Source organism: Nocardioides sp. B-3 (genome assembly GCF_024703895.1).
GTDB lineage: Bacteria > Actinomycetota > Actinomycetes > Propionibacteriales > Nocardioidaceae > Nocardioides.
The window spans coordinates 2,357,293-2,410,470 of the sequence record NZ_CP087968.1; the positions used below are offsets into that span (position 1 = coordinate 2,357,293).

Genomic DNA, 53,178 nt, shown 5'->3' on the forward strand with positions numbered 1-53,178 from the left:
CGTGCGCCGAGCCTTGCGGGAGCCAACATCTGATGACCACCACGCACTGTCCCTACTGCTCGCTGCAGTGCAGGCATGCGGTTGACCGGACGCATCACCCCAGTCGTCGAGACATGGGACGAGTTTCCGGTCAACCGCGGTGCGTTGTGCCGCAAGGGATGGAGCGCTGCCGGTCTGTACGCCGGTCGCGAGCGGCTCACCACACCCTTGCTGCGCGACCGGGCGACCGGGGAGTTCACCCCGGTCAGCTGGGACGAGGCGCTCGACACGATCGCCTCGAGGCTCAGCGCCCTGCAGGCCGAGCACGGCAAGGACACGGTCGGCGTCTTCGGTGGCGGCGGGCTCACCAACGAGAAGGCCTACCAGCTCGGGAAGTTCGCCCGGGTCGCGGTCGGCACCTCGCAGATCGACTACAACGGCCGCTGGTGCATGTCGTCGGCCGCCTCGGCCGGGACGCGGGCCTTCGGTCTCGATCGCGGCCTGCCGTTCCCGCTCGCGGACATCGAGGAGGCCGACGTCGTCGTGCTCGTCGGGTCCAACATGGCCGAGACGATGCCGCCCGCGGCGCGCCACCTCGACGCCCTCCGGGAGCGCGGGGGCCGGGTCGTGGTGATCGACCCGCGGCGTACGGCGACCGCGGACCGTGCCGACGTGTTCGTGCAGCCGGTCCCGGGATCCGACCCGGCGCTGGCGCTCGGAGTGCTGCACCTGCTGGTGGTGGGCGACCCGGTGGACACGGACTACATCTCCGCCCGCACCAGCGGTTGGGAGGCCGTGCGCGACTCGGTCGGCGCGTGGTGGCCGGAGCGCGTCGAACGCGTCACCGGTGTGCCCGCGTCGGAGGTGCGCGAGCTGGCTGCCCTGCTGGCGGGTGCCGGCAAGGTCATGGTGCTGACGGCGCGCGGGGCGGAGCAGCACGCGACCGGCTCGGACACGGTGCTGGCCTGGATCAATGTCGCGCTGGCACTGGGGATGCCCGGAAAGCCGGGAGCGGGCTACGGCTGCCTGACCGGCCGGGGCAACGGCCGGGGCGGGCGCGAGCACGGCCAGAAGGCCGACCAGCTGCCGGGCTACCGGATGATCGACGACCCGGCCGCGCGATCGCACGTCGCGGGCGTGTGGGGGGTGGCTGCTGATTCCCTGCCCGGCAAGGGGCGATCGGCGTACGAGCTGCTGGACGCCCCGGGTCAGGAGGACGGACCCTCCGCACTGCTCGTCTTCGGGTCCAACATCGTGGTCTCCGCGCCCAACGCGACGCACGTGACGTCGCGGCTCGAGGCGCTCGACCTGCTGGTGGTCGCCGACATCGTGCTGTCCGAGACCGCCGCCATCGCGGACGTCGTGCTGCCCGTGACGCAGTGGGCCGAGGAGACCGGCACCATGACCAACCTCGAGGGCCGGGTGATCCTGCGGCAGCGCGCGGTCTCGCCGCCGACGGGGGTGTGGTCGGACCTCGACGTGATCGCGGGCCCGGCGTCGCGGCTGGGATCGCCCATCTCATTTTCGACCGACCCCGAGGAGATCTTCGAGGAGCTGGGGCGCGCGTCCGCCGGCGGCAAGGCCGACTACGCCGGCATCACCTACGACCGGATCCGGTCCGAGCACGGGGTGTTCTGGCCGTGCCCGACCGCTTCTCATCCGGGGACTCCGCACATGTTCGTGGACTCCTTCGCCCACCCCGATGGGCTGGCCCGGTTCCTTGCCGTCGAGCACCGCGGACCGGCCGAGGTCCCGGACAGCGACTTCCCGGTCCATCTCACGACGGGGCGCGTGCTCGCGCAGTACCAGTCCGGCGCGCAGACTCGTCGGGTGCGCGATCTCCCCGACACCGGGCCCTTCGTCGAGCTGCACCCGATGCTGGCAGGGCGCATCGGCGCGGTCGACGGTTCGCCCGTGACCGTCGCGACGAGGCGCGGCTCGATGAGCGCGCCCGCCCGGGTGGTCACGACCATCCGGCCGGACACGATCTTCGTGCCCTTCCACTGGGTCGGCGCCAACCGGCTCACCAACGACGCGCTCGACCCGGCCTCGCGGATGCCTGAGTTCAAGGTGTGCGCAGCGGCGGTCACCGCATGACGACGTCCGAACGCCTCGTCGTCGTCGGCGGCGGCATGGCCGCGGTGCGCTTCGTGGAGGAGCTCGTCTCTCGCTCCTATGCCGGGACGGTGACGGTGCTTGCGGACGAGCCGCATGCGCCGTACAACCGGATCCTGCTGTCCGCCGTGCTCGAGGGGACGCACAGCGTCGACGCGATCACGCTGCGGCCGGCGTCGTGGTTCGCCGAGCAGGGCGTCGACTTGCGCCTCGGCGCGCGTCCTCGAGATCGACCGGCCGGCCGGTGAGGTGATGCTCGTCGACGGCACCCGCATCGCCTTCGACAAGCTCGTGCTCGCGACCGGGTCCATCCCGACGCTGCCGCCGATCCGGGGGCTGGTGCGCTTCGACGGCTCGCTGCACCCGAAGGTGCACGCCTTCCGCTCGATCGCCGACTGCCGTGGGCTCGACAAGGCCGCGGTGCCCGACGCTCGTGCCGTGGTCGTCGGCGGCGGCCTGCTCGGCCTCCGGGTCGCGCGGGCGCTGTCGATCCGCGGCCTGCACACCGAGATCGTGGAGGGCGCCGAGCACCTGCTCGCCTCGCAGCTGGGTGAGCCCGGCGGGCGCGTGCTCGCGCGCGACCTGCGGCGGCTCGGCACGGCCGTCTACACCGGTGCCCGCGCGATCCGGATGACGGACGAGGGCGTGCGGCTCGACACCGGCTACGAGCTCAGCGCCGACTGGTCGTGCTCACCGCCGGTGGGCGGCCGTCGACGGCGCTCGCCCGGCGGGCCGAGCTGATGGTACGGCGAGGAGTCGTCGTCGACTCGTCCCTGCGCTCGGTCACCGACGACCGCATCCACGCGATCGGCGACTGCGCCGAGCACCGGCGTCGCGTCACCGGCTTCGTGCCGCCGGCCCGGGAGCAGGCGGTCGTGCTCGCCGACGTGCTCACCGGTGGCACCACTCGCTACGACGGGTCGCGCAGCGTCGCGCGGCTGCGCGCCACCGACCTCGAGGTGGCCGTGCTCGGCGATCCCGAGCGGGCGACCGGCGAGGTGGTCGAGATGACCAACCCGATCGCGGGCTCGCACCGACGGCTGGTCGTCGAGGGCGGCGTGATCGTGGCCGCGGCGCTCGTCGGCGACCTGTCGCGCGTCGGGCTGATCACCCAGCTCTACGACCGGGGGACGGTGCTCGGGCCCGACGAGCCGGGTCAGCTGCTCCTCGGGGAACCGGCCTCCGCGCCGGTGGCGCTGCCGGACGATGCCGAGGTCTGCGCGTGCGGGGGGGTCTCGGCCGGCTCGATCCGGGCGTGCTCGTCGTTCGAGTCCTGTCGCGAGTCCACCCGCGCGACCACCGGGTGTGGTGGCTGCGAGTCGGTCGTGCGGCGCCTGCTGGCCGAGTCGGCGCAAGCTGACAGCCGAGTCGGCGCAAGTTGACAGCCGAGTCGGCGCAAGTTGACCGGCCGCGCTAGCGAATGACCTCGGGACCGCGTACCAGCGCACCCTTGTGGCCGACCCGGATGAACGGGAGCCCGCGGGCCTCGATGAACTCGCGATAGGCCCGGAGCGAGCCGTCCCACGGGTTGTCGGGCAGGCAGTCGTCGAGCACGATCCCGCCGCCGGGCGCGAGCATCGGGTAGACGGCCTCGAGCACCTTCATCGTGGGTTCATAGACGTCGATGTCCAGCAGCAGCGCACCCACGGACGTCAGAGACGACCAGTCGAACGCGCTCGCATCGCCCTCCACGATCCGGAAGGCGTCGTAGCCCTGCTTGCGGAGGTTGCGCTCGAAGCGGTGGGCGTCGCCGTACCGGAACTTGTCGTATTCACGAGGATCCTTGCCGCGCTCTTTCACCTCGACCTCGATCGAGTCGGGGGGTGAACCCGGAGAACGTGTCGAACAGGTGCAGCCGGCGCTCGTCCTCGACGTCGCGCAGGTGCTCGAGCAGGAAGACCGACGTGTCGCCCCCGGGCGACCCCGACCTCCGCGACCGCAGCACCGGTGCCGCGCGTGGCTTCGATCAGGCCGACCATCGCGGCGAGCTGCGCCGGGTTGATCTTGTAGGGATAGGTCGGCGACATGGTGCGCCGCAGGACCGGAATCCGGTAGGCCAAATATTTCGCGCGCTCGCGTGCATTCAAGACGACTCCCCCGTGAGTGTGAGTCGCGAGCCTAGTCGCGAGGGTGTCAGCGCCGAGTGGGGTGTGGCTTGCGCAGCGAGTCGGGGAGGAGGCCCGCCCCGGGCGCCTTCTCGGAGCCGGCCACCCAGTCGCCCGGGTTGGAGAACGCGCAGCGCTGCAGGCTCAGGCAGCCGCAGCCGATGCAGGACTCCAGCCCGCTCTTCAGCCGCTCGAGGGCGGAGATCTGTTCATCGAGCCGGCCCCGCCAGTGCTGGGAGATCTTGTGCCAGTCGGCCTTCGTCGGCGTGCGGTTGGCGGGCAGGCGGGAGAGCTCGTCCTTGATCTCCTCGAGTGTCAGCCCGACGTTGGACGCGGCCCGGATGAACGCGAGCCGGCGAAGCACACTTCGCTCGAATCGTCGCTGACCGCCACCTGATCGGGTGGCGTGGATCAGTCCCTCCGACTCGTAGAAGCGCAGGGCCGACGCGGCGAAGCCGCTGCGCTCCACGATCTCGCCGATCGACAGCACATCTCGCTTGTCCATGGTTTCCCCTTGAACTCAAGTTCACTTTAACTTTAATGATTGCTGCATGACCACGAATACACAAGCACGGGTGGCACTCGTCACCGGAGGAACCGCGGGTCTCGGGCTCGCGCTGACCGGGGCGCTGGCAGCCGACGGCTGGCACGTCATCACCGACGGGAGGAACGAGGGACGCATCAAGGAGGCGGACCTCCCCGCCGACGTACACGCGATCGTCGGTGACATCACCGACGCCGACCACCGCAGCGCACTCGTCAACGCGGTGTGGGAGCGGGGACGGCTCGACCTGCTCGTCCACAACGCCAGCACCCTCGGCCCGCTGCCGATGCGCACCCTCGGCGAGATCACGATCGCGGACATGGCCGACGCCCGGCGGACCAATGTCGGCGCCCCGCTCGTGCTGACCGGCGAGCTGCTGCCGTGGCTGCGCCCGGGGGAGTCGACCCTCGTCTCGATCAGCTCCGATGCGGCCGTCAACCACTACGAGACGTGGGGCCTGTACGGCGCCGGCAAGGCCGCCCTCGACCATGTGACGCTCACCTTCGGTGCCGAGACCGGCGTTGCGGCGTACGCCGTTGACCCCGGCGACATGCGCACGCAGATGCACCAGGACGCGTTCCCCGGCGAGGACATCTCGGACCTGCCGTTGCCGGAGACGGTCGTGCCGAGCCTGCTGCGTCTGCTCGACGCACGTCCGGCGTCCGGGCGCTACAAGGCGGTGGACTTCTGATGACGACCCTCAGCGAGGCACCCGGCGTCCACTTCGAGGCCTCCTCCTTTGCGCCGCGGCCCGCCGAGTGGCGCGGGTTGGCGCGCGACCGGGTGCGGCTCTCGGTGGGGACGCGCGACGGCATCAGCCATGTCCGCTTCCACGACCTGCGCGACCACCTGCGGGCCGGCGACGTGCTCGTCGTCAACAACTCCGCCACCGTCAACGGTGAGATCGATGCGACCCTGTACGGCGCGCCCATCGTGCTGCACGCCGCGGCCGTGCTCGACGACGGCGACCGGGTGGTCGAGCTGCGCTCCGCCCGATGCCGCGTGCGCTGTGCTCGATGCGGTGCCCGGCGACGTCGTGCAGGTCGGCGACGTCCGCGTGACGCTGGCCGAGCCCCCGGCCGACGACCTCGTCGCCGACCGGGAAGGGGAACAGGCTCTGGCGGGCGCGGGTCCGAGGCGACCCGGATGCGGTGCTGGAACGTGTGGGGAGACCGATCGCCTACGGCTACCTCGACCGTCGCTATCCCCCCGGCCTCCTACCAGACGGTCTTCGGGACCGGAGCCGGGCAGCGCCGAGATGGCCTCGGCCGGACGTCCCTTCACCGAGGCGCTGGTCACCACGCTCGTCGCCAGCGGCATCGCCTTCGCCCCGGTCACGCTGCACACCGGGGTGTCCTCCCGAGAGGCCGGCGAGGCGCCGGGGCCGGAGTGGTTCGAGGTGCCGGAGTCGAGCGCGAGGTTGATCAACGCCGCGCGTGCCGGCGGCGGGCGGGTGGTCGCGGTCGGCACTACGGCCACCCGGGCGATCGAGTCCGCGGTGCGCGACGGCGCCGTCGTGAAGGCCGGCGGCTGGACCGACCGCATCATCACCCCGGCCGCCCGGCCGCAGGTGGTCGACGGGCTGATCACCGGCTGGCACGACCCGCACGCCTCACACCTGCTCCTCGTCGAGGCGGTGGCCGGACGGGCGCTCACGCAGGCGGCGTACGACGCGGCCGTGGAGAACGGCTACCTGTGGCACGAGTTCGGGGACTCGGCGCTGCTGCTGCCGTAGCTTGCGCCGACTCGGTGTGCCACTTGCGCCGACTCGGTGTGCCACTTGCGCCGACTCGGCGTGCAGCTTGCGCCGACTCGGCGTGCTGTGAGGAGCGTGAGTGAGGGTTTTCCTCCCCGAAACATTGGGAAACACCCGCCAAAACATGGCCTTCCTACTGTCACTGCATGACGCACCTGCGCCCCACACTCGTCGTTGTCGGCCACGGCATGGTCGGCCACCGCTTCGTCCAGGGCAGCCATCGAGCGCGGCCTGACCGAGACCCACGACATCGTCGTGCTCGGCGAGGAGCCGCGCGCGGCCTACGACCGCGTCGCGCTGACCAGCTTCTTCGCCGCCGAGAGCGCCGACGAGCTGTCACTGCTCCCGAAGGGGGAGTACGACGACCCGCGCGTGCGCCTCGTCCTCGACGCCGCCGTCACCGCGATCGACCGGGTGGCCCGCACCGTCACCTACGTCTCGCCCGCCCCCCGCGCCACGCAGGAGCCGCTCGCCAACCCGGGCGCGGTCCACACGATCGGCTACGACGCCGTCGTGCTGGCGACCGGTGCGGCCCCGTTCGTGCCCCCGGTGCCCGGCAAGGAGCTCGACAACGTCTTCGTCTACCGCACCATCGAGGACCTCGAGGCCATCCGCGAGGCGTCGACGACGGCCACCGCCGGTGCGGTCATCGGCGGTGGGCTGCTCGGTCTCGAGGCCGCCAACGCCCTGCACCAGCTCGGCGTGCAGACCCACGTCGTCGAGATGGCGCCACGGCTGATGGCGGTCCAGATCGACGACGCCGGCGGGGCCACGCTCAAGCGCCACATCGAGCAGCTCGGGCTCAACGTCCACACGGGCGTGATGACCGAGCTGATCGACGGCGACGACGACGGAGTCGTCAGCGGCCTCAAGTTCAAGGACGTCGAGGAGCCGCTAGCGGTCGAGATCGTCGTCTTCTCCGCCGGCATCCGCCCCCGCGACGCCTTGGCCCGCGAGTGCAACCTCGACGTCGCCGAGCGCGGTGGCGTCCCGGTCGACGAGCAGTGCCGCACCTCCGACGCGAGCATCTTCGCCATCGGCGAGTGCGCCGCTCCCGGCGGCAAGATGTACGGCCCGGTCGCCCCCGGCTACGCCATGGCCGAGGTCGTCGTCGACGCGCTCCTCGAGGGCCCGGGCGCGTTCACCGGTGCCGACATGTCCACCAAGCTCAAGCTGCTCGGCGTCGACGTCGCCAGCTTCGGTGACGCCTTCGCCGCCACCGACGGCGCGCTCGAGCTCGTCTACTCCGACGCCGTCGCCGGCGTCTACAAGAAGCTCGTGATCAGCGAGGACGGCACCCGGTTGCTGGGCGGGATCCTCGTCGGCGACGCATCGGCGTACGGCGTGCTCCGACCGCTCGTCGCCAGCGGCATCGCGCTCCCGGCCAACCCGGAGTCGCTGATCCTGCCCGCGTCGTCGGGCGCCGCGCCGATCGGGATGCCCGACGAGGCGCAGGTCTGCTCGTGCAACGACGTCACCAAGGCGCAGATCAAGCACGCGGTCAGCGAGGAGGGCTGCGAGACGGTCGCCGACGTCAAGAAGTGCACCCGCGCCGGCAGCACCTGCGGCAGCTGTGTCAGCGTCGTCAAGAACATCATAGAGGAGCACTTCGAGAGCGTCGGCAAGGTCGTCGACAAGGGGCTGTGCGAGCACTTCCGGCTCAGCCGGCAGGAGCTCTTCGACGTCGTCGCGGTGCACGGCTACAAGCGGTTCGACGACATCGTCGAGTCCCACGGCACGGGTCGCGGCTGCGACATCTGCAAGCCCGCGATCGCCAGCATCCCGGCCAGCCAGTTCAACGGGCACGTGCTCGACCGCGACAACCGGCAGCTGCAGGACACCAACGACGCCTACCTCGCGAACATCCAGCGCAACGGCACCTACTCCGTCGTGCCGCGTATCCCCGGCGGCGAGATCACGCCCGAGAAGCTGATCGTCATCGGTGAGGTCGCGCGCGACTTCAACCTCTACACGAAGATCACCGGCGGCCAGCGGATCGACCTGTTCGGTGCGCGGATGGAGGAGCTGCCCGCGATCTGGCGCCGGCTCGTTGACGCCGGCTTCGAGTCCGGCCACGCCTACGGCAAGTCGCTGCGGACGGTGAAGTCCTGCGTCGGTTCGACCTCGGTGCCGCTTCGGCGTGCAGGACAGCGTCGGTCTCGCGATCGCGCTCGAGCTGCGCTACCGCGGCTTGCGCAGCCCGCACAAGCTCAAGGGCGGCGTCAGTGGTTGTGCGCGCGAGTGCGCCGAGGCCCGCGGCAAGGACTTCGGGGTCATCGCCACCGAGAAGGGGTGGAACCTCTACGTCGGCGGCAACGGCGGCGCCGTGCCGGCCCACGCACGGCTGCTCGCCGGCGACCTCGACACGGAGACGCTGATCTCCTACCTCGACCGCTTCCTCATGTACTACATCCGTACGGCCGACCGGCTCCAGCGCACGGCCGGCTGGATCGAGTCCCCTGGACGGTGGGCTCGACCGCGTCCGCGAGGTCGTCGTCGACGACTCGCTGGGCTTGGGTGCCGAGCTGGAGGCCGAGATGGCCCGGCACGTCGGCGGCTACTTCGACGAGTGGAAGGCGACCCCGGAGGACCCGGAGAAGCTCGGCCGCTTCGTCTCCTTCGTCAACGCGCCCGACACCCCGGACCCGGCCATCTCCTTCACGGAGGAGCGCGGCCAGATCCGGCCCGCGGGCCCCGACGAGCCGGTGATGCTGGCGACGACCATCTCGGTGGGCGCTCCGGTCGTAGCGGGGGTGCTGTGATGACGCGCGGGGACCGCACGTGGGAGAAGGTGTGTCTCGTGCAGGACCCGGAGGTCGAGCGTGGCGTGACCGCGCTGGTGCACGGCCGGGCGGTCGCGATCTTCCGCACCCACGACGGCGAGGTCTATGCGCTCGGCAACCACGACCCGTTCGCGAAGGCGTCCGTGCTGGCGCGCGGCATCGTCGGCACCCGTGAGGGCGTGCCGTTCGTGGCCAGCCCGATGCACAAGCACGCCTTCGACCTGCGGACCGGGCAGTGCCTCGACGACGAGCACGCCAGCGTCCCGTCCTACGACGTGCTGATCGAGGGCGGCGTCGTGCACATCGGCGGCCGGCGGCGTGCGGTGGCATGAGCAATCGTGATCTGCCGCTCGACGGCTACCGGATCGGGGTGACCGCCGCCCGCAAGGTCGAGGAGCAGATCGCCCTGCTGGAGCGCCGCGGTGCCAAGGTCGACTGGGCGCCGGTCCTCTCCAGCGACCCCAACCAGGTCGACGATGCGCAGCTGCGTACGGCGACGGAGGCGGTCCTCGCCGAGCCGATCGACATCTTCGTCGCCACGACGGGCATCGGCATGAAGACCCGGTTCGAGGCGACCGAGGAGTGGGGGCTGCACGACCGGCTCGTCGCCGCGATCAGCGCCTCCGAGGTGCTCGCGCGCGGGCCGAAGAGCGTAGGAGCCCTGCGCCGGCGCGGGATCCGTGAGCTGTGGGCACCCGACTCTGAGTGCTTCGAGGACGTGCTCGCGCACCTGCGCGGGCGTGACCCGGCCGGGATGCGCATCGTGGTGCAGGAGCACGGCCAGTCCCTCTCGATGGTCGCGCACGCGCTGCAGCGCCGGGGCGCTCGTGTCGACGTCGTGACCGTCTATCGCGTCGCCAGCGCGGGAGGATCCGGAGCCGATGTTCCGGATGGTCGACCTGATCGCCGATCGCAAGCTCGACGCGGTCACCTTCACCTCCGCCCCCGCCGTCGCCGCGCTGATGTCGGTCGCCGGCGTCACCGGTCGCCGCGACGAGGTCGTCGCCGCCTTCCCGGGCCGACGTCGTCGCGACGTGCGTCGGTCCGGTCACCGCCGCCGCGTTCGAGATGTGGGGAGTGCCGACGATCATGCCCGAGCGGTCGCGTCTCGCCGCGATGATCAAGCTGCTCGAGACCGAGCTGCCCTCCCGCAGGGACGGTCTGACGATCGAGGTCGCCGGACACTTCCTGCTGCTGCACGGCGACATGGTGCTGCTCGACGGGACCGAGATCCGGCTCTCGCCCGCGCCACTGGCCGTCCTGCAGGCGCTCGTCGTCAACCCCGGCCACGTCGTCTCCCGCGGCGACCTCCTCGCCGCCCTGCCGAGCGGCACCGCCGGATCCGAGCACGCCGTCGAGATGGCGGTCGCGCGGTTGCGGGCTGCCCTCGGCACCCGGGTCGTGCAGACAGTGGTCAAGCGCGGCTATCGGCTGGCCATCGCGAGCTGAGCTCGCTTCGCCGCACTGACGTCGTCGATGCCGCCAACGGTCCGACGGTGGCGGCAGATTGCGAGTTCGAGGGCTGAGAAGTTGGCAGGTGCCGCCACCGTCGGGGCGACCGCCAAGTGAGGCAGTTCGCGGCGCGGATGGGTTCCGTGAGCGGGGGACAGCCACGGGTTCACGCGAACTACCTCAGTTGAGCGCGCGCTTCGCCGTACGCCGATCAGCCGGCCGGCACCACCACGGCCGTCGCGATGGCGGCGACGCCCTCGCCGCGCCCGGTGAGGCCGAGGCCGTCAGTGGTGGTCGCGCTGACGGAGACGGGAGCGCCGAGGGCGGCGGAGAGGACGGCCTCTGCTTCTGTACGGCGAGGGCCGAGCCGTGGGGCGTTGCCGATCACCCGGATGGCGACGTTGCCGATCTCGAAGCCCGCGGCGCGGACCCGCCGGGCCGACTCGGCCGGGAGCGTGGTCCCGGAGGCGCCCGCCCACTCGGGCTCGCTGGTGCCGAAGTGCGACCCGAGGTCGCCGATCCCGGCCGCGGAGAAGAGGGCGTCGCAGGCCGCGTGCGCGGCCACGTCGGCGTCGGAGTGACCCTCGAGCCCCGCGGGCCTCGTCGGGCCGAGCCGGGCCGGCGAGGTGCAGGGGGGCGCCGGGGACGAGGCGGTGGACGTCGGTGCCGATGCCGGTGCGGGGGAGGCTCACGCGTCGATCATGCCCGGTCATCGGACATGATGGACAGGTGGATGACAGCAGGGGTCGATGGGCAGCGGCCGGGGTCGTGACGATGGTCGTGGGTCTGGCCACGAGCTATGCCACGGCGATGGCCCTCACGATCCGCGAGTCGCCCGTGGTCGCGGTCGCCGAGCTGATCATCCGCATCACGCCGGGACCGCTCGCCGAGCGGCTCATCAGGTTCGTCGGACAGCTCGACAAGCCGCTGCTGATCCTCGGCATCATCCTGTTCCTGCTGGCGATGGGCGCGCTGGCCGGCTCGCTCTCGCGCCACAGCGTCATCAAGCCCATCCCGGTCTGGCTCGTGCTGGCCTGCCCGGGCGCCGGCGCGGTGATGGTCCAGCCGGGGGCGCGCATCGTCGATGTGCTGCCCGTGGTCGTGGGGTTCGTGACCCTGGGTGACCGTCCTGTCCGCACTGGTCGGTCCGCTCGTCACTGCCCGTCACCACCCCGAGCTCGAGTCGCGTGAGCGCCGTGTCTTCCTGATGGTTGCCGGAGTCCTCGGGCTGGCCGCTGTCGGCATCGCCGGCGCCGGCCGGATCGTGGGCAGCGGCCGTCGCCACGTCGCGGAGAGCCGCCGGCTGCTGCGGCTCGACGGCGTGACCCGGCCGCTGTCACCGGCGGGCACCGCGATCGGCCTGTCCGGGGTCGACCCGTGGCAGACGCCCAACGACGACTTCTACCTGATCCACACGGCGATCTCGGTGCCGACGATCGAGCCGAAGGACTGGACACTGCGCATCCACGGCCTCGTCGATCGTGAGCTCACGCTCACCTACAACGACCCGGTCGCCCGCGAGCTGACCGAGTCGTGGATCACCCTCAACTGCGTGAGCAACGAGGTCGGCGGCGACCCGGTCGGCAACGCGTGGTGGAGCGGGATCCGGATCGCCGACATCCTCGAGGAGGTCGGACTGGACCCGTCCGCCGACTGCATCCTGCAGACCTCCGAGGACGGCTGGAACTGCGCGACACCGCTGTCCACGTTGACCGACGAACGCAACGCGATGCTGGCCGTGGCGATGAACGGAAAGCCGTTGCCGATCGAGCACGGCTTCCCGGTGCGCACGATCGTGCCCGGGCTCTACGGCTACGTCTCGGCCACCAAGTGGGTCGTCGACTACGAGGTCACGCGCTTCAGCGACGTGGAGGCGTTCTGGACCCAGCGCGGCTGGTCGGAGCAGGGTCCGGTCAAGATCGCGTCGCGCATCGACGTACCCCGCTCCGGGGCCGACGTCGCCACCGGCGACGTCAATGTCGGCGGCTTGGCGTGGGCCCAGCACATCGGCATCGACTCGGTGGAGGTCTCGGTCGACGGCGGCGAGTGGGCGGGTGCGCAGCTCGCGGAGACGCCCAACGAGGACACGTGGGTGCAGTGGGCGCTGACCGTGACGCTCGACGAGGGCGAGCACGAGATCCGGGTCCGGGCGATAGACAAGAACGGGTTGGAGCAGACGGGCGTACGCCGCGACGTGGTGCCCGACGGCGCCACCGGCTGGCACACGATCGACGTCACCGCGAGCTAGGACGCCCAGACGTGGCGCACCTCGTCGACGAGGTCGGCCGACTGGCGCAGCCCGGCGCGGGCCGCATCGGCACGCTTGGCCGGGTCGAGGAGGTTCTTGCCGAAGGCGGCCAGCGCCTCGGGATCCGGGGTGATGACGCTCCACTCGCGGTGCGACCCGTTCGAGCTGTGCGCGGATCGAAGTCTTCTTGCTGAGGGCCCGGGGCAGGGGAGCCAGCACCACGACGCGCTCGGCGCCGGCCGCCGTGTCGACGTTGGCGGTCGAGCGCATGCCGCCGTCGATGTAGTGCTTGCCGTCGATCGCGACCGGTGGCCACACGGTCGGCACCGCGCAGCTCGCCGCGACCGCGCTGACGACGTCGACCCCGCTGTCGCGGGGTGAAGACGGTGAACTCGCCAGACTCCGCCTCGACTGCGGTGATTCGCAGGTCTCGGTCGGGCCAGTCGTCGGTGTGGATCCGTGACCGGATCACGCCCTCGCGGTCGGCGCTGCCGGGCTGGTGGGACCTGAGGGCCAGCTTGCCGACGCGGGCCAGCTTGGTGCGACCGTCGCCGGGCAGCACGTAGGGCGGCACCATCTTCAGCAGCGCCAGCCGCGAGAGGCGTCCGCCGATCTCGGCGTCCGGAGGCGCGAGCTGTGTGGCGTAGAGGTCGGCGATCGCCGTACCGCTCGTGATCTGGACGCCGACCACCGACCCGGCCGACGTGCCGATCACCCGGTCCGCGTCGGTCAGGTCGATGCCTGCCTCCGCGAGCCCGGCCGGGATCCCCAGCTCCCACGCGATGCCGGTGATCCCGCCGCCACCCGGGACCAACGCAGTCGTCATGGCGTCAAACCTAGTCAGCGGTTGATCACGTAGACCACGCCTCCGCTGGCGTTGATCCAGATGTCCTCGAACTCGTCGCGGTCATAGACACGGCGTACGGCGCTGTTGTCGGCGCCCGCCGGGTCGTTGACGACCACGTCGCCGTCAGCCTCGAACCCGACGATCACCATCAGGTGCCCGTTGCTGGTCGAGATCGGCGCGCCGGTGAGCTGGTTGCGCCCGAACGCGACGGATGCGACCAGCGGCACGCCAGCGAGGATGTAGTCCTCCGCGGCGCGCAGGTCGGGCAGGCGGGTGACGTAGGCGTCGCCGGTGGTCAGGGTGCTGGCGTAGGCGGTGTTGAACGCCCAGTTGCCGGTGCCGTCGTAGGCGTGGTCGAAGACCGGGCGCGCGGTGTGGTCGACCCGGGCGTCCGCGTGGCCGGCGGTGATGTCGGTGAAGGGGCCGGGCTGCAGGCCGTAGTAGGCGAGCACCATCGCGGTCGACGTCGGCGAGCACCGGGCCTCGCCGCCGCCGCCCCACTGCGGGTAGTGGCCCGAGTGCGTCATCTGGGAGAAGGCGGGTACGTCGAGCACGGTCCCCGCGGCTGGTCCGGGGGCCGACGTCGGGGTGCTGCCGCGGGGTGCGAGGGCACTCGCCATCGCGCCGACCCGGTCGAGCCGCACGACCGGCCGGGTGGATGCGTTGCAGGTAGAGCCGCACCCGGACCTGCCACTGGGTGAGCGGGGTCGCGGCCTGCCGTGTGTCGACGCTGACGCGGGCCGGTCGTCGGTCTGGCTGCCCGGGGAGCGGCGCCGCAGTGCGGGGTTGTCCAGCGTCCACTCGGCCATCGAGTCCCAGCTGGAGACGGTGCCGTCGGCGGCCCGGCCGCGGACCTGCACCTTGACCACCGAGTCGCCCTCGGTGACGGCCTCCCTGTGTCGGGGATCAGCTGGGTGAGCCCGAAACCGGGCGCCGACCACGGCGAGGTCCAGTGCCGACCTGGTAGCTGCGGCCGCGGAGCTTGCCGGTGCGCGGCTTCTTCGGCACCAGCGAACCGGCCTTGACCCGGACGCCCCGGGAGCACGCCCGAGCGCCAGTCGGCGCCGGTGGACCAGGAGGTGTTGGCGATGCTCGAGGCGGCCCGGCGCTGCTCGGACGCCTGACTGGGCGCGCCAGTGGCGAGCGAGCAGGTGAGCAGGAGGAGGACAGGGGCGAGGGCGAGGCGACGTACCACCCGCAGACGGTAACCCGGCGACGTCCCACCTGTCCCATGAGTCACAGGCACCGGGGAATCAGGCCGGAGGGGCGCGCGCCCCTAGACTTGGCGGGTGACCCTGCGCCTCCATGACACTGCGACCCGCGAAGTTCGTGACTTCGTCCCCCTCGAGGAGGGGAAGGCGGGCATCTACGTCTGCGGTCTCACGGTGCAGTCGGAGCCGCACGTCGGGCACGTGCGCTCGGCCGTCAACTTCGACGTGCTGCGGCGCTGGCTGACGCGCAGCGGCTATGCCGTGCACTTCATCCGCAACGTCACCGACATCGACGACAAGATCCTCGCCAAGGCCGAAGAGCAGGGCCGTCCTTGGTACAACCTCGCCTACGCGATGCACGCCGAGCTGACGACCGCGCTGGCCTCGATCAACGTGCTGCCGCCGACCTACGAGCCCGGTGCGACCGGCACGATCCCCGAGATGCTCGAGCTGATCTCGGTGCTGATCGAGCGCGGCCACGCCTACCCGGCCGAGGACGGTTCGGGCGACGTCTACTTCGACGTGCGCTCCCGGGCGCCGTACGGCGAGCTGACCCGTCAAGGCATCGACGACATGGAACCGGCGACCGACGCGGACCCGCGCGGCAAGCGCGACCCCCGTGACTTCGCGCTGTGGAAGGGGCGGAAGTCCTCCGAGCCCGAGTCCGCCTCCCCGGCCCTCGCCCCGGGGTCGCGGGCGTCCCGGGTGGCACATCGAGTGCTCCGCGATGGCGTGGAAGTACCTCGGCCCGGCCTTCGACATCCACGGCGGCGGCGTCGACCTGCGCTTCCCGCACCACGAGAACGAGCAGGCGCAGTCGCGTGCCGCCGGCCACCCGTTCGCGTCCTACTGGCTGCACAACGCCCGGATCACCACGGCCGGCGAGAAGATGAGCAAGTCGCTCGGCAACTCGCTGCTGGTGCCCGAGGTGCTCAAGCGCGTGCGCGGCATCGAGCTGCGGTTCTACATGGTCAGCGCCCACTACCGCTCGCACGTCGAGTTCTCGTTCGAGGCGCTGGACGAAGCGGCCGTCGGCTTCCGCCGGATCGAGTCGTTCCCGGATCGCGCTGCGGTGGCCCTCGGTGGCGAGGTGCCGGCCGCCGGGATGCTGTGCGCGGAGTTCATCGAGGCGATGGACGACGACCTCGGCACACCCCGCGGCCGTTGCCGCGATCCACGACGTGGTTCGCGAAGGCAACAAGCTGCTGACAGACGGACCGAGCGACGCGCTGCGTGGTAACGCCGCGTCCGTGCGCGCCATGCTCGCGGTGCTCGGCCTCGACCCGGCCGACCCGGCCCGGGTGACCACGGGCGGCGCGAACGAAGAGAAGCTGACTGGCGCGATCGACGTACTGATCGCAGCCATGCTCGAGGACCGCGCGACCGCGCGGGCCGACAAGGACTGGGCCCGGGCGGACGCGATTCGCGACCGCATCAAGGCGGCCGGCATCGAGATCGAAGACACGCCCTCAGGGCCGAAGTGGAGCATGTAATGGCCGGAAATTCTCAGCGCAAGGGCTCGGTCCGCAAGGGCGGCAAGGGCGCGTCGGTCGGCTCCGGCGGCAACGTCCGGCGCGGCCTCGAGGGCAAGGGCCCGACGCCTCCCGCCAAGGACCGGCCCTACCACAAGGCCCACAAGTCAGCGAAGCGCACGGAGCGCGTCGAGTCCAAGCGACCCCCGCGTCGTACGACCAAGTCGACCGACGCCGAGTGGGTGGCCGGTCGCAACTCCGTCGTCGAGGTGCTCTCCGCCGGCATCCCCGTGACCGGTGTCTACGTCGCCGAGGGGGCCGAGCGCGACGGGCGACTTCGCGACGCCTTCAAGATGGCCGCGGAGCACGGCTACCCGCTGCTCGAGGTCACCCGCTCCGAGCTCGACCGGATGACCGCCGGCGCCGTCCACCGGGGCCTCGCGGCCCGGCTGCCGTCGTACGAGTACGCGCACGCCGACGACCTGCTCGACCGCGCCGCCGCGGCCGGTGAGCAGGCGCTGATCGTGGCGCTCGACTCCGTCACCGACCCGCGCAACCTCGGTGCCGTCGTCCGCTCGGCCTCCGGCTTCGGCGCGCACGGCGTGCTGATCCCCGAGCGTCGTGCCGCCGGCATGACCGCGGCCGCGTGGAAGTCCAGCGCCGGTGCCGCCGCCCGCATCCCGATCGCGCAGACGGTCAACCTCGTCCGCCAGCTCAAGTCGCTCCAGAACGCCGGCTGCATGGTCGTCGGCCTCGCCGCCGACGGCGAGATCACGCTGCCCGAGCTGGTCGCCGCCGACGGTCTCGCGACCGGCCCGCTGGTGGTCGTGGTCGGCTCGGAGGGCAAGGGCCCGGGCCGGCTCGTCACCGAGACCTGCGACACGACCGTCTCGATCCCGATGGCCAACCAGCTCGAGTCGCTCAACGCCGGAGTCGCGGCGTCGGTGACCCTGTATGCGATTGCGCAGGCCCGGAGCTAACCTCCGGCGGGTCCTGACGGGGCTCGTCCTCACGGCGGTGTGCCTCACCGTCGGGGTCTCGTCCGGGCTGGCGTTCTTCCTCGGCGACAACCGCACCGTCGTCGTCGCGAGCCACGACGCGGTGGTCACCCCCGACCTTCGACGGCTACGTCGCACTGCGGACGGGTCCGCTCCTGCCCGACGTCCGACGACCCACGGGTGGGCCCATCGGCGTCGACCTGCTGCTCGGCAAGACCCAGAGCGGACTCCATCGAGGAGCTGTTCTGAGCGCCTACGCGTTCATCGCCGGCGAGCCCGACTCGCAGGTCGCCAAGGTGACCGACGCCGTGCGCGACATGGCCGTGTCCGCGGCCCTGCGCGGGATCGCGCTCGGCCCGGTGCCGCTGGCGACCCGGTGGCTGCTCGGCCCGCACCGGCGCGGCCAGCTCTTCCGCGGGGTCCGGACGCGCAAGGGAGTGCTCGGCGCCGTACTCCTGCTGTCGGTGCCGTTGCTCCTGTGGCAGCCCCGGTCGGCGGACGAGGACACCCAGGAAGCGCAGGGTGAGTGGGAGCCGCTCGAGACGTTCATGGCGGGCTATCCGGTGCCCGTCGAGGCGGCCGGGATCGAGATCCGCAACAGCCCGACCACGGTGCAGACGCAGCGCCTGATCCAGAGCGCCGTCGACACCTATGAGCAGAGCAAGGACTTCTACGACCGGGCCGCCGCCGAGGCCGAGTCGCTCGACGTGCGCGAGCCGGAGGACGACGAGACCGTTGCGCTGCTGGTCAGCGACCGCCACGACAACATCGGCATGGACCGCGTCGCCCGCGCGGTCGGGGACCGGGCCGGCGCGACGGTCGTGCTCGACGGTGGCGACGACACCTCGACAGGTCAGCCCCCGGGAGGCGTTCAGCCTCGACTCCCTCGACCGCGCGTTCGACGACCTCGACCGCTTCGCGGTGGCGGGCAACCACGACCACGGGCCGTTCGTCACGGACTATCTCAAGGACCTCGGGTGGACGATGCTCGGCGAGACGCCCGTCGAGGCGCCGTGGGGTGGGTTGCTGCTCGGGGTCGACGACCCGCGCTCGAGCGGGCTCGGCAACTGGCGTGACGAGACCGGGCTGAGCTTCACCGAGGTCGGCGAGCGGCTGGCCGATGTCGCCTGCGACGGCGACCGGATCTCGACGCTGCTCGTCCACGACGCCAACCTCGGTCGCGAGGCGCTGGACCGCGGCTGCGTCGACCTCGTCATCGGCGGGCACACACACGTCCAGTCCGGGCCCGACCCGGTGCTGGGGTCCAACGCTCGAGTGGGATACCGGTTCACCAACGGCACGACCGGCGGTGCGGCGTACGCCATCGCGATCGGCAGCAAGCCGCGCCGCGACGCCGACGTCGCGCTCGTGACCTACCGCGACGAGCGGCCGGTCGGCACGCAGTGGGTGCGGTTGCGGACCGACGGGGTCTTCGTGGTCGGGCCGTACGTCGAGCTGGCGCTGGACGACGAGGAGTGATCGCCCCCGGGGCGATCAGAAGTAGTCGCGGACGTGGAGCTGGCGCCCGTCGAGCAGCATGTCGAGGGCGGCGTCCCGGTCGACGGGTCCTGTGAGGAGCCCGGCCATCCGCAGATCGGCGCAGGACGCGGCGCCGGCATAGAACAGCGCCAGTCCGCGGGGCGCGAAGGTCGGCCCGCCACCGGTGCCCACGACGACCTCGCCCCGGGGTGTCAATGACCAGTCTCCATTGATCGTCCCGAGCAGGTCACCGGCGACGGAGAAGTCGATCGAGCGACTCGGCGCCGGGCCCGAGAAGGCACCTGCGACGTCGTGCACGCGCAGCATGTAGGGATGGCTGGAAACCACGTGCCAGCCGCCGAAGGGCAGCACCAGACGGGCGGAGTCGCGACCGGAGGTGAGCAGTCGGACGTGCCCAGCGACCGACGCGAACGACGCGAAGACCCGCCACAGGGCGAGGGTGGCGTCGCGGGTGAGGCCGACGAGATCGGCGATCTCGACGGTCGCGCTCGAGTCGTAACCGGTGCCGCGGTGCCACGTTGCGTAGCCGACGACCTGCCCGTCCGCCTCCGCGACGGTGACCCCGGTGAAGGCGCCGAGGAAGGCATCGGCGTCGGCGGGGAAGGATGCGCCCGTGCGGGTCAACGGCCCGTTCTGGGCGGCGGCCCACGTCGCGTAGGTGCGGCGGACGGCATCGAAGTCGGCGGCCACTGCGCGCCGTGACGGTCGTCGCCTCCGGCTTCGGCACCGACGCCGGGCGCGCGGTCGGGATCTCGACGGCGTCGTAGGAGGAGATGAGCTCGTAGCCGTAGCGCCGGTAGATGCCCGGTGCTGTCGGGAAGAGCGTCGAGATGACCTCGCCGCGCTCGCGCAGGCCCTCCTCGAGCACGGCCGTCATCAGGTCGTCGAGGAGCCCCGCTCCCCGGTGCTCAGCCGCGACCGCGACGCTCGCGATGCCGTTGGTCGCGACCTCGCGGCCGTGGAACCACGAGTGGTAGGTCCGCCCGGTCACCTTGGCGGCCAGCACGTTGCCGGCGAAGGTGCCCCAGTTGTGCCGCCCCGGCGGCGGGTAGTCCGACGGCGGCGGCGTCGGGAAGTCACCGAACGCCTCGCGGCTCAGGGCCGGGATCTGCGGGAGGTCGCCAGCCTCGAGCGGTCGCGGTGCGCTGCGCGTCATGGAAGGAGACTAGAGATCGCGAGCAACCCTCTGCCGGGGTCAGGCGTCATAGTGGGCAACACGGTGCACTTCTCGGCCACCGACCACCCGTTCAAGGAGATCCCATGACGCGTCGACTGCTCGCTCTCCCCGTGCTCCTCTGCCCGGCCGCCGCGGCGTTGGTGCCGACGACAGCAGGTGCCGAGTCGGCCGCCGAACGCGAGGTCTCCCGGGTGAACTACCCCGGGACCGGTATCCTCATCGCCCGTCAGAGCGGCGACCAGCGCAAGCTCGAGGGCACCTCCCGCAGCTTCAAGAAGTTCGTCAAGGCGCGCCTCGAGGTGCTCTTCGAGGACGCCGGCAGCAAGCCGCGCTGTGCCGCCTCGCCGACGGTGGTCGTCGACCGCTACCACTCCGGCGGGTTCGCGAGTGCAGGCGAGGGTTGGTACGGCAAGTGCCCCTCGGGCGGCTACGCGGTGATCTACGCGAAGGGCGACGACGGCTGGCAGGAGATCCTCGAAACCCGGGAGGCGCGCTTCTGCCGGGACCTCAGGTGGTGGGGTGTGCCCCCGTTACGTCGGCGGCCCCACGTGTCTGGCTGAGGACTTCAAGGAGATCGCATACCGCCCCGCGCGGCCACGGACAGCCCGACGGCCAGCGCACGACGGGCCTTCTCGGTCTTCGGTGGCGACCCGATCGTGCCCGCCGACGAGGTGCTGTCGCCGGCGGCGGAGGAACAGCTGGCCGCGGTGATCGCGCGCAAGGGCTACCTCACCCTCGACGCCTGCTTCCGCGCGGGAGACGAGGGTGAGCTGGCGTCCCACCTCGGCGATGCGCCCTACGGCTGCGCCGTCACGGCGACGTACAAGAGGGACGAACTGGAGTCGATCATGATGCGGATGAACGACGACTTCGTGGTCACGGAGCTCGTCACGTTCCGGGAGACCGCTAGTCGTCGGCCGTGGTGATCAGCTCGTTGGGCTTGGTGGCGAGCACGGTGTCGATGTAGTCGCGCGCCGTGTCGAAGATCCCGACCTCCTCATCCGACTTCTCGGAGAGGTACCACCGGTGCACGAGGATCTCGTGGAAGACCTCGGCGGGCTCGAGCTTGCCGCGGGCGTCGGGCGGGATCATCCGCATGATCGGCTCGTAGACCTCGGTCAGCCACTTGTTGGCGACCGGTGCTTGTCCTCGCGGCCCGGGTCGAAGTGTGCGGTGTAGGCCGCCGGGTCGTTCAGCAACCGCCGGGCCCGGGCGTCCTCGACGTTCATGCCGGTGAGTGACTGCAGCTCGCGACGGTGGTGACCGAGCTCGACGACCTTCGGCTGGATCCGCACCCGGTCGCCGTCGAAGTCGGTGACGATGTCGAGCTCGTCGACGTCGAAGCCGAGGTCGTTGAGGCGCTCGATCCGGCTCTCGATGCGCCACATCTCGGTCGCGCTGAACGCCTCCTCGTCCGTGAGCTCGGCCCACAGTGCGCCGTACTGCTCACGAAGTCGGGTGATGATCGCGAACCCGTCGACCTCGGTGCCGACGGCGCCGCTGGCTCGGAGGTCCATCAGCTCGGCGAAGATGTTCTCGGTGCCGATCGTGATGTCGTGCTCGCGCATCCGCTCGCTGACTCGGTCGTGGAGCTCGCCGGTCTCGGCGTCGACGAGATAGGCCGAGAAGCCGCCGGCGCTGCGCCGGAAGAGCACGTTGGACAGCGACACGTCGCCCCAGTAGAAGCCGGCGAGGTGGAGCCGGACCGGGAGCACGACGATCGCGTCGATCAGGCTCGGCAGGTTGTCCGCCGTCATGCCGTGCGCGAAGAGGCTGCGATAAGGGAGCGAGAAGCGCAGGTGCTCGGTGATCAACGTGGCCGGCAGCTCCTCACCGGCCCGGTCGACCCGCCCGGAGACCACACCTTGCGGAACGACCGCGGGCAGACCCTCGCGTTGGAGGTCGCGCAGCAGGCGGTATTCGCGGAACGCGATCGACTCCTGTGTCTCCTTGATCGCATACGTCCGGTCCTTGAGCCGCACGATGCGCACGATGTGGCGCGACAGGCCGCGCGGCAGCGGCACGACGTAGTCGTCGGTCCACTCGTCGAGCGGGGTCGACCACGGCAGGGTGACGATCGCCGGGTCGGGCCGGCTCGCGACGATGCGCAAGGCCATGGTGGGCAACCTACTCCCGGCGCGGCGCCCAACAACCTCCTCGGCTTCACGCACGAGCCATCGCGTGTTTCCGGATTGCGGGTCTAGTGTCCCTACTCTCAGCGCGGCCCGCCGCCCGGTCGGGTCGATCACCGTGTCGGAAGGTTTCATCTCCATGAAGCATGAACGTGTTCTGGCAGCGCTCGCCAGCGCTGCAACTGTGCTGGCCCCGGCAGCCTGCGCAGCCCCCGAGAAGGAGGTCGACACCACCACGGAGAGCGGCGTCGACGCTGCTGCGGCCACGTCGACCGAGGACTTCGGCGGCATGGACGAACTGGTCAAGGCCGCCCAGGAAGAGGGTGAGCTCAACGTCATCGCGCTGCCCCCGGACTGGGCCAACTACGGCGAGATGATCGCGACCTTCGAGGAGAAGTACGACATCGAGGTCAACTCCGACCAGCCCGACGGCGCCAGCCAGGACGAGATCAACGCCGCGAACGATCTCGCCGGCACGGACAAGGCCCCGGACGTCTTCGACCTCGGTCAGTCCGTGGCGCTCGCCAACACCGACATGTTCGCGCCCTACAAGGTCGAGACGTTCGACGAGATCCCGGCGGAGTTCAAGGACGCCAATGGCGCCCGGGTCAACGACTACGGCGGCTACATGTCGATCGGCTACGACTCGGCCAAGGTGCCCGACGTGACGTCGCTGGCAGACCTGCTCAAGCCCGAGTACAAGGGGGCCGTCGCGCTCAACGGCGACCCGACCCGGAGCCGGCGCGGCCTTCAGCGGCGTCATGATGGCTGCGATCGCCAACGGCGGCTCCGCCGACGACATCTCCGCCGGCGTGGACTTCTTCGGGGAGCTGAAGAAGGCCGGCAACTTCCTGCCCGTCGACCCTGACTCCGGGACGATCGAGTCCGGCGCGACGCCGGTCGTCATCGACTGGGACTACCCGGGTGCCGCGGCGGCTGCGAACGTGTCGACTCGGAAGACGGTGGTGCCCGAGGAAGCGGTCGTCGCCGGCTACTACTTTCAGGCGATCAACGCGGACGCGCCGCACCCCGCGGCCGCGCGCCTGTGGCAGGAGTTCCTCTACAGCGACGAGGGCCAGAACCTGTGGCTGGAAGGCGGCGCCCGACCCGTCCGTGGCGACGCCATGGCCGAGGCCGGCACCATCGACGCCGACCTGTGGGGCGCACTGCCCGAGGTGAGCGGGACGCCGGTCATCCCGACCGATCCCCAGACGACCAAGGCCGGCGAGTACCTCGCCAGCAACTGGTCGAAGGTCATCAGCTGAGCACGACCACTGCCGCCGCGCAGGTACCGGCCGACGGATCTCTGTCGGTCGGTACCTCGCGCTGCTGCTGTTCTTCGGTTTCCTCACGGTCTTCCTCCCGGTCCCGACCGTCACGGTGATCATCGGGGCGTTCCAGGACGGTGAGACCGGCGGCTTCACGATGGGCAACATCGAGGCGCTGCGTTCGCCGGCGGCGCTGGACACGTTGCGCAAGAGCGTCCTGCTGGCCGGCAGCACCGCCCTGCTCGGCGGTGTCCTCGGCGCGGTCCTGTCCTACCTCATCGTCTCGCTGGGGGAGCGGAGTGTGCTGCGTCGAGCCACGCTGTCGCTGGCGGGTGTGCTCGCCCAGTTCGGTGGCGTCACCCCGGCCTTCGCCCGGATCTCGCTGCTCGGCTTCTCAGGCCTGCTCACCGAGGCGCTCGGCGGCTGGGTCTACGGCTCCGGCTGGCTCTACGGCCTGAACGGCCTGATCGTGGTCTACACCTACTTCCAGGTGCCCCTGATGGTCATCGTCTTCACCCCCGCGATCGAGGGCCTTCGCCCGCAGCTCAGGGAGGCAGCCGTGAACCTCGGCGCAACCCCCTGCAGTACTGGCGGATGGTCGGGATCCCGCTGCTCACGCCGGCGTTCCTCGGGTCGGTGCTGCTGCTGTTCGCCAACGTGCGTGCGCGGCCTACGCCACGGCCGCCGTCCCGGTCAGCCGGGGGCAACCCGATCGTCCCGCTGCTGATCCGCTCGGCGCTGACCAGCGAGGTGTTGCTCGGCCAGCAGAACCTCGGGTTCGCCCTCGCCACCGAGATGATCGTGGTGGTGTCCATCGTGATGGGCCTCTACGCGCTCCTGCTACGCCGTACCTCGAAGTGGCTGCGATGAACACCGGCCGAGGTTTCCGCATCGTGCGGGGGGTGCTGCTCGCCCTGTTCGGTGTCTACTTCTTCCTGCCGCTGGTCTCGATGGCCAACTACAGCGTCCGGGGCAAGGGCCCGCTGGAGGGCGAGATCACCTTCCACTACTACGCCGAGCTCGTGCGCAACGAGGACCTGCGCAGCGCCATCATCTCCTCGCTGCTGCTCGCGGTGCTGACCGTCGTGCTGATGGTGGTCCTGCTCGTGCCGACGATGATCTGGGTGCGACTTCGGGTGCCCGGGGTCTCCCGGCTCGTGGAGTTCCTCTGCCTGCTGCCGTTGACCGTGCCACCGCTGGTGATCGTGGTCGGCATCTCCAACGTCTACACACGGGTGAACTACCTGCTCGGCGACTCGCCCCACGTGCTGGCTCTGGCCTACGTCATTCTTGTTCTGCCCTACTCCTACCGGTCCATCGACTCCGCCCTCCGGGCCATCGACGTGACCACGCTGGCCGAGGCCGCGCGGTCGCTGGGCGCCGGATGGCTCACGGTCATCACCCGGGTCGTGATGCCCAACATCGTCAGCGGCGTGCTGGGGGCGGCGTTCATCGCCATCGCGCTGGTGCTGGGTGAGTACGTCTTCGCGTCGCTGCTGCACTACGACACGATGCCCGTGGCGCTCGCCGCCATCTACAAGTCCGAGACCTCGACGGCGATCGCCGGCGCGTTCGCCTCGATCGTGCTCATCTCGCTGCTCCTGCTCGCCCTGTCGTACTTCAACCGCCACAAGTCCACCGACCTCGCAGGAGTGAGCGAATGACGAGCACGACAACCGAGACCGGGCTGGCCGTCGAGCTGACGGACCTGTCCCGGGTCTACGGCTCGGTCCGCGCGCTCGACGGGCTCACGCTGCACCTCGAGCCGGGAGAGCTGGTCGCGTTGCTCGGCCCGTCCGGCTGCGGCAAGACCACGGCCCTGCGCATCCTCGCTGGCTCGGACACCGCCACCTCCGGGACCGTGTCGGTGGGTGGGCGCGAGATCACGCGCGTGCCGGCGAACAAGCGCGACATGGGCATGGTGTTCCGGGCGTACAGCCTCTTCCCGCACCTCACGGTCGCCGACAACGTCGCCTTCGGCCTGCGCCTGCGAGGTTCCAGCGCGACGGCGCGACGGGCGCGGGCGCTGGAGATGCTCGAGCTCGTCGGCCCGGGCCAGCACGCCTCGCGCTATGCCGCCGAGCTCTCCGGTGGTCAGCAGCAGCGCGTCGCCCCGGCGCGTGCCCCGGCCATCGAACCGTCGGTGCTGCTGCTCGACGAGCCGCTGTCCGCGCTCGACGCGAAGGTGCGCGTCCAGCTGCGCGACGAGATCCGGCGGATCCAGCTGTCCGTGGGCACCACCACCCTCTTCGTCACGCACGACCGGGAGGAAGCCCTCGCCGTCGCCGACCGCGTCGGCGTCATGAACGCCGGTCGCCTCGAACAGATCGCGCCGCCCGCCGAGCTCTACGAGCGCCCCGCGACTCCCTTCGTCGCGTCCTTCGTCGGGCTGCACAACAAGCTCGCCGCAACCGTGTCCTCCGGCGTCGCATCCGTGCTGGGGGCCTCGGTCCCGACGGTCTCCGGCTCCATCTCGTCGGGGTCCGGCGTCGCGATGGTACGGCCGGAGTCGGTGTCCGTCTCTCCGTCCTCCGCGGGCAACGCATCCGTCGTGTCGGTCGGCTTCCTCGGCCCGATCTCTCGGGTACATCTCCTGACGGCCGGGGGTGAGCCGCTGATGGCGCAGCTTCCCTCCGCCCTCGCCGTCGGCCTCGCGCCCGACGACCGGGTGTCCGTGACGATCGCGCCGACCCCGGTGCTGGTTGTCCACAGCTGACCTGCTTGGCGTTGGCGGCTCGCAGATCAGCCGCCTATTCTCGGACCGGCGGTTTCATCGGGGGCCCGCCGTCCGGGTCTCGGGAAGGACCACTTCATGGTCGTACGCCGCCTGCTCGCCACCACCGTCACGGTGCCGCTGCTCCTCGTTGCCGCGTGCAACGGCGACGAGCCCACGCCGCAGACGCCCACACCCACGGCGTCGTCGTCGACGTCCACACCCACCCCGACGGTTGATCCGCTCGCGATCCCTGTCGAGGCGACGAAGCCGACCAAAGCGGGGGCCGAGGCGCTGATCCGGCACTTCTGGGACATGGTGAATCACCCGGTGGAGACGGGTGACGCAGCACCCGTGCGCAAGTTGTACGGCCGTGGCTGCGACTTCTGTGCTGCCGGGGTGGACTTCTACGAGTCAATTCTCAAGCAGGGCCACACCATCAAGGGTGGGCGTGAGTCGGTCGTCAGCATCAGCGCCGAGATGCTTGGTTCGCTCCGGGGGTGAGAAGGACGTCTACGCCGAAGTCACCATCGATTCGACGGCACAGGTGGAACGTGACGGGCAGGGCAAGGTCGTCAATAGGTTCCCCGGTGGATCCAGTGTGAAGGGATTCTTCCTCACTTTCCAGACCGGGCAATGGAGCATCACGAACGTAGAGGACCCGGAATCATGATCAGGTCTGCCCTGCGCACGCTGGTCGTCGTCTTTGCTTGCGCAGGTCTGACACTCCCGGTCGCTCCTCCGGCCATTGCATCAACTGTCACGTGTCCTGACGGCACGGTGTTCACCGTTGGGGCCACGGACAACGCCTTCACGATCAGGGCCTTGTGCGCCGATCACCAACAGCCGGTGCCGACGCCATCCGCCGAGCCGGCGACTGACACCACCTCGGAGTCCCAAGGCACGTGGGTCTACGACGGCCCTGTGTGCGACAACGCCGGGATCTGCGCCTCAACTCTCCTGTGTGCAGATGGCACGCCCATGACCAAGTACTACTTCTTGGGTGCAGACGGAGTTCGGGGCGCGACGAGAGTGATCTGTCCCGGCGACCCCGATGATCCGGGCCCTGCGATCACACCTCCCACGCCGGGCCAGATCTTCTCAGCCTTCAAGGAGGTGGCACCGACTGAGGCGACGCTGAGTGTCCAGCCGCCCGGCGGCCAGACCCCGGTCAACTTCGAGACCATCTTCTCGACGGTCGCGGAGCCGTTCAGCACTGGCAAGAAGGAGCTGACCAAGGGCTTCACGGTCCAGTTCGACGTCTACCCCACGGCCTTCACCCGGAAGTTCGGCGACGGAACTGAGCTCAGCACCGACTGGTCCGGCGAACCATGGGCCGAGGGCAAGGACGTCTCCGAGCTGATCAATCACGTCTACACCTCGACCAAGCCCGTGAAGGCGTCAGTGACCGTGACGTGGGGCGCCGACGTCCGGCTCAACGACGGCGCGCCGACCACGGTGGACGGCACGGTCAACGTGGGCTCGCCCGTCGTGCCGCTCGAGATCCTCGAGGCGAAGCCGAAGTTGGTCGAGTAGGGGCGCCCGGACGTGCCTGTGACGCCGCAGGGTGTTCGTCTGCGGGGTGTGGGGCGGTGTGGTCAGAGGTCGGGCGGGTGGCCGAGTGGTCGTGATCCGGTGTGGTCTCGGAGGTACTGATGCCCGTGGGGGCTGGTCCAGACGAACCTGCCCGGTTCGGTCATCGCGTAGGACCAGCGGCCCTTGGTCTTGAGGCGGTGATGTCGCCTGCACAACGCGGCGAGGTTGTCCGTGGACGTGGTGCCACCACGATCTGGTGCGTCGTGGTCGAACGGAACCACGTGGTCGAGGTCGCAGCGACGGGCGTTGCGTCCGCACCACGGGAACACGCAGGTCCGGTCGCGGGCGATGACGTGGTCACGGATCCGCTCGGTCGGGGTGTAGCCGGCGGTGGCGAGGCGTTGCCGGAGGTCGATGACGGGTTTCACGGTGATGGTGACGTCGGGGGCGCCCGCACCGGGCGGCGATCTGCTCTGCGGTGAGGACCCGGCCGCCGGCCTGCTCGAGGAACCCGGTCAGGCACTGGCCGCTGTTCGCGAGGTCCCAGCGGGTGATGGCGTCGGTGGAGAGGTGGGCGTGGAGGACGATCTGGGTGGTCAGGGCTGCCCGGGTTTCGACACGCTCCTCGCTGCGCTCGTCGCTGCTCAACCGGCGGCCGGGTTCGTCGAAGCCGAATGCGAGCTGGTGGCGGGCGAGGTCGCCGAGGGCGGTGGCCCGGCGCCCGTCCAACGTGTCGGTCGAGCCCAGTCGCAGTTGGTGGGCGGCACCGGCGGCAACGGCTTCGGCCGGAGCCGAGGGCGTCGGGGAGGTCGAGGTCGGCCTCGAGGTGCAGGGTGCCGTCGAAGGAGACCCGGTCGGTGTCGAAGGTGACGTGCCGCCGATCCGCCGCGTCCTCGGTCTCCTTGGCGAGTTGGTCGGGCATGAACCGGCCCGGGCGTGATCCACCAGCCGGCCCAGCTCGGTCGGGGTGAGCCTGTTGGCACACCACGCGGTCTGCTCGTCCACGAACCCGGCAGCTTCGGGGGTGAGGCCGACCGTGGTTTGTGCGATCCGCCGCGCCCGCCACGGTGTCACCACCCCGGCGAGGATCCCGGCCCAGAGCTGCGGGAGGCGGTAGCGCAGCTCGATCACGTCGGTCAGATACGACCCGACCGCGTCACAGGTCTGGCCGAGCATGGTCGCGATGTCGGGGATGGTGAACTCGTCGATCACCGGTGACCCGACGCCGGCGAGGGTCTTCGGGGACTGGAAGCACGCGTCGGGGCACGACGGGTCGAGGACGGGGTGCAGCGCCACCCAGTGCGCGGCGAGACGCATGGACCGGACCTCGGAGGATTGCCGGGCGTCCTGCTCGGCCCGCAGCGCAGCCAGCACTCCGGCCGGGGTGTCCGGCAGGGTGTCGGTGCTGCTGCGGGTGCTGGTCGCCATACGAAAACCCAACCAGAAGCCACCGACAATCAGCCCCCGAAAGCGACCGGATCGGGGGTCTGGGGAATAGGAATTTCGAAAAGTTTTCGGGGTTTCGTGACGGTCGCTTTGCGACCTCCTCAACCGCCGAGAGGAGGTCAGTCCTCGGGCAGTTCCTTGAACGCCTTCTTGATGCCGTTGTACCAGTCCATCGACCTCTTCGGGTGCCGCCAGCGGCCCTTCATCGCGTCGCGGGCCTCCCGTGCGTGGCGTCGCCGGCCTTCTCGGCCTCCTTGAGGTGACGGTCCCGGGCGTTGATGACGTCGTCGGCGCTCTCGCCGTGGTGCGCGAGCTCGCACGGGCCGCCGAGGTCGCTGCAGGTCATGGTCTTCATGGTCTTGTCCTTCGTTCGGAGTGGGGCTACACCTGCTTGACGAGCGCGGCGCAAGGAATGTGACAGCTAGGATTCGCCGGGTGCTGAGACTGACCGATTTCATCATCGACTGCCCGGACACGATGGAGCTGGCTGCCTTCTACTCGGCGGTGACAGGGCTCCCGGTCAAGGATGGCAGCACCGATTTCTGGGCCGGCATCAAGCTGGGCGAGATCGAGCTGGCCTTCATCCGGGTGGAGGACTACCGCGCCCCACAGTGGCCCGACGCCGACCACCCCAAGCAGTTCCACGTCGACTTCGAGGTCGACGACCTCGACGCCGAGCAGAGCCGCGTCCCGGCCCTCGGCGCGACCCTCATGCGCGACAACAGTGACGCCGACGGCTACGGCTTCCGCGTCTACGCCGACCCCATCGGGCACCCCTTCTGCCTGTGCCGAAACAAGGGAGTCACGTGGACGGACGGGAGTCCCGTCTGGGCCTAGATCGCCCAGATGTCCAGCCGTGGGCCGGACGACGCCGGGACGACAGAGCCGCCGACCGCCGGCACTCCGTCCTCGGTCCCGAGCAGATGGGATCCCAGCGTCAGCGGCAGTGGGAAGGACGGGCCCGCTGCGCGTCGAGCGACCACCAGCACCGAACCGTCGAGGTGCTCGCGCACGAAGGCGATCGTGTCGTCATCGACGTACGCCCAACGCTGTCCGCCGCGGCGCAGGGCGGCGTGGGTACGGCGAACACGCGCGAGCGCCGAATAGACCTCGAGCGTCTCGACGTCCCACTCGTTCGACAGCGACCACGGCATCGGCCGGCGTGAGTCCTCGCCGTTGACGCCCTCGAGGCCGAGCTCGTCGCCGGCGAACAGCATTGGCACGCCGGGCATGGTGAACTGCAGGCCCGCCGCGACCCGGTGCAACGAGGGAGACCCGACCACGGTGCGGATGCGGGCGGAGTCGTGGGAGCCGAGGATGTTCCAGCTCGACGTCGTGGCCTGCCAGCCGAGGGCGCCCTGCCGGGCGCGGAACGTCTCGACCACGGCCGGGCCGTTGCGACGAGCGACCCGGGAGCGGTCGCCCGAAGGCCCGCGCGGGCGTGGACTCCGAGCGGAGCCACGACCACACCGGCCACGAGAACCCCGAGTAGTTCATCGTGCCGTGCCAGCCGTCGCCGTCCACGTCGCCTGACGCGTCGTGGTTGTGCTCGCCGATGACGAGCGGGTCTTCTCGGAGCGACTCCGCTGTTCGGCGTACGGCGCGGGCGACCTCGTGTGCGACATCGAGTGCTCCGAGGCGGCCGGTCATGTTGGCGACGTCGATGCGCCAGCCGTCGACGTCGTAGGGCGGCCGCAGCCAGCGCCCGACGATCGAGTCGGGCCCCTCGACCATCGCCGCGCGCAGGTCGGGGTCGCCGTGGTTGACCTTGGGCAGCGTGCCGTGGCCCATCCAGTTGGCGTAGCCGCCGTCGCCGTCCGAAGTAGTAGTAGGTCCGGGTCGGGCTTTGCGGATCGTCCTTCGCAGTGCGGAACCACTCGTGGGTGTCGCCCGTGTGGTTGGTCGTGAGGTCGCCGAGGATCCGCCAACCGCGCGGTGCACGGCGCTGCTGAGTCGTTCGTACGCCGCATCGCCGCCCAGCAAGGGATCGACCTCGTTGAAGGTGCTGGCGTTGTAGCGGTGGTTGCTCTCGCCCGGGAAGACCGGGGTCGTGTACACGATGTCGGCGCCGACCCGCTCCACGTGGTCGAGGCGCTCGGTGATGCCGTCGAGGTCGCCGCCGAAGAACTGGATCGGCGTCCGCGGGTCGGAGCCCTCGAAGATCACCGTGTCGTCCCGGGCCGCCGGCAGTGCCCAGTCGGGCGTCGTGCGCTCGTCGGCGTGACGCGATCGCGCGAACCGGTCCGGGAAGATCTGGTAGACGACGCCGTCGCGCGCCCAGTCGGGGGCGGGGTCGTAGGACGTGAGCTTGAAGTCGGCGGCGTCCGGAGCGTCGATCTCACCGGGCCCGTTGCCGGCCAGCCACCGCTGCGACCCGTCCGCGTGGACGATCAGGAAGCGGTAGTGGGTGACCGGGTTGTGCACCAGCAGGTCGGCCTCCCACCACGTGGTGGCGCCCTCCGTGCGCGGCCGCGTCGCGATGTAGACCGGCTCCGCGTCGTACGTCGTGCGCAGCCAGACGCCCTCGATCGGATCGTCGGTGTGGCTGCGCATCCGGACCGTGACCGTCTCGCCGAGCCGAGGCGCCTCGTTGTCGACGTAGGTCGGCGAGCCGTCGTGGTGCGGGAGTCGCAGGAGGTCCGGCATGGGCAAAACCCTAGTCAACTAGCATGTCCGCGCACCGCTGGGTGCGCGCCGGTGTAGCTCAGTTGGTAGAGCGCCATACTTGTAATATGGATGTCGCGGGTTCAATTCCTGTCACCGGCTCCAACGCTTGACGAGTCTCAGCGCACCTGCCGGACCTCGAACTCGCACGCCGGGTTGGCGATCGCGTCCCGGGCGGCGATCAGGCGCAGCTCGCGCTCGCCCGACTCCAGCGTCTCCTTGAGTACGGCGAACACGGCCGACGCAGTGCGGGCCAGCGCCTCAGCGGGCGAGCCGGTGTCGTGCAGGTGCGCAGTGAACATGGCCGCGGTGATGTCGCCGGACCCGTTGGCCTTCATCGGAAGGCGCGGCGTCTCGACCAGCCACGCGCCGTCACCGTTCACCGCGAGCATCCCGATGGCGTCCTCCGAGAACAGGGTCGAGGTCACGAGCACCGTCGTGGGCCCCATCGCTCGCGCGAGGTCCGCGGAGGCAAGCGTCTCCTCGAGCGACAACGGCGACGTGTCAGTCAGGAACCCGAGCTCGAACTGGTTGGGCGTGATGATGTCGGCCCTCGGCACCACCTGCTCGCGGATGATCGGCGGGATCGCCGGGTCCACGAAGCAGCCCGACGTCGCATTGCCGATGACGGGATCGCACGTGTACGTCGCCCGCGGGTTCGCCGCCTTGACCTGCTCGACCGCGTCCAGGGATCACGGCCGCGATCCCGGCCCCACCCCCGGTAGCCCGAGAGGACCGCGTCGCACGAGGAGAGCACGCCCCGCTCGGCGATCCCGGTGATGACCGCCGCGACGTCGTCCGGCGCGATCAGCGGGCCGCGCCGAGCGCCGTACCCCGTGTGGTTGGAGAAGTGCACGGTGAACACCGGCCAGACCTCGTGGCCCAGCCGCTGGAGCGGGAAGACGGCGGCGGAGTTGCCGACGTGCCCGTAGGCGACGGAGGACTGGATGGACAAGATCTTCACGGTCGTCAGGCTAAGCCTTCCCGCGGAAACTAGAACGAGTTACAGTTTCGGGAACGCTCGCCCAGTGAAGGTGGAACCAGATGGCCAAGTCCCAGCCGCAGGTCAACGAGGCTGAATACGTCGTGGTGGGGGCGGGCAGTGCCGGCTGCGCGGTCGCAGGGCGACTCGCCGACGCCGGTCACTCCGTGGTGCTGCTCGAGGCGGGCGGCGCGGACAAGTCGATGATGTTCAGGACGCCGGGCATGATCACGATGATCCATGCCGAGCCGAAGCTGAAGGCGAAGTTCGACTGGGGCTACTACCACGTCCCTCAAGCCAACCTGAACAATCGCAAGGTGCCCGCCACGCGGGGCCGGCTGATGGGCGGTTCGTCGTCGGTCAACGGGATGATCTTCGTCCGCGGCAACCGCGCCGACTTCGACTCCCGGGCCGACGAGGGCAACAAGGGCTGGGCCTACGACGACGTGCTGGCGACGTACAAGAAGCTGGAGAACTGGGAAGGCGGCGCCAGCGACTATCGCGGCTCCGGCGGCCCGGTCCAGTGATCGAGAACCACGACATCACCGATGCCGCCAAGGCGTTCGTCACCGCCGGCAAGGCCGCGCTCGGTGTCGAGCAGACGTCCGACTACAACGGGGCCGAGCAGTCCGGGATGCACGTCATCCGGGAGAGCACCCGCAACGGCGTGCGCTTCTCCGCGAGCAAGGCCTACATCACGCACAACACGTCGCCCGGGCTCACCGTCATGACCGGCGCGACCGTCGCCCGGGTCGTGATCGACGGTGGACGCGCGACCGGTGTCGAGGTGATCGAGGGCGGCGCGACGCGCACGATCCGCGCCACGAAGGAGGTCGTCGTCAGCGCCGGCGCCTACGGGTCGCCGCACATCCTGCAGCTCTCCGGCATCGGTCACCCCGAGCACCTGTCCGGCTTCGGCATCGAGGTCCACGCCGACCTGCCCGTCGGCGACAACCTCCACGACCACCTCTTCGTGCCGACCACCCGGCACGTCGACAACTCGCCCAACAAGGGCAACGCGCTCTACTTCGGCAAGGGCATCCTCAAGGAGCGCTTCAACAAGGGCCACACGTTCATGGCCCACTCGGTCTTCGAGTCGGGTGCTTTCGTGAGTACGTCGTACGCGTCGGCCGGGCTCCCGGACATGCAGCTGCTCGCGCTGCCCCCGGGCATATCCCGCGCCCAACCAGGACGCGCCGGTCCGGATGAAGTCCGACCAGCGCCCGTGCTGGTCGGTGTTCTCCACGCTCATCCAGCCCAAGTCGCGCGGCACCCTGCGACTGGCCAGCGCCGACCCCACCGTCGCTCCGTTGATCGACCCGCAGTTCCCCGGCCGAGCCCGACGACTCGGCCGTGCTGCGCGAGGGGCTCGACATGATCCGCGAGACGATGGGCCACCCGTCGATCGCCAAGCACGTCAAGGCGGAGCTCGAGTTCGGGCCGTCCTTCACCGGTGACCGGCTCACCGAGGAGATCCGCAACCGCGCGACCACCGTCTACCACCCGGTCGGCTCGTGCCGGATGGGCGTCGACGAGCGCGCCGTGGTCGATCCCGAGCTGAAGGTGCGCGGCATCGACGGCCTCCGCGTCGCCGACGCCAGCATCATGCCGACCGTCATCCGCGGCAACACCAACGCACCGTCGATCATGATCGGCGAGAAGTGCGCCGACCTGATCCTGCAGAAGGGCTGAAGATGCGTCCCGCTTCGCTGACCGACGACTTCCCCGGGACGGCTCGTCGACCGCGTCCCCTCCACCAGCGGCGGCACTCGGAAGCTGACCGAGGTCTACACCGGTGAGGTGCTCGTCGAGCTCCCTCAGTCGACACCGGCGGACATCGCGGCGGCGTTCGACCGGGCCCGCGCCGTACAGGCCGAATGGTCGCAGTGGCCGCTGCGCAAGCGCCTCAAGGTCTTCAAGAAGTTCCACACGCTCGTGATCAACGCGCAGGAGCAGCTCGCCGACCTCATCCAGGGCAGAGTCCGGCAAGAACCGCCGGATGGCCGTCGAGGAGACCTGCGACACCCCGATGGTCGTGGCGCACTACCTCAAGCGCGCCGAGACTGCTCGCCGACAAGGCCCATGCCGGCCCGGTCCCCGTCATCTCCGGATCGACCGAGATCCGCCAGCCGAAGGGTGTCGTGGGCATCATCGCGCCCCGGAACTTCCCCTTCGCGACGTCCATCTCCGACGCGATCCCCGCGCTCATCGCCGGCAACGGCGTCGTCGTGAAGCCCGACAACAAGACCGCCCTCTCCGGCCTGTACGGCGTCGAGCTGCTCGAGAAGGCCGGGCTGCCCGTCGGCCTGATGCAGGTCGTCTGCGGCGAGGGCCCGGACGTCGGGCCGACGCTGATCGACAACGCCAACTACGTCATGTTCACCGGCTCGACCGCCACCGGCCGGGTCGTCGGCGAGCGCGCCGGGCGCAACCTGATCGGCTGCTGCCTCGAGCTCGGCGGCAAGAACCCGATGATCGTGCTGCCCGACGCCGACCTCGACGACGTCGTGAAGGCGTCGCTGTTCGCGGCGTTCGGCAACACCGGCCAGATCTGCATGCACATCGAGCGGATGTACATCCACGACTCCCTGTACGACGACTTCCGCGCGCTTCGTCGAGGCGGCCGAGGCCATGGTGATCGGCGCGACCTACGACTACGGGCCGGAGATGGGGTCGCTGGTCTCGGTCGACCACCCGGAGCGGGTGCGCTCGCACGTCGATGACGCAGTCGCCAAGGGCGCGACGGTGCTGACCGGCGGCCACACGCTGCCGGACATCGGCCCGGCGTTCTTCGCGCCGACGATCCTCGAGGGCGTCACCGACGAGATGCTCACCGGCTCGTGCGAGACCTTCGGCCCGGTCGTCGCGCTGCACCGCTACTCCGATCTCGACGACGCGATCCGGCTCGCCAACGACACCGACTACGGCCTGAACGCGTCGGTCTGGGGGACCGACCTCGAGGCCGCGGTCGCTGTGGCTCGGCGCATCGAAGCCGGCAACGTCAACGTCAACGACATCCTCGCGACGGCGTACGCATCGAAGGGGACGCCGTCCGGCGGCGTCAAGCAGTCGGGCGTCGGCGCGCGGCACGGCGACCGGGGGATGCTGAAGTACACCGACTGCCAGAACGTCGCGGTGCTCAAGAAGCAGGTGATGGGTCCGCAGCCCGGGCAGGACTACGCGGCCTATGCCAAGCAGACCCGGATGTCGCTGAAGGTCATGCGCCGGCTGGGCCTCTAGGCAACCTGCAGGCTCCGCTTGGAGAGGCCCATCCAGAAGCCATCGATCACCCGGATGCCCGGCTCGTCGGGGGTGGTCGCCGCACCGAGCGTGACGAAGAGCGGGATGTAGTGCTCGACGGTCGGGTGCGCGTAGGGCATGCCGGGCGCCTTGGCGGTGTAGTTGGAGAGCGCGTCGACATCGCCGCGCGCGAGCGCCTCGCCGGCCCACGCGTCGAAGTCCTTGGACCAGCCCGGAGCCTTCGCGTCGATGCTCCAGTCCTTGAGGAACGGCAGCCCGTGCGTGAGGAAGCCCGACCCGATGATGAGGACGCCCTCGTCGCGCAGGGGCTTGAGCCGCTCGCCGAGCTTCATCAGCCGGACCGGGTCGGAGGTCGGCAGGGACATCTGCAGGACCGGGATGTCGGCCTTCGGATACATGATCTTCAGCGGCACCCACGCGCCGTGGTCGAGCCCGCGACTGGTGTGCTGGTGGACGGGCTCGTCCTTCGGCATCATCGCGGCGACGCGCTGTGCGAGAGCCGAGGCGTCGGGGGTCTCGTAGATCATCCGGTAGTACTTCGGCGCGAACCCGCCGAAGTCGTAGACCAGCGGCGCGTAGTTCGCGCTCAGGCTGACCGGCGCCGACTCCCAGTGCGCGCTGACGATCAGGATCGCCTTCGGGCGCGGGAGGTCGCGGGCCGGGGCGGCCAGCTGCCCCGACCACACCGGGTCGTCGAGCAACGGTGGCGCTCCGTGGCCGATGTACAGGGCAGGCATCCGGTCGCTCATGTCATCAGAATAGTTGACGCTTTAACTAATTTCAAGATTGCGCCACTTAACTACGCAGCTCCCCGTCAGGCCGGCGGCAGCGACCAGTCGATCGGCGCGGCCCCCCGGTCGGCGAGCAACGTGTTCACCCGGGAGAACGGGCGCGAGCCGAAGAAGCCGCGGGAGGCCGACAGCGGGGAGGGGTGGGCCGACTCGACCCACGGGATCGGCCCGAGCATCGGCTTGAGGGACTGGGCGTCGCGGCCCCACAGGATCGCGGCGCACGGGCCGCCACGTGTGGCCAGCGCCGTGATCGCGCACTCGGTGACTGCTTCCCAGCCCCGACCGCGGTGCGAGGCGGCCGCGCCGGGGGAGACGGTGAGCACGCGGTTCAGCAGCATGACGCCCCGGGTCGGCCCACGCTGACAGGTCGCCGTGCGCGACGGGCGCGATGTCGAGGTCGGTGTTCAGCTCGGCATAGATGTTGTTCAGCGACCGCGGCACCGGACGCACGTCGGGCGCGACCGCGAAGGACAGCCCGATCGGGTGTCCCGGGGTCGGATAGGGGTCCTGCCCGACGATCAGCACGCGTACGGCGCTCAGCGGCCGCGCGAAGGCCCGCATGACGTGGTCCCCGGCGGGCAGGTATCCGCGACCGGCGGCGATCTCGGCCCGCAGGAACTGGCCCAGCATCTCGATCCGGTCCTCCACGGGCGCGAGTGCCGATGCCCAGTCCGACGCCATCAGCCCGCGAGAAACGAGCCCCCTCGGAGCGCGCTCACGTGCGGCTCAGCGGCCGAGCGAGCGGGAGCCGGCCGAGCCGTATCGGCGGTGAGGGTTGGCCCCGATCGCCTCGCGGTCGGCGGTCTTCTTCTTCGCGGCCGGCTTCTTCTTCGCAGCAGGGGCCTTCTTCTTCGACGCCCGCGTCGACCACTGGTCGAGCCACTCGTCCATGACCAGCCACGTAGACGTACGGGCCGCGCGGCCGGTGAGCATCCCGAGGTGTCCACCCGGGACGATCTCGAACCGCACCTCGGACGAGCCGCTCAGCAACGGGACGACCGCCTTGACGGCCTTGACCGGGGCGATGCCGTCGGTCGCGCCGCCGAACACCAGCACGGGCGCCTTGATCGCGGACAGCTGGATGGTGCGATCACCGAAGCTCATCGACCCCTTCGCCAGCGCGTTGCCCTTCACCATCCGGTGGTAGAGCTGCCCGAACGCACGGCCCGGGTAGGCGATCATGTTCGCCGAGAACCGGTCGACCGCCTCGAGCTGCGCCAGGGAACTCGGTGTCGTCGAGGTGGGTCGCGACGGCGAGCGGCTTGGTGACGAGCTTCTGCACGCTCGAGAGCTGGAAGGCCCAGCTGACCAGCGGCTTCGGGGCGCCGCCGAGGGCCCGGTAGCCGCGGGTCACGAGACCGCCGCCCATGAAGTCGATGTTGAGCAGCGGTCGCACCGGCGCCATCAGCGGCACCTTCTTCACGTCGATCGGGGAGCCGACGACGGTGATCGAGGCGATCGGGAGCTCGGGCTGGTCGGCCGCGGTGAGCAGCGAGAAGATGCCGCCCGGGCTCCAGCCGATCAGGTGCACCGGGCGCCCGCCCGCGTGCTCGGAGACGGCCCTGATCGCCTCGGGCAGCACCTCGTCGACCCAGTGCTCCATGCCGAGGTTGCGGTTCTTGAACGACACCTCGCCGTACTCCACGAGGTAGGTGCGGCGACCCGCCGTGACGAAGTGCTCGACGAGCGAGCATCCGCGTCGCAGGTCGAAGCAGATCGCGGGTGCGGCCAACGGGGTGACCAGCAGGATCGGGTCGCCGGTCTCGACGGCCGTGGCCGCCGGTCGGTAGTGGTAGACCTCGCGCAGCTCACCGTCCTCGATGAGCGTGCGCGGCATCGGTCGCAGGTCAGCCAACCCGCCGTACAGCAGCTTGTGCGCCACGTTGCTCGCGGCCGCGGCCACCCGGGCCGGCTTGGGAGGCAGGAGATCCATGCGCCAGAAGATACGCCCGCGAACTTCACCGTGTGGAGGTTGCTTGGAGGTCGGACGCAGGACTAGACACAACACATGAAGAAGTCGATCGCCGCCCCGGGGGCGGCAGCTGTGGGTGCGGTGGCAGTGCGCGACCTCACCCAGAAGCAGCACGCTCTCAAGCGCAACTTCCCGGTGATCGCCAACCTGCGTTACATCCTCGAGGCGATCGGCCCGGAGCTGCGGCAGTACATCGTCACCGGCAACGACGACGAGCGCCCCTTCAGCCGCGACCAGAGGCGCTGGGTCTACGCCAGCTCCAAGCTGCAGAACAACTACTTCGGCTTCGGCACCGACAACGACCTCGAGGGCAAGACCGGCTACCCCATCATCAAGCAGCGCACCTTCGCCGACGTGTCGCCCTCGAGCACCGCGCACTCCGGCGAGGAGACCTCGCTGCCCTGCGCCAAGGTCATCGGCAAGGCGCGCGGCCGGGCCAAGGCTTTCCGGCCCGAGTCGATCGTCAACATCTCCGGCATGAGCTTCGGCTCCCTGAGCAGCAACGCCATCACCGCGCTCAACAAGGGCGCCGCGCTCGCGGGCTGCCTGCAGAACACGGGCGAAGGGGCGCTGTCGCCCTACCACCGTCAAGGCGGCGACCTCGTCTTCCAGATCGGTACGTCGTACTTCGGGTGTCGCGACGAGGACGGCACCTTCGACCTCGACAAGCTGGTGGCGCTGTGCGCAGGCGCGCCGGTGCGGATGATCGAGATCAAGCTGTCCCGGGGTGCCAAGCCCGGTCTCGGCGGCATGCTGCCCGGCGTCAAGGTCACCGAGGAGATCGCCGAGATCCGTGGCATCAAGGCCGGCGTCGACTGCGCCTCGCCGAGTCGGCACGCCGTCTTCAACAGCGTCGACTCGATGCTGGACTTCGTGGAGATGGTCGCTGACGCCACGGGTCTGCCGGTCGGGATCAAGAGCGCCGTCGGCAACATGGACTTCTGGGACGACCTGATCGCCGCGATGAGCCCCGAGCGGATGGTCGACTTCGTGAACATCGACGGCGGCGAGGGCGGCACCGGTGCCGCACCGCTGGTCTTCGCCGACTCGGTCGCGTTCCCGTTCCGCGTCGGGTTCTCGAAGGTCTACAAGAGGTTCGCCGAGGCCGGGCTGACCGACGACATCACGTTCATCGGGGCCGGCAAGCTAGGTCTGCCGGACAACGCGCTGGTCGCCTTCGCGCTGGGCTGCGACATGGTCAACGTCGGCCGCGAGGCGATGCTCGCCATCGGTTGCATCCAGGGCGCAGAAGTGCCACACCGACGAGTGCCCCACCGGCGTGGCCACCCAGCGGCCCCGGCTGATGCACGGCCTCGACCCGGAGTCGAAGGCGGCGCGCACCGCCAACTACGTCAAGACCCTGCGCCGAGACCTGCTCAAGGTCTCCGAGGCCGTCGGGGTCGCCCACCCCGCCCTGATCACCGCCGACGACATCGATCTGATCGACGGCCTGATGTCGTCGCGGCCACTGCGTGAGGTCTACGGCTACGGCCGCCACTGGGGCACGGTCGGCCCAGCCCTCGCGGAGGAGATCACCCAGATCATGGCCGTGGCGACGGCCGAGCACCCCGCCTGAGCAGGGGCGCTTCGCCGTACGCCGACGTCAGCGCCGACGAGCGGGACGGACCGCCTTGTCGTGGTCGGGCCGGGTGTCGGCCAGCGCGGAGAGGAAGTTGTCGGCCCGGGCGGTGACGTCGTTGTCGACGACCTGCTTGCGCATGGCCCGCATCCGCCGGCTCGACTCCTTCGGCTCGGCGTGGAACGCCTCCATCAGCGCGGCCTTCATGCCGTTGATGTCGTAGGGGTTGACGAGATAGGCCTGCCGGAGCTCGTCGGCCGCCCCGGCGAACTCGCTGAGCACGAGCGCCCCGTCGTCGTCGTAGCGGCAGGCGACGTACTCCTTGGCGACGAGGTTCATGCCGTCGCGGTAGGGCGTGACGACCATGATGTCGGCGGCGCGGTAGAGGGCTGCCATCTCCTCGCGCGGGTAGGAGGAGTGCAGGTAGGAGATCGTGGACGCCCGATCCGGCCGAGGTCGCCGTTGATCCGGCCGACCAGTCGGTCGATGTCGTCGCGCAGGATGCGGTATTGCTCGACGCGCTCGCGTGACGGGGTCGCGACTCGGACGAAGACGGCGTCCTCGACGTCGAGCTTGCCCTCGGCGAGCAGCTCGGAGAAGGCGCGCAGACGCGGATAGATGCCCTTGGTGTAGTCGAGCCGGTCGATGCCGAGGAAGACCTTGCGGGGGTTGCCGAGTGCCTCGCGGATGGCGGCTGCCCGCTGCTGCACCTTCTCGGTGTGGGCGAGCTCGATGAAGCCGGTGGCGTCGATCGAGATCGGGAAGGCTGCCGCCTTCACGGTGCGGCCGTCGGGGAGGTAGACGAGGTCGCGGTGCGTCTTGTGCCCGACGCGGCCACGGACCGAGGCGCACGAAGTTGGCGGCGCCGCCGGCGAGCTGGAAGCCGATCAGGTCGGCGCCGAGCAGGCCCTCGAGGATCTGCCGGCGCCACGGGAGCTGGCTGAACAGCTCGGCGGGCGGGAACGGGATGTGGAGGTAGAAGCCGATGCGCAGGTCGGGGCGCAGCTCGCGCAGCATCTGCGGGACCAGCTGGAGCTGGTAGTCCTGCACCCAGACGGTGGCGTTCTCCGAGGCGATCTCGGCGGCCCGCGCGGCGAAGCGCTCGTTGACCGTGACGTAGGAGTCCCACCACTCGCGGTGGAACTCCGGCTTGGCCACGAGGTCGTGGTAGAGCGGCCAGAGGGTGCCGTTGGAGAAGCCTTCGTAGAACTCCTCGACCTCGTCCTCGGTCAGGTGGACCGGCACGAGCTGCAGTCCGTCCTCGACGAAGGGCTCGAGGTCGATGTCGTCCGTGGACCCGGGCCAGCCGATCCGAGGCGCCGTCGTTGGCCCGCATGACGGGCTCGAGCGCCGAGACGAGGCCACCGGGGGAGCGCCGCCAGCCCGCGGTGCCGTCGGGCAGCGTGACCCGGTCCACGGGGAGCCTGTTGGCGACGATCACGAGGTCGGCCAAGCCAAGTGTGGTCACGCGTTCACCCTAGCGGTCCAGACCGCCGTACCCTGCGCTGAGTGGTTCTTCCAACGCGACTCGCCGAGAGCGAATGACATCGGTGTTGTTCGTCGCCTACAGTGGCCCTCAACAGGGGACGCCGATCAGGGAGATCAAGCAATGGACGCCGCGAACGCATATGTCGCACACGAGGGTGGCAACACCCCCGGGCTGAGCCAGCGCGACCGCGACATCCTCGAGTTCGAGCGCCACTGGTGGAAGTTCGCCGGGGCCAAGGAGCAGGCTGTCCGCGAGAAGTTCGACATGGGCTCGACGCGCTACTACCGTGTGCTCAACGCGCTCATCGACCGGCCCGAGGCCCTCGAGGCCGACCCGCTGCTGGTGCGCCGGCTGCGTCGCCTGCGTGCCTCTCGCCAGCGTCAGCGCTCCGCGCGTCGCCTCGGCTTCGAAGTCTGACCCAGCCCGACTCTCTTGTCCCGCCTACCTTCCCCCAGTGAGGCACCCATGAACTCTTCGCGCACCCGCTCCCGCAACCAGCTCGGCGTCGCCTTCCCGTCACCGCTGGTGATGCTGAGCATCATCGCGATCGCGATGGCCGGCTTCGCCTTCGTCGCCACCCGCGACGCCGCCCCGGTCGAGCGCAAGGTCACCCGGGCCGCCGCGACCCCGACCGAGACCGTCGAGCCCACACCGGTGGTGCCGACGAGGACGACCAAGCCCAAGCCCGTGATCAAGCGCGGCGAGGTGTACGTCGAGGTCTTCAACAACTCCGGCATCAGGGGCCCGGCAGCGACCACCGCGGCCAAGGCGACGCAGATCGGCTGGCAGGTCGTCGGCGAGGACAACTGGGTCGGCTCCATCCCCGCCTCCACCGTCTACTTCCCCGCGCGACTCAAGGCCGAGGGCAAGCAGCTCTCGCTCGACCTCGGGATCGCGCGCACCGCGCCGGCGGTCGAGCCGATGAAGATGGACCGGCTGACGATCATCCTCACGCCCGACGCGGCTTGATTCCGGTTTCGTGACGGCGCTGGGGCGCCTCCTCAACCTCCGCTAGCCCCTCGTGGTTGGCTTTCCACATGGAGTTCACCTCCGCAGCAGCCGAGCAGCGCTACGACGCGATCGTCGAGAGCGCCGATGAGATCGTCGTCGGGCTGGACTTCGATGGAGTGCTCTCGCCCATCGTCGAGGACCCGACGCAGGCGCACATCCACCCCGACGCCCCGCAGGCCCCGGGTCGACCTGAGCGACGTCGTACGCGCCGTCGCCGTCGTGACCGGGCGCCCGGCGCGCCGTGTCCCGGCACTGGGTGGGCTCGACGAGGTCGGCGACGCCATAGGTGACCACGGCAAGGAGCTCTTCGTCTTCGGCCAGTACGGCAACGAGCGCTGGTCCTCCACGCAGCGGCGCGTGATCTCGCCGCGCCCCCCGCACGGGCTGTCCACCTTCGAGCGCGAGCTGCCTGCGCTGCTCCGTCGCACTGGCGCGAGCGAGGCGTTCGTGGAGGAGAAGGGGCTGGCGGTCGCCGTACACACCCGGCGGCTGGCGGACGCCGCCGAGGCGTTCTCGCGCCTGCTGGAGCCGATGTCGGAGCTGGCGCACTCGCACGGCCTGATCGTCGAGCCGGGTCGCAACGTGATCGAGGTCCGCTCCGACGGGCAGCACAAGGGCCATGCCGTGCAGACGCTGGTCAAGGAGCAGGACGCCGGCGGGTTCCTCTTCGCCGGTGACGACTCGGGCGACGTCGAGGCCTTCGAGGCCGTGGCTGAGCTGCGCGAGCGCGGCCTGCCGACCCTGCTTGTCTGTGCCGCGTCCGACGAGCAGTCGGTGCTGCTGCCGCTCGCCGACGTCGTCGTGCCCGGTCCCGACGGCGTGATGGACCTGCTGCGGCAGTTCACCGCCGACGCGCGGGGCTGACTCCGATGGGCGCCGGGCACGGGCACGGGCACACGCACTCCCACCCGGGGGCGCGCCACCGGTGGCGCCTCGGCGTCGCGTGCGCGCTGGTCGGCCTCGTTCTTCCCGGTCGAGGTCGTCGTCGGCTGGCTCTCGCAGTCGCTGGCCCTGCTCTCCGACGCCGGCCACATGGCCGCCGACGTGGTCGCGCTCTCCTCCGCCCTGATCGCCACCCGGATCGCGACCCGCGCCGACAAGACCGGGATGCGGACGTTCGGCTCCTACCGCGCGGAGGTCTTCGCGTCCGGGCTGACGGTGCTGCTGATGCTCGGTGCTGCGGTCTACGTCACGGTCGAGGCGCTGCGCCGCTTCGGTACGGCGCCGGACGTGGCCGCTGGTCCGATGTTGCTCGTCGGTGCTCTCGGGCTCGTGGTCAACGTGATCGCGCTGCTCCTGCTGCGCGGCGGCGCCGCGGAGAGCCTGAACGTGAAGGGCGCCTACCTCGAGGTCGTCGCCGACACGGTCGGCCTCGATCGGCGTCATCGTGGCCGGTGTGCTGGTCGCGCAGACCGGTGACGGTTGGTGGGACACGGTGGTCGCGCTGGCGATCGCGGTGTTCGTCGCCGTGCGCGCCGTGCTGCTCGGCCGCGAGGTGCTCGCGGTCCTCGGCCAGCACGCGCCCGCCGGGTTGTCGCCCGCGGACATCGAGGCGTCGCTCTTCGGCGTACCAGGCGTCGAGGACGTCCACGACCTGCACGTGTGGACCCTCACCTCTGGCATGCACGTCGCCACGGCGCACCTGATGGCGGCCGAGGGCCGGGGCGGCGAGGTGCTGGCCACGGCGAGCGTGGTGCTGCGGGAGGAGTACGGCGTGGAGCACGCCACGCTCCGGGTCGAGTCGCCTTCCTCGGCGTGCGACCAGACGTCCCGGGTGAGACAGGGCGGTGCCAGCATGTGGACTCGATGTGCACATGTTGAGACGGCCTGTCTAACCTGAAGACCTCATCACGAGGGACTGAGGGAACGGCCCGACGAAGTCCCGGCAACCGCCACGTACTCCCTGCCGCTTGCGGCGGACGCGGAAACGGTGCCAATTCCGTCCCGGAGCGAAAGCCGCGCCGGGGTAGATGAGAAGGAGGATTTCGCTATGACCATTGTCGTTGAACCCACGAAGACCCTTCGCGACGGTGCCTTCGGCAACGCTCGCGTGCTCCAGTGCCGCGAGTGCAGCCACGAGGTCGAGCTCGGCCCGCACTACGCGTGTCCCGAGTGCTTCGGCCCCCTCGAGGTGGCCTACGACTTCCCGGCCGTGACCCGCGAGGAGATCGCCGCCGGCCCGGCCAACATCTGGCGCTACAAGGCGCTGCTGCCGGTGCCCGCCGACATCGAGCAGAGCCCCAACATGGAGCCCGGCTTCACGCGGCTGCTGAAGGCGAACAACCTCGGCCGCGAGCTCGGCATCGACAACCTGTGGGTCAAGGACGACTCGACCAACCCCACCAACTCCTTCAAGGACCGCGTCGTCGCGTGTGCGCTCAGCGCCGCCCGCGAGCTCGATGCCAAGGTCTTCGCGTGCCCGTCGACCGGCAACCTCGCCAACGCGGTCGCCGCGGCCGGTGCCCGCGCCGGGATCAAGACCGTGGTCTTCATCCCGAGCAACCTCGAGCAGCCCAAGCAGGTCAACTCGGCCATCTTCACCGACAAGCTCGTCGCCGTGAACGGGAACTACGACGACGTCAACAAGCTCGCCTCCGAGATCGCGGGCGAGGAGGAGGGCTGGGCCTTCGTCAACGTCAACGTCCGCCCGTTCTACGCCGAGGGCTCCAAGACTCTCGGCTACGAGATCGCCGAGCAGCTCGGCTGGCGCCTGCCCGACCGAGTCGTCATCCCGGTCGCCTCCGGCTCGCAGCTGACCAAGGTCGACAAGTCCTTCCAGGGAGCTGATCAAGCTCGGCCCGGTCGAGGACAAGCCCTACAAGATCTACGGCGCCCAGGGCGACCGGCTGCTCGCCGGTCAGCGTCGCCTACAAGGCCAACACCGACGCCATCCGCCCGGTCAAGCCCGACACGATCGCCAAGAGCCCGGCCATCGGAAACCCCGCCGACGGCATCTACGTGCTCGACATCTGCCGTCGCTCCGGTGGCGCGGTCGAGGACATCACCGACGACGAGGTCCGCGAGGGCATCGTGCTGCTCGCCCGCACCGAGGGCATCTTCACCGAGACAGCGGGCGGCACCACCGTCGGCGTCCTGAAGAAGCTCGTCGAGACGGGCCAGCTCGACACCACGCTCGAGACGGTCGTCATCAACACCGGCCACGGCCTCAAGACGCTCGACTCCATCTCGGACCGGGTGGGCGCCGCGGCGACCATCGAGCCGACCTACTCTGCTTTCACCGCCGCCAACCTCGTATAAGGAATCACCATGAGCGTCTCGGTCCGAATCCCGACCATCCTGCGCACCTACACCGACGGCGAGTCCGAGGTGACCGCCACCGGCGCCACCACGGCCGCCGTGCTCGACGACCTCGACGCCAGCTACGCCGGCATCAAGGGCCGCGTGCTCGACGAGGCCGGCAACCTGCGCCGCTTCGTCAATGTCTACGTCGGCAACGAGGACGTGCGCTTCTCGGACAACCTCGAGACCGCGACGCCCGACGGCACGCAGATCTCGGTCATCCCCGCGGTCGCCGGCGGCTGACGCAACCGCTCGACCGGGGTGCCCGTCCAAGCGAGCATGACTCACGTGACGCGCGCCCTGATTCCCGCCCCGCACTGCTGATCGCCCCGACCTCGGCGTACGCCGCTGTCGACTTCGAGCCGACAGCGACCGACGATCCGGCGCTGGTGCGGGCGTGGCAGGCGTGGGAGGCCGGGGGCATCGACGACTACACGACCACGGTCAGGCTGACCTGCTTCTGCCCGCGGATCCCGGCTGTGCGCACGGTCGTTCGCGACGGCGAGATCCGCAAGGTGACCCGGGGCGATCGCCGGCTGGCGAAGCGCAAGGGCCACTCGATGGACCGGCTCTTCGCGATGATCCGCGAAGCCCACGAGACCGCCGACCACGTCGAGGTGACCTACACCCACCGCGGGGTGCCGAAGTCGATCGGCATCGACGAGTCGGAGATGATCGCGGACGAGGAGCGCTACTACACGGTCAGCCTCGTCCGGGGCTGACCGTCACGGAGCGCGTACGTCGATGAGCGCAGCGTTTCCGCGGCCGTCGATCCTCACCTCGGCGATCGCGCCGTCGCGCAGCACGTCCTCCATGGCCGCGGCCTCGTCCTGCGGCAGGAAGAAGCTGTCGATGCCGCACTCGACCTGCCACGAGCGGTCGTTGCAGGCGAGGAAGGGCTGGTCCCCAGACGGTCGCTCGCGCAACCACTCGTCGGCCACCCACACGTCGCCCTCGGAGACGAGCGTGATGAAGACGTCGCCGCTCTCCTCGCCGTCCTCCATCGTGCCGATGCCGCGGTCGAAGCCGGAACCGTCGTCCTGCTGCAGATCGGGATAGTCGAGGGTCACGTAGGCCCCGCGGAACGGGTCGATCGGGTCGAGCGGCGCGACCCGCAGCTCATAGGTCTCGCCGAGGGCGCGGGCGGAGAGCTGCGGCGCGACGGCGACGCCGACGACGGCGGCCTGCGCAGCCACGACGGCGGCGAGGGTCATCAGCTTCTTCATGACGGTGCTCCTTCCGAGGTGCTGTCATCCAACGAGGCCGCGATCTCGCGCCCGGCTCGGTCGAAGAGGAACCCGGTCGCCGGGAAGATCAGGCCGAGCACGAGGAACAGCCAGGCGCCCTCGACGATCGCGGCGAACACCGAGAACGCCCGGAAGGTCGTGAAGACGACCAGCCCGATCATCGCGATCACCGTGAGCACGGGGTTGTCGCGCAGCGTGCCGATCGCGACCAGAGCGACCGCGAGCCCGACGAAGGCGACCACCCCGGTGGCAGCGTGCGCCCAGTCGGCGAGGTCCACGTCCGAGGTGTCGGTGCCGGTGTCCCACAGCACCATCAGTCCGGCGACGGCGAGCACACCGATCGCGACCAGCGGCTCGAGGCGGGCCCGGCCGCGGGCCACGGCCAACGCTGCGGCAGCGGCGAGCGCGGCGACCACGATCACGCCGACCAGCCAGCCGTTCCATTCGAAGTCCTCGGTGGTCGTGTAGGGCACGGCCGCGATGAAGAGGCCGACCATGCCGAGCAGGGCGCCCACCGAGCGCCACACCCGGCCGAACCGGGTCAGTCCACGGTCGTGGATCACGGCCGGGGAGATGGCCGCGACACCCGCCGTACCGAACGCGACGACCGCTCCCGCGACGCTGCCGTCACTCCACAGCGGCTGCCAGACCCACCAGACGATGCCGGTGACGACGCCGACCACCAGCGACATCAGTGCGCGGAAGCCGTAGGCGTGGGCGAGGGTCCCGAGCGCCCAGCAGCCGACGAGGCCGGGGGCGAACGCAGGCACCTGCAAGGACTGCGCGGCCTCGGAAGATCACCGCTCCGAACGCCAGCGCTGCCATCAGCCGCAGCGATCCGCGTACGGCGCCCGCGGCCCGTGACAGCTCGGCGGCCGAGATGAGGGCCAGCCAGATGGCCGCGACGGCGAGGAAGCGGAGCAGCGGCGGCAACGCGTCGAGGTTGGCGGCCACCAGCCAGATCAGGCCGACGCCGACGAAGGCACCGCCGAGGAAGAGCAGGATCCGGCCGAGGGAGAAACGGCGGTGGTTGTCGCCGGCGTCGCGGTAGCGGGCGGCGATCGCATCGGCGGTGGGGGTGTCGACGATGCCGGCGGCCTGCCAGTCGGCGAGCTCGCGGCGCAGCCAGCTGTACTGCGCGCTGCTCAGCGGGCGATGTTCGAGGGTGTCCATGGGCTCATCGTGGACCTGTCGGCGCCGATCCGGGTGAGTACGCGCCACCGGGTGGCGTGGCCCGTTCGGGCGGGAGTCATCTCGATGTGGCGCTTCGTTGGTCCTGCTCTGGTTGAACGACCTCATGCGGACGAGGGACTTGGCGCGGTTGGGCATCGGGGCGGGCGCGTTCCGGTGCGATCGCCGGCGGTGCGGCGTACGGCATGAAGGAGGTGCTGACGCGGCAGGCCGCGATCGCGCGGGAGCCGGATCGGCGACCCGCTCGGGCACGTCGCGCCGAGCGCGGACAAGGTCTGGAAGAAGCGGTACGGCGAGCCGATCGACCTCGTCGTGCTGGGCGACTCCATCGCCGCCGGTCTCGGTGCCGATCACCCCAAGCACACGCTCGGTGGCGGGCTGTCGCGTCGCGTCGCGAAGCGCACCGGGCGGGCGGTGCGGCTGCGGACGGCCGCGATCGTCGGCTCCGAGAGCAGCGTGCTCGCGTCGCAGATCGAAGGGTTGCCGGCGGCGTACAGGCCGGACGTCGCGGTGATCGTGGTCGGCGGCAACGACGTCACCCACCGGATCCCGACGGCCGACTCGATCCGGCACCTCACGGACGCGATCGTCGCGCTGCAGGAGCTGGGCGCCGAGGTCGTCGTCGGCACCTGCCCAGACCCGGGGGCGCTGCGACCGGTCCCGCAACCCCTGCGCGCACTGGGCTCGCGCGCCTCGCGCCAGCTTGCCGCGGCCCAGCGCGATGCGGCGCTGAGCCGGGGCGCGCGGGCGGTCTCGCTGGCGCACGTCGTCGGGCCGTTCTTCATCACCAACCCCGACGAGATGTTCAGCCTCGACCGGTTCCACCCGAGCACGCACGGCTACAAGCGCACGGCGAAGGCGATGCTGCCGTCGGTCCCGGCCGCGCTGGGGTACGCCGACGACCTGCCGTTCGGACACCACGCGCCCGCCGTCTTGTAGATGTCAGGCGGCACGCAGCACCGGGAGGCCGATCTGCTCGGCCTTCTCCCAGTCGTCGGTGATCAGGACGACGTCGCGGCCCGCGCGCGCCAGCAGGCTCGCCGCGATCGCGGCCCGGAAGCCGCTCTTGCAGTGCACCCACACGGGACCGGGGGCCAGTCGCATGGCCGCGCCCTCGAGCTCGTGCAACGGGATGTGGAACGACTCCGGCAGGTGAGCCTCGCGGTATTCCGAGTCGAGCCGCACGTCGAGCGTGACGCCCTGCGCGCTGCGGGAGTAGGTCGCCCAGTCGGCCACGCGGTAGTCGTGCGAGTCGAACCGAGTGCTGGCCGGGCCGAGCAGGTGCGTCGCGCGGACCTGCACGCCGACCCGGGCGAGGTCGTGGACCCCGGAGGCGAGGTCGTCGGCCGAGTCGCTGACGAGCACGATGTCGCCTCCCCACGGCGCCAGCCGGGCGGCGTACTGCGCGAAGAGGGGGCCGTCCTCGATGTTGATCGAGCCGGTCAGGTGGGCGCGCGCGAAGGCGGCGCGGTGGCGGAGGTCGATCACCCACGAGCCGCTCCGGATCGCCTCGTGCACGTCGTTCTCGGGGATCTCGGCCGCCGGGAACGGCGGCGCCGCGCTCGCGCCGGCGCGGTTGAGCCGCACGAGCTGGCGGTAGTGCGAAGGGACCGGACCGAACCCGGAGACGAGGTCGTCGACGAACCGGTCGCGCGGTGTCCCGAAGACCGGGTGGTGGCTGCGCTCGTCGCCGACCGTGCCCTGCGCGAGCTGGGGGACGGTCGTGGGTGCGAACATGCCGCCGAAGCCGTGCGTGGGGTGCAGGCTGACGGACGCGTCGAGCGCGCCGAGGCGGCGAGCGCTCTCCCACTGGGCGCGACCCATCATCCGGCTCAGCAGCGGGTCGACGAGGTCGGTGCGCCCGACCGTGCCGTGCAGCAGGCTGCCGCCGCTGAACAGTGATCGCGCGCCGGTGCTCGGGTCGCTGACCGGGAAGGACTGGTGGTGCAGCGTGTGCCCCGGCGTGGCGACCACCTGCACGTGCAGGCGACCGACGTCGCGGATGTCGCCGCCGTTGACCGGCACCCGGTCGAACTGCACGCGCTCCTCCGCGGCGAGCCAGAGCTCGGCCCCGTGGCGTGCCGAGAGCGGCAGCGAGCCGGACAGGAAGTCGTGGTGCACGTGGGTGTCGGCGACGGCCACGATCTTGACGCCCGCGCGCTGGGCGGCGAGCTCGATCGGTCGGCAGTCCCGCGGGGGATCGATGACGAGCGCCGATGCGCCGTCGTGGACCAGTGCGCGCGGTTGCCCAGCTCGGGGATCTCGACGGCGATGACGTGCATGACACTCCTTGAATCAGCAAAGTCTAGTGAATTACTTCTATTAGATCAGATCGGACAAGGAATGGTTGTCACGACCTTCCGTCGAATCCCGCGGCGGTGAGTGAGCCACAAAGTCAGCGCGGGAGAATGTGGGTGGGTCACCGCTGGTGGGCGTGTCCCGACAGGCTCGCCGACCCGGCGGTGCCACAGCCACACAATGTGGTCGCGAAATGTGGGTCACGCACCGCTGAAGCGGGGGTGGGCGGGGCCGGGAGCGCGGCGGCCCTAGCCTCGACCCGTGCTCACCACCCTCCTCGCCGGCATCGGCAGCGGCCTGTCGCTGATCGTCGCCATCGGCGCGCAGAACGCCTTCGTGCTGCGCCGGGGCATCCGCCGCGAGCACGTCGGCCCGGTCGCGCTGCTCTGCGCGCTCGCCGACGCCCTGCTGATCGGGGCGGGCGTGCTCGGCATCGGCACCCTCGTCGAGCGGGCGCCGGTCGTGCTCGACGTCGTCCGGTGGGGCGGAGTCGTCTTCCTGCTCTGCTATGCCGTGCTCGCGCTGCGCCGCGCCGTACACCCCGATGCGCTGCGGGCGGACGGGGCTGCAACGGGGGCATCTCTCAAGGCCGCGCTCACGACCGCTGCCGCACTGACCTTCCTCAACCCGCACGTCTATCTCGACACCGTCCTGCTGCTCGGCTCGATCGCCAACCAGCACGGCGGCGACGGCCGCTGGGTCTTCGCGACCGGTGCGGCCATCGGCAGCTTCACCCGGTTCTTCGGTCTCGGGTACGGCGCCCGCCGGCTCGCGCCACTGTTCGCGAAGCCGATGGCGTGGCGGGTGCTGGACGGACTCATCGCCGTGGTGATGACCCTGATCGCGCTGAGCCCGGCCGTCGGCTGATCGCCCCTAGACTCGCCGTGTGACGCAGGACCTGACGCATCGGCTGACCCGGATGACCGGCCGCGACCCGCACGAGTCGCACCGCACCGCGACCCCGCTCGAGCTGCTCTACGACCTGACGTTCGTCATCGCCTTCGGGCTCGCGGCCGACGAGCTCGCGCACGCGCTGGCCGCGGACCACCCGGCCGTCGGACTGGGCGGGTTCGCCTTCGCCATGTTCGCCGTGACCCGGGCGTGGATCCAGTACACGTGGTTCGCCAGCGCCTACGACACCGACGACTGGGTCTGCCGGCTCATGGTGATGGTGCAGATGCTCGGCGTCGTGATCCCGGCCCTCGGGCTGCCCGCCATGTTCGCCTCCCTCGAGCACGGCGAGCACCTCGACAACCGGGTGATGGTGCTCGGCTACGTCGTGATGCGCGTGCCGATGGTGGCGATGTGGCTGCGCGCGGCGCGCGCCAGCGACACCGGCAGCCGGGCGCCCCACGTCTACGTCGTCACGATCGTGTGCTCCCAGCTGATCTGGTGCTGGATCGCGCTCGCCGACCTCAGCATCCGCGAGACGCTCCCGGTGATGATCGTGCCGCTGCTCATCGAGCTGAGCGGCCCGGCCTTCGGAGAGCGTCTCGCGACCGAGCACCGCATCCCGTGGCATGCCCACCACCTTGCCGAGCGCTACGGCCTGCTCGTCATCATCGCGTTGGGCGAGGGCCTGCTCGGCACGGTCGCCGCGATCAGCGCCATCGTCGGACCGGACGGTCCGGGCTGGACGTGGGACGTCGCGGTGATCGGGTTCGCGGGGGTCGCGATGACCTTCGGCATGTGGTGGATCTACTTCGTGCTCCCCAACGGGGATCTGCTCCACCGGCATCGCGGTCGCGGGCTGGCCTCGGGGCTACACCCACTTCCCGATCATGGCCGCGCTCGTTGCGGTGGGTGCCGGCCTGCACGTCGCCGCCTACTACGTCCAGCACCACAGCGAGCTCGGCATCTTCGAGACCGTGCTGACGGTGGCGATCCCGCTGTCGGCGTACGTCCCGGGCGTCTTCGTGCTCTACACGATCCTCACGTTCAGCTTCGATCCCTTCCACCTGCTGCTCCTCGTCGTCACCGCCGCGGTGCTGGTCGCGGGCGTGCTGATGGCGCGCGCCGGCGTCTCGCTCGAGTGGTGCCTGCTCGTGCTGTCGGCGACGCCGTGGGTGACGGTCGTCGGCTACGAGACCATCGGACACCGCCACAACGAG

General features: G+C 70.4%; 58 protein-coding genes, 1 tRNA gene, 18 pseudogenes and 1 riboswitch (2 of these 78 cut by a window edge). Of the genes and pseudogenes, 51 read left to right on the top strand and 26 right to left on the bottom strand.

From position 1 onward, the window contains the following. The 4 genes and pseudogenes from LP418_RS15615 to LP418_RS30980 form a co-directional block, all read left to right on the top strand. Positions 1-33 carry the end of a hypothetical protein gene (locus tag LP418_RS15615; protein WP_257952763.1) on the top strand. Its footprint begins 216 nt before the window's first position, so 33 of the gene's 249 nt are visible here — the last part of the coding sequence; its start codon lies off the left edge, out of view; its stop codon occupies positions 31-33. A gap of 42 nt (positions 34-75) precedes the next feature. Beyond that, positions 76-2,076 carry a molybdopterin oxidoreductase family protein gene (locus tag LP418_RS15620; RefSeq protein ID WP_257952764.1) on the top strand — a complete coding sequence of 667 codons (2,001 nt, stop codon included), beginning with the start codon at positions 76-78 and terminating at the stop codon, positions 2,074-2,076. Beyond that, positions 2,073-2,342, top strand: coding sequence for an FAD-dependent oxidoreductase (locus LP418_RS15625; RefSeq protein WP_257952765.1), 270 nt, complete (start codon positions 2,073-2,075; stop codon positions 2,340-2,342). The genes LP418_RS15620 and LP418_RS15625 overlap by 4 nt, the downstream gene beginning before the upstream one ends. 4 nt (positions 2,343-2,346) lie before the next feature. Continuing rightward, a pseudogene (locus LP418_RS30980) lies at positions 2,347-3,476 on the top strand (FAD-dependent oxidoreductase). A 31-nt stretch (positions 3,477-3,507) separates the two neighbouring features. On the opposite strand, the gene LP418_RS15640 reads toward LP418_RS30980, so the two are convergent. From LP418_RS15640 to soxR, 3 genes are read right to left on the bottom strand one after another with little or no spacing between them, the layout of a single operon-like run. Then, positions 3,508-3,894 (bottom strand): TylF/MycF family methyltransferase, encoded by a 387-nt coding sequence (locus LP418_RS15640; protein ID WP_257952766.1) that lies wholly within the window; start codon positions 3,892-3,894, stop codon positions 3,508-3,510. Then, positions 3,891-4,181, bottom strand: a complete 291-nt coding sequence (locus tag LP418_RS15645) for a hypothetical protein (protein WP_257952767.1) — start codon at positions 4,179-4,181, stop codon at positions 3,891-3,893. The genes LP418_RS15640 and LP418_RS15645 overlap by 4 nt, the downstream gene beginning before the upstream one ends. Before the next feature lie 46 nt (positions 4,182-4,227). Further along, positions 4,228-4,704 carry a redox-sensitive transcriptional activator SoxR gene (soxR, locus tag LP418_RS15650; protein WP_257952768.1) on the bottom strand — a complete coding sequence of 159 codons (477 nt, stop codon included), beginning with the start codon at positions 4,702-4,704 and terminating at the stop codon, positions 4,228-4,230. 46 nt (positions 4,705-4,750) lie between these two features. Here soxR and LP418_RS15655 point away from each other — a divergent pair, with 46 nt between their 5' ends. From LP418_RS15655 to LP418_RS15685, 8 genes and pseudogenes are all read left to right on the top strand, one after another. Further along, positions 4,751-5,434: an SDR family NAD(P)-dependent oxidoreductase gene (locus LP418_RS15655; protein WP_257952769.1), complete on the top strand. Its 684-nt coding sequence runs from the start codon at positions 4,751-4,753 to the stop codon at positions 5,432-5,434. Continuing rightward, positions 5,434-5,598 (top strand): annotated as a pseudogene (locus tag LP418_RS33580) (hypothetical protein); the annotation flags it as partial. The gene LP418_RS15655 and the pseudogene LP418_RS33580, both read left to right, overlap by 1 nt. 154 nt (positions 5,599-5,752) lie before the next feature. Next, on the top strand, positions 5,753-6,478 hold the full coding sequence (locus LP418_RS15660) for an S-adenosylmethionine:tRNA ribosyltransferase-isomerase (protein ID WP_257952770.1): 726 nt from the start codon (positions 5,753-5,755) through the stop codon (positions 6,476-6,478). A gap of 276 nt (positions 6,479-6,754) precedes the next feature. Then, positions 6,755-8,566: pseudogene (nirB, locus tag LP418_RS15665) on the top strand (nitrite reductase large subunit NirB); the annotation flags it as partial. A 73-nt stretch (positions 8,567-8,639) separates the two neighbouring features. Further along, positions 8,640-8,897 (top strand): annotated as a pseudogene (locus LP418_RS15670) (nitrite reductase (NAD(P)H)); the annotation flags it as partial. Between the two features lie 363 nt (positions 8,898-9,260). Further along, positions 9,261-9,614 (top strand): nitrite reductase small subunit NirD, encoded by a 354-nt coding sequence (nirD, locus tag LP418_RS15675; RefSeq protein ID WP_257957061.1) that lies wholly within the window; start codon positions 9,261-9,263, stop codon positions 9,612-9,614. Continuing rightward, the gene (locus LP418_RS15680) at positions 9,611-10,402 is read left to right on the top strand and encodes a uroporphyrinogen-III synthase (RefSeq protein ID WP_257952771.1); all 792 of its coding nucleotides are present in this window, start codon (positions 9,611-9,613) and stop codon (positions 10,400-10,402) included. The genes nirD and LP418_RS15680 overlap by 4 nt, the downstream gene beginning before the upstream one ends. Further along, positions 10,399-10,731 carry a winged helix-turn-helix domain-containing protein gene (locus LP418_RS15685; protein ID WP_257952772.1) on the top strand — a complete coding sequence of 111 codons (333 nt, stop codon included), beginning with the start codon at positions 10,399-10,401 and terminating at the stop codon, positions 10,729-10,731. Before LP418_RS15680 ends, LP418_RS15685 begins: the two co-directional genes overlap by 4 nt. Positions 10,732-10,945: 214 nt before the next feature. On the opposite strand, the pseudogene ispF reads toward LP418_RS15685, so the two are convergent. After that, a pseudogene (gene ispF, locus LP418_RS15690) lies at positions 10,946-11,447 on the bottom strand (2-C-methyl-D-erythritol 2,4-cyclodiphosphate synthase). A 16-nt stretch (positions 11,448-11,463) separates the two neighbouring features. Here ispF and LP418_RS15695 point away from each other — a divergent pair. Together LP418_RS15695 and LP418_RS15700 are read left to right on the top strand one after the other, a co-directional pair. After that, positions 11,464-11,925, top strand: a complete 462-nt coding sequence (locus LP418_RS15695; RefSeq protein ID WP_257952773.1) for a hypothetical protein — start codon at positions 11,464-11,466, stop codon at positions 11,923-11,925. Beyond that, positions 11,855-12,982, top strand: a complete 1,128-nt coding sequence (locus tag LP418_RS15700) for a molybdopterin-dependent oxidoreductase (RefSeq protein WP_257952774.1) — start codon at positions 11,855-11,857, stop codon at positions 12,980-12,982. The genes LP418_RS15695 and LP418_RS15700 overlap by 71 nt, the downstream gene beginning before the upstream one ends. Positions 12,983-13,822: 840 nt before the next feature. Here LP418_RS15700 and LP418_RS15710 read toward each other — a convergent pair. Beyond that, positions 13,823-14,770 (bottom strand): peptidase C39 family protein, encoded by a 948-nt coding sequence (locus LP418_RS15710; RefSeq protein WP_257952776.1) that lies wholly within the window; start codon positions 14,768-14,770, stop codon positions 13,823-13,825. A 348-nt stretch (positions 14,771-15,118) separates the two neighbouring features. Between LP418_RS15710 and cysS the strand changes: the two are divergent. The 4 genes and pseudogenes from cysS to LP418_RS15730 all read left to right on the top strand — a co-directional run bounded on the left by cysS (position 15,119) and on the right by LP418_RS15730 (position 18,989). Then, a pseudogene (gene cysS, locus LP418_RS15715) lies at positions 15,119-16,533 on the top strand (cysteine--tRNA ligase). Then, entirely contained in the window at positions 16,533-17,492 is a 960-nt protein-coding gene (gene rlmB / locus LP418_RS15720; protein ID WP_257952777.1) for a 23S rRNA (guanosine(2251)-2'-O)-methyltransferase RlmB, read from the top strand. Before cysS ends, rlmB begins: the two are co-directional and overlap by 1 nt. 314 nt (positions 17,493-17,806) lie before the next feature. Beyond that, entirely contained in the window at positions 17,807-18,586 is a 780-nt protein-coding gene (locus LP418_RS15725) for a hypothetical protein (protein ID WP_257952778.1), read from the top strand. After that, positions 18,534-18,989: a hypothetical protein gene (locus LP418_RS15730; RefSeq protein ID WP_257952779.1), complete on the top strand. Its 456-nt coding sequence runs from the start codon at positions 18,534-18,536 to the stop codon at positions 18,987-18,989. Before LP418_RS15725 ends, LP418_RS15730 begins: the two co-directional genes overlap by 53 nt. 15 nt (positions 18,990-19,004) lie before the next feature. On the opposite strand, the gene LP418_RS15735 is transcribed toward LP418_RS15730, so the two are convergent. The 3 genes and pseudogenes from LP418_RS15735 to LP418_RS33590 all read right to left on the bottom strand — a co-directional run. Next, positions 19,005-19,307 carry a hypothetical protein gene (locus LP418_RS15735; protein WP_257952780.1) on the bottom strand — a complete coding sequence of 101 codons (303 nt, stop codon included), beginning with the start codon at positions 19,305-19,307 and terminating at the stop codon, positions 19,005-19,007. A 105-nt stretch (positions 19,308-19,412) separates the two neighbouring features. Then, positions 19,413-19,700, bottom strand: a pseudogene (locus LP418_RS33585) (hypothetical protein); the annotation flags it as partial. 97 nt (positions 19,701-19,797) lie between these two features. Further along, positions 19,798-20,166 (bottom strand): annotated as a pseudogene (locus LP418_RS33590) (GNAT family N-acetyltransferase); the annotation flags it as partial. A gap of 104 nt (positions 20,167-20,270) precedes the next feature. Here LP418_RS33590 and LP418_RS15745 point away from each other — a divergent pair. Further along, entirely contained in the window at positions 20,271-20,747 is a 477-nt protein-coding gene (locus LP418_RS15745; protein ID WP_257952782.1) for a hypothetical protein, read from the top strand. A gap of 96 nt (positions 20,748-20,843) precedes the next feature. Then, entirely contained in the window at positions 20,844-21,113 is a 270-nt protein-coding gene (locus LP418_RS15750; RefSeq protein WP_257952783.1) for a hypothetical protein, read from the top strand. On the opposite strand, the pseudogene LP418_RS15755 reads toward LP418_RS15750, so the two are convergent. Then, positions 21,094-22,460 (bottom strand): annotated as a pseudogene (locus tag LP418_RS15755) (DUF4032 domain-containing protein). The gene LP418_RS15750 and the pseudogene LP418_RS15755 overlap by 20 nt on opposite strands. On the opposite strand from LP418_RS15755, the gene LP418_RS15760 reads away from it, so the two are divergent. From LP418_RS15760 to LP418_RS15790, 7 genes are all read left to right on the top strand, one after another. Further along, positions 22,459-23,187: an extracellular solute-binding protein gene (locus LP418_RS15760; protein WP_257952784.1), complete on the top strand. Its 729-nt coding sequence runs from the start codon at positions 22,459-22,461 to the stop codon at positions 23,185-23,187. The pseudogene LP418_RS15755 and the gene LP418_RS15760 overlap by 2 nt on opposite strands. Next, positions 23,084-23,584 carry an ABC transporter substrate-binding protein gene (locus LP418_RS15765; protein ID WP_257957062.1) on the top strand — a complete coding sequence of 167 codons (501 nt, stop codon included), beginning with the start codon at positions 23,084-23,086 and terminating at the stop codon, positions 23,582-23,584. Before LP418_RS15760 ends, LP418_RS15765 begins: the two co-directional genes overlap by 104 nt. A 115-nt stretch (positions 23,585-23,699) precedes the next feature. Further along, on the top strand, positions 23,700-24,314 hold the full coding sequence (locus tag LP418_RS15770; protein WP_257952785.1) for a hypothetical protein: 615 nt from the start codon (positions 23,700-23,702) through the stop codon (positions 24,312-24,314). A 139-nt stretch (positions 24,315-24,453) separates the two neighbouring features. Continuing rightward, positions 24,454-25,251: an ABC transporter permease gene (locus LP418_RS15775; RefSeq protein WP_257952786.1), complete on the top strand. Its 798-nt coding sequence runs from the start codon at positions 24,454-24,456 to the stop codon at positions 25,249-25,251. Further along, entirely contained in the window at positions 25,248-26,303 is a 1,056-nt protein-coding gene (locus LP418_RS15780; protein WP_257952787.1) for an ABC transporter ATP-binding protein, read from the top strand. The genes LP418_RS15775 and LP418_RS15780 overlap by 4 nt, the downstream gene beginning before the upstream one ends. A gap of 96 nt (positions 26,304-26,399) precedes the next feature. Further along, positions 26,400-26,804, top strand: coding sequence for a DUF6318 family protein (locus tag LP418_RS15785; RefSeq protein WP_257952788.1), 405 nt, complete (start codon positions 26,400-26,402; stop codon positions 26,802-26,804). Between the two features lie 477 nt (positions 26,805-27,281). Further along, entirely contained in the window at positions 27,282-27,836 is a 555-nt protein-coding gene (locus tag LP418_RS15790; RefSeq protein WP_257952789.1) for a hypothetical protein, read from the top strand. A gap of 62 nt (positions 27,837-27,898) precedes the next feature. On the opposite strand, the gene LP418_RS15795 is transcribed toward LP418_RS15790, so the two are convergent. The 3 genes from LP418_RS15795 to LP418_RS15805 form a co-directional block, all read right to left on the bottom strand. Then, complete coding sequence (locus LP418_RS15795; RefSeq protein ID WP_257952790.1) at positions 27,899-28,264, bottom strand: HNH endonuclease signature motif containing protein; 366 nt, start codon at positions 28,262-28,264, stop codon at positions 27,899-27,901. Further along, entirely contained in the window at positions 28,194-29,264 is a 1,071-nt protein-coding gene (locus LP418_RS15800) for a hypothetical protein (RefSeq protein ID WP_257952791.1), read from the bottom strand. The genes LP418_RS15795 and LP418_RS15800 overlap by 71 nt, the downstream gene beginning before the upstream one ends. A gap of 220 nt (positions 29,265-29,484) precedes the next feature. Next, positions 29,485-29,637: a DUF1059 domain-containing protein gene (locus LP418_RS15805; RefSeq protein WP_257952792.1), complete on the bottom strand. Its 153-nt coding sequence runs from the start codon at positions 29,635-29,637 to the stop codon at positions 29,485-29,487. Between the two features lie 80 nt (positions 29,638-29,717). Between LP418_RS15805 and LP418_RS15810 the strand changes: the two genes are divergently transcribed. Then, positions 29,718-30,119 (top strand): VOC family protein, encoded by a 402-nt coding sequence (locus LP418_RS15810; RefSeq protein WP_257952793.1) that lies wholly within the window; start codon positions 29,718-29,720, stop codon positions 30,117-30,119. Here LP418_RS15810 and LP418_RS15815 read toward each other — a convergent pair. From LP418_RS15815 to LP418_RS15825, 4 genes and pseudogenes are all read right to left on the bottom strand, one after another. Then, positions 30,116-30,295 (bottom strand): hypothetical protein, encoded by a 180-nt coding sequence (locus LP418_RS15815; RefSeq protein WP_257957265.1) that lies wholly within the window; start codon positions 30,293-30,295, stop codon positions 30,116-30,118. The genes LP418_RS15810 and LP418_RS15815 overlap by 4 nt on opposite strands. 222 nt (positions 30,296-30,517) lie before the next feature. Continuing rightward, positions 30,518-30,667 (bottom strand): annotated as a pseudogene (locus tag LP418_RS30985) (hypothetical protein); the annotation flags it as partial. Between the two features lie 211 nt (positions 30,668-30,878). Further along, positions 30,879-31,073: pseudogene (locus LP418_RS33595) on the bottom strand (alpha-amylase family glycosyl hydrolase); the annotation flags it as partial. Positions 31,074-31,161: 88 nt separating this feature from the next. Then, positions 31,162-31,928 (bottom strand): annotated as a pseudogene (locus LP418_RS15825) (alpha-amylase family glycosyl hydrolase); the annotation flags it as partial. A 47-nt stretch (positions 31,929-31,975) separates the two neighbouring features. Between LP418_RS15825 and LP418_RS15830 the strand changes: the two are divergent. Then, positions 31,976-32,051, top strand: a tRNA-Thr gene (locus LP418_RS15830). Positions 32,052-32,065: 14 nt separating this feature from the next. Here LP418_RS15830 and pdxY read toward each other — a convergent pair. Further along, complete coding sequence (gene pdxY / locus LP418_RS15835; protein WP_257957063.1) at positions 32,066-32,635, bottom strand: pyridoxal kinase; 570 nt, start codon at positions 32,633-32,635, stop codon at positions 32,066-32,068. Between the two features lie 355 nt (positions 32,636-32,990). Here pdxY and LP418_RS15840 point away from each other — a divergent pair, with 355 nt between their 5' ends. The 6 genes from LP418_RS15840 (at position 32,991) to LP418_RS15865 (ending at position 36,168) form a co-directional block, all read left to right on the top strand. Then, positions 32,991-33,455: an FAD-dependent oxidoreductase gene (locus LP418_RS15840; RefSeq protein ID WP_257952794.1), complete on the top strand. Its 465-nt coding sequence runs from the start codon at positions 32,991-32,993 to the stop codon at positions 33,453-33,455. Then, on the top strand, positions 33,452-34,306 hold the full coding sequence (locus tag LP418_RS15845; protein WP_257952795.1) for a GMC family oxidoreductase N-terminal domain-containing protein: 855 nt from the start codon (positions 33,452-33,454) through the stop codon (positions 34,304-34,306). Before LP418_RS15840 ends, LP418_RS15845 begins: the two co-directional genes overlap by 4 nt. Next, positions 34,282-34,620 carry a GMC oxidoreductase gene (locus tag LP418_RS15850; RefSeq protein WP_257952796.1) on the top strand — a complete coding sequence of 113 codons (339 nt, stop codon included), beginning with the start codon at positions 34,282-34,284 and terminating at the stop codon, positions 34,618-34,620. Before LP418_RS15845 ends, LP418_RS15850 begins: the two co-directional genes overlap by 25 nt. A 108-nt stretch (positions 34,621-34,728) precedes the next feature. Further along, positions 34,729-35,160 carry an aldehyde dehydrogenase family protein gene (locus LP418_RS15855; RefSeq protein WP_257952797.1) on the top strand — a complete coding sequence of 144 codons (432 nt, stop codon included), beginning with the start codon at positions 34,729-34,731 and terminating at the stop codon, positions 35,158-35,160. Further along, on the top strand, positions 35,070-35,651 hold the full coding sequence (locus LP418_RS15860) for an aldehyde dehydrogenase family protein (protein WP_257952798.1): 582 nt from the start codon (positions 35,070-35,072) through the stop codon (positions 35,649-35,651). Before LP418_RS15855 ends, LP418_RS15860 begins: the two co-directional genes overlap by 91 nt. Beyond that, positions 35,560-36,168 (top strand): aldehyde dehydrogenase family protein, encoded by a 609-nt coding sequence (locus LP418_RS15865; RefSeq protein ID WP_257952799.1) that lies wholly within the window; start codon positions 35,560-35,562, stop codon positions 36,166-36,168. Before LP418_RS15860 ends, LP418_RS15865 begins: the two co-directional genes overlap by 92 nt. Here LP418_RS15865 and LP418_RS15870 read toward each other — a convergent pair. The 4 genes and pseudogenes from LP418_RS15870 to LP418_RS15885 form a co-directional block, all read right to left on the bottom strand. After that, positions 36,165-36,938 (bottom strand): dioxygenase family protein, encoded by a 774-nt coding sequence (locus tag LP418_RS15870; protein WP_257952800.1) that lies wholly within the window; start codon positions 36,936-36,938, stop codon positions 36,165-36,167. The genes LP418_RS15865 and LP418_RS15870 overlap by 4 nt on opposite strands. A 65-nt stretch (positions 36,939-37,003) precedes the next feature. Continuing rightward, positions 37,004-37,661, bottom strand: a pseudogene (locus tag LP418_RS15875) (uracil-DNA glycosylase). Positions 37,662-37,706: 45 nt separating this feature from the next. After that, a complete protein-coding gene (locus LP418_RS15880; RefSeq protein WP_257952801.1) occupies positions 37,707-38,117 on the bottom strand; it encodes a hypothetical protein in 411 nt (136 codons plus the stop codon). Next, entirely contained in the window at positions 38,071-38,913 is an 843-nt protein-coding gene (locus tag LP418_RS15885) for a hypothetical protein (protein ID WP_257952802.1), read from the bottom strand. Before LP418_RS15885 ends, LP418_RS15880 begins: the two co-directional genes overlap by 47 nt. Before the next feature lie 516 nt (positions 38,914-39,429). On the opposite strand from LP418_RS15885, the pseudogene LP418_RS15890 reads away from it, so the two are divergent. The 3 genes and pseudogenes from LP418_RS15890 to LP418_RS15900 all read left to right on the top strand — a co-directional run. Further along, a pseudogene (locus LP418_RS15890) lies at positions 39,430-40,131 on the top strand (FMN-binding glutamate synthase family protein); the annotation flags it as partial. A gap of 100 nt (positions 40,132-40,231) precedes the next feature. Continuing rightward, positions 40,232-40,294: pseudogene (locus tag LP418_RS15895) on the top strand (hypothetical protein); the annotation flags it as partial. A 111-nt stretch (positions 40,295-40,405) separates the two neighbouring features. Then, positions 40,406-40,528: a hypothetical protein gene (locus LP418_RS15900; protein WP_257957266.1), complete on the top strand. Its 123-nt coding sequence runs from the start codon at positions 40,406-40,408 to the stop codon at positions 40,526-40,528. A gap of 27 nt (positions 40,529-40,555) precedes the next feature. Here the strand turns inward: LP418_RS15900 and LP418_RS15905 are convergent. Further along, positions 40,556-41,999: pseudogene (locus tag LP418_RS15905) on the bottom strand (alpha,alpha-trehalose-phosphate synthase (UDP-forming)). A gap of 141 nt (positions 42,000-42,140) precedes the next feature. On the opposite strand from LP418_RS15905, the gene LP418_RS15910 reads away from it, so the two are divergent. From LP418_RS15910 to LP418_RS15945, 9 genes and pseudogenes are all read left to right on the top strand, one after another. Beyond that, the gene (locus tag LP418_RS15910; protein ID WP_257952803.1) at positions 42,141-42,437 is read left to right on the top strand and encodes a DUF3263 domain-containing protein; all 297 of its coding nucleotides are present in this window, start codon (positions 42,141-42,143) and stop codon (positions 42,435-42,437) included. Between the two features lie 48 nt (positions 42,438-42,485). Beyond that, positions 42,486-42,989 (top strand): LytR C-terminal domain-containing protein, encoded by a 504-nt coding sequence (locus LP418_RS15915; RefSeq protein ID WP_257952804.1) that lies wholly within the window; start codon positions 42,486-42,488, stop codon positions 42,987-42,989. 68 nt (positions 42,990-43,057) lie between these two features. After that, a complete protein-coding gene (locus tag LP418_RS15920) occupies positions 43,058-43,321 on the top strand; it encodes a hypothetical protein (RefSeq protein ID WP_257952805.1) in 264 nt (87 codons plus the stop codon). Continuing rightward, positions 43,251-43,895 (top strand): trehalose-phosphatase, encoded by a 645-nt coding sequence (locus tag LP418_RS15925; RefSeq protein ID WP_257952806.1) that lies wholly within the window; start codon positions 43,251-43,253, stop codon positions 43,893-43,895. The genes LP418_RS15920 and LP418_RS15925 overlap by 71 nt, the downstream gene beginning before the upstream one ends. A 147-nt stretch (positions 43,896-44,042) precedes the next feature. Further along, positions 44,043-44,450 (top strand): cation diffusion facilitator family transporter, encoded by a 408-nt coding sequence (locus tag LP418_RS30990; protein ID WP_336276084.1) that lies wholly within the window; start codon positions 44,043-44,045, stop codon positions 44,448-44,450. Beyond that, the gene (locus LP418_RS30995) at positions 44,419-44,871 is read left to right on the top strand and encodes a cation transporter dimerization domain-containing protein (RefSeq protein WP_336275734.1); all 453 of its coding nucleotides are present in this window, start codon (positions 44,419-44,421) and stop codon (positions 44,869-44,871) included. The genes LP418_RS30990 and LP418_RS30995 overlap by 32 nt, the downstream gene beginning before the upstream one ends. A gap of 2 nt (positions 44,872-44,873) precedes the next feature. Continuing rightward, positions 44,874-45,008, top strand: a riboswitch (SAM riboswitch). 13 nt (positions 45,009-45,021) lie between these two features. Then, a pseudogene (thrC, locus tag LP418_RS15935) lies at positions 45,022-46,289 on the top strand (threonine synthase). A 9-nt stretch (positions 46,290-46,298) separates the two neighbouring features. Continuing rightward, entirely contained in the window at positions 46,299-46,574 is a 276-nt protein-coding gene (locus LP418_RS15940) for a MoaD/ThiS family protein (protein ID WP_257952807.1), read from the top strand. A 146-nt stretch (positions 46,575-46,720) separates the two neighbouring features. After that, on the top strand, positions 46,721-47,053 hold the full coding sequence (locus tag LP418_RS15945; protein ID WP_257952808.1) for a DUF6174 domain-containing protein: 333 nt from the start codon (positions 46,721-46,723) through the stop codon (positions 47,051-47,053). Positions 47,054-47,056: 3 nt separating this feature from the next. On the opposite strand, the gene LP418_RS15950 is transcribed toward LP418_RS15945, so the two are convergent. From LP418_RS15950 to LP418_RS15960, 3 genes are read right to left on the bottom strand one after another with little or no spacing between them, the layout of a single operon-like run. Beyond that, the gene (locus tag LP418_RS15950; RefSeq protein WP_257952809.1) at positions 47,057-47,557 is read right to left on the bottom strand and encodes a GDYXXLXY domain-containing protein; all 501 of its coding nucleotides are present in this window, start codon (positions 47,555-47,557) and stop codon (positions 47,057-47,059) included. After that, complete coding sequence (locus LP418_RS15955; RefSeq protein WP_257952810.1) at positions 47,554-48,270, bottom strand: hypothetical protein; 717 nt, start codon at positions 48,268-48,270, stop codon at positions 47,554-47,556. Before LP418_RS15955 ends, LP418_RS15950 begins: the two co-directional genes overlap by 4 nt. Further along, positions 48,206-49,123, bottom strand: coding sequence for a DUF2157 domain-containing protein (locus LP418_RS15960; RefSeq protein WP_257952811.1), 918 nt, complete (start codon positions 49,121-49,123; stop codon positions 48,206-48,208). Before LP418_RS15960 ends, LP418_RS15955 begins: the two co-directional genes overlap by 65 nt. Here LP418_RS15960 and LP418_RS15965 point away from each other — a divergent pair. Next, a complete protein-coding gene (locus LP418_RS15965) occupies positions 49,082-49,708 on the top strand; it encodes an SGNH/GDSL hydrolase family protein (RefSeq protein WP_257952812.1) in 627 nt (208 codons plus the stop codon). The two genes, LP418_RS15960 and LP418_RS15965, sit on opposite strands and share 42 nt — an antisense overlap. Positions 49,709-49,711: 3 nt before the next feature. Here the strand turns inward: LP418_RS15965 and LP418_RS15970 are convergent, their stop codons facing one another. After that, positions 49,712-50,911 (bottom strand): rhodanese-like domain-containing protein, encoded by a 1,200-nt coding sequence (locus tag LP418_RS15970; RefSeq protein ID WP_257952813.1) that lies wholly within the window; start codon positions 50,909-50,911, stop codon positions 49,712-49,714. Between the two features lie 417 nt (positions 50,912-51,328). On the opposite strand from LP418_RS15970, the gene LP418_RS15975 reads away from it, so the two are divergent. The 3 genes and pseudogenes from LP418_RS15975 to LP418_RS33605 form a co-directional block, all read left to right on the top strand. After that, on the top strand, positions 51,329-51,934 hold the full coding sequence (locus tag LP418_RS15975; protein ID WP_257952814.1) for a LysE/ArgO family amino acid transporter: 606 nt from the start codon (positions 51,329-51,331) through the stop codon (positions 51,932-51,934). 52 nt (positions 51,935-51,986) lie between these two features. Beyond that, positions 51,987-52,745 (top strand): annotated as a pseudogene (locus LP418_RS33600) (low temperature requirement protein A); the annotation flags it as partial. A gap of 103 nt (positions 52,746-52,848) precedes the next feature. Beyond that, positions 52,849-53,178, top strand: the 5' portion of a protein-coding gene (locus tag LP418_RS33605; RefSeq protein ID WP_442940272.1) for a hypothetical protein. Its footprint extends 21 nt past the window's final position; only the first 330 of its 351 coding nucleotides appear in the window; its start codon is at positions 52,849-52,851; the stop codon falls past the right edge of the window.

Excerpts from the sequence above, each read along its gene's own strand:
- nirD (WP_257957061.1), top strand. The coding sequence starts at position 9,261 with ATGACGCGCGGGGACCGCACGTGGGAGAAGGTGTGTCTCGTGCAGGAC.
- LP418_RS15680 (WP_257952771.1), top strand. The coding sequence starts at position 9,611 with ATGAGCAATCGTGATCTGCCGCTCGACGGCTACCGGATCGGGGTGACC.
- LP418_RS15880 (WP_257952801.1), bottom strand. The coding sequence starts at position 38,117 with ATGGTGAAGGGCAACGCGCTGGCGAAGGGGTCGATGAGCTTCGGTGAT.
- LP418_RS15625 (WP_257952765.1), top strand. The coding sequence starts at position 2,073 with ATGACGACGTCCGAACGCCTCGTCGTCGTCGGCGGCGGCATGGCCGCG.
- LP418_RS15765 (WP_257957062.1), top strand. The coding sequence starts at position 23,084 with ATGGCTGCGATCGCCAACGGCGGCTCCGCCGACGACATCTCCGCCGGC.
- LP418_RS15745 (WP_257952782.1), top strand. The coding sequence starts at position 20,271 with ATGACGCGTCGACTGCTCGCTCTCCCCGTGCTCCTCTGCCCGGCCGCC.
- LP418_RS15950 (WP_257952809.1), bottom strand. The coding sequence starts at position 47,557 with ATGAAGAAGCTGATGACCCTCGCCGCCGTCGTGGCTGCGCAGGCCGCC.
- LP418_RS15870 (WP_257952800.1), bottom strand. The coding sequence starts at position 36,938 with ATGAGCGACCGGATGCCTGCCCTGTACATCGGCCACGGAGCGCCACCG.
- LP418_RS15760 (WP_257952784.1), top strand. The coding sequence starts at position 22,459 with ATGAAGCATGAACGTGTTCTGGCAGCGCTCGCCAGCGCTGCAACTGTG.
- LP418_RS15790 (WP_257952789.1), top strand. The coding sequence starts at position 27,282 with ATGACCAAGTACTACTTCTTGGGTGCAGACGGAGTTCGGGGCGCGACG.
- LP418_RS15900 (WP_257957266.1), top strand. The coding sequence starts at position 40,406 with ATGTCGTCGCGGCCACTGCGTGAGGTCTACGGCTACGGCCGCCACTGG.
- LP418_RS15780 (WP_257952787.1), top strand. The coding sequence starts at position 25,248 with ATGACGAGCACGACAACCGAGACCGGGCTGGCCGTCGAGCTGACGGAC.
- LP418_RS15775 (WP_257952786.1), top strand. The coding sequence starts at position 24,454 with ATGAACACCGGCCGAGGTTTCCGCATCGTGCGGGGGGTGCTGCTCGCC.
- LP418_RS15785 (WP_257952788.1), top strand. The coding sequence starts at position 26,400 with ATGGTCGTACGCCGCCTGCTCGCCACCACCGTCACGGTGCCGCTGCTC.
- LP418_RS15655 (WP_257952769.1), top strand. The coding sequence starts at position 4,751 with ATGACCACGAATACACAAGCACGGGTGGCACTCGTCACCGGAGGAACC.
- LP418_RS15620 (WP_257952764.1), top strand. The coding sequence starts at position 76 with ATGCGGTTGACCGGACGCATCACCCCAGTCGTCGAGACATGGGACGAG.
- LP418_RS15805 (WP_257952792.1), bottom strand. The coding sequence starts at position 29,637 with ATGAAGACCATGACCTGCAGCGACCTCGGCGGCCCGTGCGAGCTCGCG.
- LP418_RS15915 (WP_257952804.1), top strand. The coding sequence starts at position 42,486 with ATGAACTCTTCGCGCACCCGCTCCCGCAACCAGCTCGGCGTCGCCTTC.
- LP418_RS15685 (WP_257952772.1), top strand. The coding sequence starts at position 10,399 with ATGATCAAGCTGCTCGAGACCGAGCTGCCCTCCCGCAGGGACGGTCTG.
- rlmB (WP_257952777.1), top strand. The coding sequence starts at position 16,533 with ATGGCCGGAAATTCTCAGCGCAAGGGCTCGGTCCGCAAGGGCGGCAAG.
- LP418_RS15955 (WP_257952810.1), bottom strand. The coding sequence starts at position 48,270 with ATGTCGCTGGTGGTCGGCGTCGTCACCGGCATCGTCTGGTGGGTCTGG.
- LP418_RS15920 (WP_257952805.1), top strand. The coding sequence starts at position 43,058 with ATGGAGTTCACCTCCGCAGCAGCCGAGCAGCGCTACGACGCGATCGTC.
- LP418_RS15800 (WP_257952791.1), bottom strand. The coding sequence starts at position 29,264 with ATGGCGACCAGCACCCGCAGCAGCACCGACACCCTGCCGGACACCCCG.
- soxR (WP_257952768.1), bottom strand. The coding sequence starts at position 4,704 with ATGGACAAGCGAGATGTGCTGTCGATCGGCGAGATCGTGGAGCGCAGC.
- LP418_RS15910 (WP_257952803.1), top strand. The coding sequence starts at position 42,141 with ATGGACGCCGCGAACGCATATGTCGCACACGAGGGTGGCAACACCCCC.
- LP418_RS15840 (WP_257952794.1), top strand. The coding sequence starts at position 32,991 with ATGGCCAAGTCCCAGCCGCAGGTCAACGAGGCTGAATACGTCGTGGTG.
- LP418_RS15885 (WP_257952802.1), bottom strand. The coding sequence starts at position 38,913 with ATGGATCTCCTGCCTCCCAAGCCGGCCCGGGTGGCCGCGGCCGCGAGC.
- LP418_RS15940 (WP_257952807.1), top strand. The coding sequence starts at position 46,299 with ATGAGCGTCTCGGTCCGAATCCCGACCATCCTGCGCACCTACACCGAC.
- LP418_RS15865 (WP_257952799.1), top strand. The coding sequence starts at position 35,560 with ATGGTGATCGGCGCGACCTACGACTACGGGCCGGAGATGGGGTCGCTG.